Annotated in this window: 40 protein-coding genes and 4 pseudogenes (2 of these 44 running past the window's edge); 35 read left to right on the top strand and 9 right to left on the bottom strand. The window is 60.1% G+C overall.

Features of this window, described 5'->3' with window-relative positions; translation table 11 throughout:
* From OMP38_RS15785 to OMP38_RS15755, 7 genes and pseudogenes are all read left to right on the top strand, one after another.
* On the top strand, window positions 1-1,513 hold the 3' portion of the coding sequence (locus OMP38_RS15785; protein WP_277565984.1) for an extracellular solute-binding protein. Its footprint begins 128 nt before the window's first position; only the last 1,513 of its 1,641 coding nucleotides appear in the window; its start codon lies beyond the left edge, outside the window; the stop codon is at window positions 1,511-1,513.
* Window positions 1,514-2,285: 772 nt separating this feature from the next.
* Window positions 2,286-3,149 (top strand): ABC transporter substrate-binding protein, encoded by an 864-nt coding sequence (locus tag OMP38_RS15780; protein ID WP_277565983.1) that lies wholly within the window; start codon window positions 2,286-2,288, stop codon window positions 3,147-3,149.
* Window positions 3,150-3,258: 109 nt separating this feature from the next.
* A complete protein-coding gene (locus OMP38_RS15775) occupies window positions 3,259-4,095 on the top strand; it encodes a dienelactone hydrolase family protein (protein ID WP_277565982.1) in 837 nt (278 codons plus the stop codon).
* Window positions 4,096-4,117: 22 nt separating this feature from the next.
* Window positions 4,118-4,255, top strand: a complete 138-nt coding sequence (locus OMP38_RS15770; protein ID WP_277565981.1) for a hypothetical protein — start codon at window positions 4,118-4,120, stop codon at window positions 4,253-4,255.
* Window positions 4,252-5,379 (top strand): pectinesterase family protein, encoded by a 1,128-nt coding sequence (locus OMP38_RS15765; protein ID WP_277565980.1) that lies wholly within the window; start codon window positions 4,252-4,254, stop codon window positions 5,377-5,379. Before OMP38_RS15770 ends, OMP38_RS15765 begins: the two co-directional genes overlap by 4 nt.
* On the top strand, window positions 5,288-5,788 hold the full coding sequence (locus OMP38_RS15760) for a rhamnogalacturonan acetylesterase (RefSeq protein ID WP_277565979.1): 501 nt from the start codon (window positions 5,288-5,290) through the stop codon (window positions 5,786-5,788). Before OMP38_RS15765 ends, OMP38_RS15760 begins: the two co-directional genes overlap by 92 nt.
* 298 nt (window positions 5,789-6,086) lie before the next feature.
* Window positions 6,087-7,631, top strand: a pseudogene (locus tag OMP38_RS15755) (IS1182 family transposase); the annotation flags it as partial.
* A gap of 174 nt (window positions 7,632-7,805) precedes the next feature.
* Here the strand turns inward: OMP38_RS15755 and OMP38_RS15750 are convergent.
* Window positions 7,806-10,292 carry a glycoside hydrolase family 38 N-terminal domain-containing protein gene (locus OMP38_RS15750; protein ID WP_277565978.1) on the bottom strand — a complete coding sequence of 829 codons (2,487 nt, stop codon included), beginning with the start codon at window positions 10,290-10,292 and terminating at the stop codon, window positions 7,806-7,808.
* Between the two features lie 158 nt (window positions 10,293-10,450).
* Between OMP38_RS15750 and OMP38_RS15745 the strand changes: the two genes are divergently transcribed.
* From OMP38_RS15745 to OMP38_RS15735, 3 genes and pseudogenes are all read left to right on the top strand, one after another.
* Window positions 10,451-11,329, top strand: coding sequence for an AraC family transcriptional regulator (locus tag OMP38_RS15745; protein WP_277565977.1), 879 nt, complete (start codon window positions 10,451-10,453; stop codon window positions 11,327-11,329).
* A 316-nt stretch (window positions 11,330-11,645) separates the two neighbouring features.
* Window positions 11,646-11,796: pseudogene (locus tag OMP38_RS15740) on the top strand (winged helix-turn-helix transcriptional regulator); the annotation flags it as partial.
* 54 nt (window positions 11,797-11,850) lie between these two features.
* Complete coding sequence (locus OMP38_RS15735; RefSeq protein WP_277565976.1) at window positions 11,851-12,195, top strand: hypothetical protein; 345 nt, start codon at window positions 11,851-11,853, stop codon at window positions 12,193-12,195.
* Window positions 12,196-12,315: 120 nt separating this feature from the next.
* Here the strand turns inward: OMP38_RS15735 and OMP38_RS15730 are convergent, their stop codons facing one another.
* Window positions 12,316-12,492, bottom strand: coding sequence for a YjfB family protein (locus OMP38_RS15730; RefSeq protein ID WP_090108686.1), 177 nt, complete (start codon window positions 12,490-12,492; stop codon window positions 12,316-12,318).
* 72 nt (window positions 12,493-12,564) lie between these two features.
* Window positions 12,565-13,335 (bottom strand): class I SAM-dependent methyltransferase, encoded by a 771-nt coding sequence (locus tag OMP38_RS15725; RefSeq protein WP_277565975.1) that lies wholly within the window; start codon window positions 13,333-13,335, stop codon window positions 12,565-12,567.
* Window positions 13,336-13,507: 172 nt separating this feature from the next.
* On the opposite strand from OMP38_RS15725, the gene OMP38_RS15720 reads away from it, so the two are divergent.
* Window positions 13,508-14,290 carry a hypothetical protein gene (locus tag OMP38_RS15720; RefSeq protein WP_277565974.1) on the top strand — a complete coding sequence of 261 codons (783 nt, stop codon included), beginning with the start codon at window positions 13,508-13,510 and terminating at the stop codon, window positions 14,288-14,290.
* 16 nt (window positions 14,291-14,306) lie between these two features.
* A complete protein-coding gene (locus OMP38_RS15715; protein ID WP_277565973.1) occupies window positions 14,307-14,879 on the top strand; it encodes a hypothetical protein in 573 nt (190 codons plus the stop codon).
* On the opposite strand, the gene OMP38_RS15710 is transcribed toward OMP38_RS15715, so the two are convergent.
* Window positions 14,872-16,092 carry an MFS transporter gene (locus OMP38_RS15710; protein ID WP_277565972.1) on the bottom strand — a complete coding sequence of 407 codons (1,221 nt, stop codon included), beginning with the start codon at window positions 16,090-16,092 and terminating at the stop codon, window positions 14,872-14,874. The two genes, OMP38_RS15715 and OMP38_RS15710, sit on opposite strands and share 8 nt — an antisense overlap.
* Window positions 16,093-16,289: 197 nt before the next feature.
* On the opposite strand from OMP38_RS15710, the gene OMP38_RS15705 reads away from it, so the two are divergent.
* The gene (locus tag OMP38_RS15705) at window positions 16,290-16,880 is read left to right on the top strand and encodes a TetR/AcrR family transcriptional regulator (protein WP_277565971.1); all 591 of its coding nucleotides are present in this window, start codon (window positions 16,290-16,292) and stop codon (window positions 16,878-16,880) included.
* A gap of 306 nt (window positions 16,881-17,186) precedes the next feature.
* On the opposite strand, the gene OMP38_RS15700 is transcribed toward OMP38_RS15705, so the two are convergent.
* Window positions 17,187-19,826, bottom strand: a complete 2,640-nt coding sequence (locus tag OMP38_RS15700) for an FG-GAP-like repeat-containing protein (RefSeq protein ID WP_277565970.1) — start codon at window positions 19,824-19,826, stop codon at window positions 17,187-17,189.
* Window positions 19,827-19,878: 52 nt separating this feature from the next.
* A pseudogene (locus OMP38_RS35905) lies at window positions 19,879-20,163 on the bottom strand (FG-GAP repeat domain-containing protein); the annotation flags it as partial.
* A 279-nt stretch (window positions 20,164-20,442) separates the two neighbouring features.
* On the opposite strand from OMP38_RS35905, the gene OMP38_RS15695 reads away from it, so the two are divergent.
* The 8 genes and pseudogenes from OMP38_RS15695 to OMP38_RS15660 all read left to right on the top strand — a co-directional run bounded on the left by OMP38_RS15695 (window position 20,443) and on the right by OMP38_RS15660 (window position 27,420).
* Complete coding sequence (locus tag OMP38_RS15695; RefSeq protein ID WP_420869659.1) at window positions 20,443-21,480, top strand: ABC transporter substrate-binding protein; 1,038 nt, start codon at window positions 20,443-20,445, stop codon at window positions 21,478-21,480.
* A gap of 66 nt (window positions 21,481-21,546) precedes the next feature.
* Window positions 21,547-22,476 (top strand): ABC transporter permease, encoded by a 930-nt coding sequence (locus OMP38_RS15690; RefSeq protein WP_277565969.1) that lies wholly within the window; start codon window positions 21,547-21,549, stop codon window positions 22,474-22,476.
* A pseudogene (locus OMP38_RS15685) lies at window positions 22,476-23,286 on the top strand (ABC transporter permease). The gene OMP38_RS15690 and the pseudogene OMP38_RS15685 overlap by 1 nt, the downstream one beginning before the upstream one ends.
* A complete protein-coding gene (locus OMP38_RS15680; RefSeq protein ID WP_277565968.1) occupies window positions 23,283-24,320 on the top strand; it encodes an ABC transporter ATP-binding protein in 1,038 nt (345 codons plus the stop codon). Before OMP38_RS15685 ends, OMP38_RS15680 begins: the two are co-directional and overlap by 4 nt.
* Window positions 24,321-24,325: 5 nt before the next feature.
* Window positions 24,326-25,111, top strand: a complete 786-nt coding sequence (locus OMP38_RS15675) for a DeoR/GlpR family DNA-binding transcription regulator (RefSeq protein WP_277565967.1) — start codon at window positions 24,326-24,328, stop codon at window positions 25,109-25,111.
* A 15-nt stretch (window positions 25,112-25,126) separates the two neighbouring features.
* Window positions 25,127-25,981: an alkaline phosphatase family protein gene (locus OMP38_RS15670; protein WP_277565966.1), complete on the top strand. Its 855-nt coding sequence runs from the start codon at window positions 25,127-25,129 to the stop codon at window positions 25,979-25,981.
* A 127-nt stretch (window positions 25,982-26,108) separates the two neighbouring features.
* Window positions 26,109-26,648: an NADPH-dependent FMN reductase gene (locus OMP38_RS15665; protein ID WP_277565965.1), complete on the top strand. Its 540-nt coding sequence runs from the start codon at window positions 26,109-26,111 to the stop codon at window positions 26,646-26,648.
* Between the two features lie 400 nt (window positions 26,649-27,048).
* Window positions 27,049-27,420 carry an antibiotic biosynthesis monooxygenase gene (locus tag OMP38_RS15660; RefSeq protein WP_277565964.1) on the top strand — a complete coding sequence of 124 codons (372 nt, stop codon included), beginning with the start codon at window positions 27,049-27,051 and terminating at the stop codon, window positions 27,418-27,420.
* Window positions 27,421-27,624: 204 nt separating this feature from the next.
* On the opposite strand, the gene OMP38_RS15655 is transcribed toward OMP38_RS15660, so the two are convergent.
* Window positions 27,625-29,112, bottom strand: coding sequence for a DHA2 family efflux MFS transporter permease subunit (locus OMP38_RS15655; RefSeq protein ID WP_277565963.1), 1,488 nt, complete (start codon window positions 29,110-29,112; stop codon window positions 27,625-27,627).
* Window positions 29,113-29,282: 170 nt separating this feature from the next.
* Here OMP38_RS15655 and OMP38_RS15650 point away from each other — a divergent pair, with 170 nt between their 5' ends.
* The 6 genes from OMP38_RS15650 (at window position 29,283) to OMP38_RS15625 (ending at window position 40,206) form a co-directional block, all read left to right on the top strand.
* Window positions 29,283-30,179, top strand: coding sequence for a TetR/AcrR family transcriptional regulator (locus OMP38_RS15650; RefSeq protein WP_277565962.1), 897 nt, complete (start codon window positions 29,283-29,285; stop codon window positions 30,177-30,179).
* Window positions 30,180-30,606: 427 nt separating this feature from the next.
* The gene (locus OMP38_RS15645; RefSeq protein WP_277566827.1) at window positions 30,607-30,900 is read left to right on the top strand and encodes a hypothetical protein; all 294 of its coding nucleotides are present in this window, start codon (window positions 30,607-30,609) and stop codon (window positions 30,898-30,900) included.
* Entirely contained in the window at window positions 30,797-34,861 is a 4,065-nt protein-coding gene (locus OMP38_RS15640; RefSeq protein ID WP_338130524.1) for an Ig-like domain-containing protein, read from the top strand. The genes OMP38_RS15645 and OMP38_RS15640 overlap by 104 nt, the downstream gene beginning before the upstream one ends.
* 293 nt (window positions 34,862-35,154) lie before the next feature.
* Window positions 35,155-37,368, top strand: a complete 2,214-nt coding sequence (locus OMP38_RS15635; RefSeq protein ID WP_277565961.1) for a helix-turn-helix domain-containing protein — start codon at window positions 35,155-35,157, stop codon at window positions 37,366-37,368.
* Between the two features lie 294 nt (window positions 37,369-37,662).
* A complete protein-coding gene (locus tag OMP38_RS15630) occupies window positions 37,663-39,219 on the top strand; it encodes an extracellular solute-binding protein (protein WP_277565960.1) in 1,557 nt (518 codons plus the stop codon).
* A 78-nt stretch (window positions 39,220-39,297) separates the two neighbouring features.
* Window positions 39,298-40,206: an ABC transporter permease gene (locus OMP38_RS15625; RefSeq protein WP_277565959.1), complete on the top strand. Its 909-nt coding sequence runs from the start codon at window positions 39,298-39,300 to the stop codon at window positions 40,204-40,206.
* Here the strand turns inward: OMP38_RS15625 and OMP38_RS34730 are convergent.
* Entirely contained in the window at window positions 40,155-40,568 is a 414-nt protein-coding gene (locus OMP38_RS34730) for a hypothetical protein (RefSeq protein WP_338130523.1), read from the bottom strand. The two genes, OMP38_RS15625 and OMP38_RS34730, sit on opposite strands and share 52 nt — an antisense overlap.
* Between OMP38_RS34730 and OMP38_RS34725 the strand changes: the two genes are divergently transcribed.
* The 4 genes from OMP38_RS34725 to OMP38_RS15605 all read left to right on the top strand — a co-directional run bounded on the left by OMP38_RS34725 (window position 40,567) and on the right by OMP38_RS15605 (window position 50,973).
* Window positions 40,567-41,073: a carbohydrate ABC transporter permease gene (locus tag OMP38_RS34725; protein WP_338130522.1), complete on the top strand. Its 507-nt coding sequence runs from the start codon at window positions 40,567-40,569 to the stop codon at window positions 41,071-41,073. The genes OMP38_RS34730 and OMP38_RS34725 overlap by 2 nt on opposite strands.
* Before the next feature lie 89 nt (window positions 41,074-41,162).
* A complete protein-coding gene (locus OMP38_RS15615) occupies window positions 41,163-42,365 on the top strand; it encodes a Gfo/Idh/MocA family protein (RefSeq protein ID WP_338130521.1) in 1,203 nt (400 codons plus the stop codon).
* A gap of 144 nt (window positions 42,366-42,509) precedes the next feature.
* Window positions 42,510-49,118 (top strand): DUF4962 domain-containing protein, encoded by a 6,609-nt coding sequence (locus OMP38_RS15610; protein WP_277565958.1) that lies wholly within the window; start codon window positions 42,510-42,512, stop codon window positions 49,116-49,118.
* A gap of 97 nt (window positions 49,119-49,215) precedes the next feature.
* Window positions 49,216-50,973 carry a DUF4091 domain-containing protein gene (locus tag OMP38_RS15605; protein WP_277565957.1) on the top strand — a complete coding sequence of 586 codons (1,758 nt, stop codon included), beginning with the start codon at window positions 49,216-49,218 and terminating at the stop codon, window positions 50,971-50,973.
* Window positions 50,974-50,979: 6 nt separating this feature from the next.
* Here OMP38_RS15605 and OMP38_RS15600 read toward each other — a convergent pair whose 3' ends face one another.
* Complete coding sequence (locus tag OMP38_RS15600; protein WP_277565956.1) at window positions 50,980-52,899, bottom strand: glycoside hydrolase family 36 protein; 1,920 nt, start codon at window positions 52,897-52,899, stop codon at window positions 50,980-50,982.
* A 204-nt stretch (window positions 52,900-53,103) separates the two neighbouring features.
* Here OMP38_RS15600 and OMP38_RS15595 point away from each other — a divergent pair, with 204 nt between their 5' ends.
* The 4 genes from OMP38_RS15595 to OMP38_RS15580 all read left to right on the top strand — a co-directional run.
* Complete coding sequence (locus OMP38_RS15595; protein ID WP_277565955.1) at window positions 53,104-54,597, top strand: ABC transporter substrate-binding protein; 1,494 nt, start codon at window positions 53,104-53,106, stop codon at window positions 54,595-54,597.
* Between the two features lie 781 nt (window positions 54,598-55,378).
* A complete protein-coding gene (locus tag OMP38_RS15590; RefSeq protein ID WP_277565954.1) occupies window positions 55,379-56,296 on the top strand; it encodes an ABC transporter permease in 918 nt (305 codons plus the stop codon).
* Between the two features lie 134 nt (window positions 56,297-56,430).
* Window positions 56,431-57,252, top strand: a complete 822-nt coding sequence (locus OMP38_RS15585; protein ID WP_277565953.1) for a carbohydrate ABC transporter permease — start codon at window positions 56,431-56,433, stop codon at window positions 57,250-57,252.
* Window positions 57,253-57,375: 123 nt separating this feature from the next.
* Window positions 57,376-57,671 carry the 5' end (the start) of an ABC transporter substrate-binding protein gene (locus tag OMP38_RS15580; RefSeq protein WP_277565952.1) on the top strand. Its footprint extends 1,270 nt past the window's final position, so the window shows 296 of its 1,566 coding nt (coding positions 1-296); its start codon is at window positions 57,376-57,378; the stop codon falls past the right edge of the window.

The raw sequence follows: 57,671 nt of genomic DNA, 5'->3' as shown, positions 1-57,671 counted from the left end.
CGGCGCGACGGCGTCTGCAACGGCAGCGGGCAGCGCGCCGGCCGGCTTCGCTTATACCGGGAGCGGGCCGATCACCGACAACAAGTCCGCCACGCTCGGCATCCTGGCAACCAATGCCTGGACCAACAACGTAGATCTCGCTAAGGCGCCGATCGTTCAAGAAATCGCCAAGAGAGCCGGCGTCAACGTCAAGTGGGACCTGCTGTCGCCGTCGACCTATCAGGACGCCATCAGCCCGCGCCTCGCGGCCGGCTCCGACTTGCCCGACATCGTCTATCAGCTGGACCAGGACCAGACGATGAAAAACATTCAAGGCGGCCTGTTCCTGCCTTTGAACGATTACATCGAAAAATACGGCGTGAACATTAAAAAGCTGTTCGAAAAGTATCCGGCGTTGAAGGCGAGCCTGACGACGCCGGACGGCAAGATTTACTATCTGCCGCAGCTGGCCGTGACCAAGAACTATATGCCAACGTTCATGGTGAACGTCAAATGGCTGGAGAAGCTCGGGCTGAGCGAACCGACGACGCTTGACGAATTCACGGAGATGCTGCGCAAGTTCAAGAGCGACGACCCGAACGGCAACGGCAAGCAGGACGAGATTCCTTTCACGGTCGATCCGAAAATGCTGGGCATGGCATTCGGCACTTCCTTCGGGCTGGACCTGTCCAACAACTTCTATGCCGACGACGGCGGCAAGGTTCATTATTCCTACTACGAGCCTGCATACAAGGAATATCTGGCCTACCTGAACGGATTGTACAAGGAGGGTCTGCTGGAGTCCGATTACGCCAGCACGACCGCCGATCAGATCACGTCCAAGTTCTCGCAGGACATCAGCGGCGCGACCTTCAACTTCAGCTGGTACACGTCGATGGTCTACAGCAAGCTGTATCCGGACTACGACGGGAGCAAGCCGTTAATCAAGGGCATCGCGCCGCTTAAGGGCCCGCACGGCGATCAGTTCTACCTCGGCCGCAATCCGATCACGGGCATATTCGGCGTTACTAAGGATGCCGCGGATCCGGAGCTGGCGTTCAAATTCCTGGATTATGCCAGCAGCGACGAGGCCAAAGAAATTTATGCCTGGGGGCTCGAGGGCCAGACGTACGAAGTCGTGGACGGCAAGAAGCAATTCACCGAGAAGGGCAAGGACAACGACTTCATTCAAAAGTTCGGCATCAATCCCGTCAACCTGCCGATCGAACAGTCCGTCGAAGCGACCGACGTACTGGTGGCGCCGTGGCATGCCAAGCTCGACAAGGAAATGGAAAAATACATCAAGGCGCCGTTCCCGTTCGTCTACGCGCTGGCCGACGAGGCTTCGGTCGAGAACACCGTCATGCCCGACATCAATACGTACGTTCAAGAGATGGAGATCAAGTTCATTACCGGCAAAGAAAGCCTCGATCAATTCGACGGGTATATCAAAGCGTTGAAGGGCATGGGCGTCGAGGACGTCATCAAGGGAAGACAGGCACAGTACGACCGCTATCTGGCGGCCAGCAAATAATGGCATCGGCAAACACGTCAAGCGGATAGCGCTGATGTGTTTGCCTGTGTTATGGTGATGAAAACGGTTGCGGGACGGTGCGTCGGAATGAAAAAGGGGATAGCCGTTATAATCGCGCTCTTGCTGCTTGCGACGCTTGCGCTTGCGATCGCCAAGGTCGGCCGGTCGGCTCCCGGTTCAGCCCCGCTGCATGCCCCGGCCGGCTCCGCCAAGCCTGCGCTTCAGCCGGCGACGCTTCGGCTTTTATTTCCCGGCGACAAGCCCGCCGGCCTCGAAGAGGTGATCGGGGCAGTGGAGGCGAAGCTTGCGGCGGACGGCCTGCCGTTCAAGCTCGACTTCACGTTCGTTCCGTTCGACCAATATTGGAACAAGGAGTGGCTGCTCGACGCCACCGGGCAGACTTACGATCTCGGGCTAACCGCTTTTTCCAATCTCGCTAACCTGGTATCCAAGAAAGCCTTGGCACCGTTGGACGACGCCCTGTCGCTGTACGGCGGGAGCATCGTGAAGAACAGCCCCGATTATGCGATGCAGAGCGTCACCGTGGGCGGGAAGATTTACGGCATTCCCCGCGTGATGCCGATCGCGGAATTCCAGAGCTTCGTCCAGATTCGCGCGGACCTTCGCAAAAAGTACGGGTTGCCGGAGATCCGGACCGTCGCGGACATGGACGCCTACCTGGCCGCGGTCGCGAAGAACGAGCCGGACATGATTCCTTACTTTTACGACTCGGGCCGTTTTTTGCTGCGCGAATACGGCGACGTCGCTTTTTTTGGCGGGAGATTACCTGAATTCGCCCGTATATATCGATCCTGCCGATCCGCGGCTGCAGGTCAAGATCACTTACGATTCGGATTTCTTCGCCAGCATATTAGGCAAGCTTCACGAGTGGCAGAGAAAAGGATATACGCCAAACTACGTATCGACGACCTCGGCTATTCCCGATCCGGAGAAAGCCTTCAACGAAGGGAAGTTCGCCGCCACCTGGAGCGTCGTCATGAAGCAGACGGAGCGGATCGACGCCTTCAAGGCGATGCAGCCGCAGGGCGAGCTGGAGAATGTGTACCTGCATCCGGAAAAGCCGAAGTATCTGTTCACGGGCTCCGACAACATTTTGTCCGTCTTCTCCACCAGCCGGCACGTGAACGAGGCGGTGGCATTCATCAATTGGATCAGAAGCAGCCAGGAAAATTACGATCTGTTCTCCTACGGGATCGAGGGCGTCCACTACAATCTGGAGAACGAAGCGATCTCTTATGACCGCATCGCGCCGGACAAGCGCTACGCGCCGATCAGCTGGGCCTGGAACGACATCCGGTTCGTCCGGTTCAGCAAGCACATCTCTCCGGAATACGGAGAACAATTGAGAAATTGGGATAAAGAAGCGATCCCTTCTCCCACGTTGGGCTTCATCCCCGATCTCTCGCCGATCAAATCGGAAATGGCGCAGCTGGACGTCGTCATCTCGGAATATTTGACGTTGCTCTACGACCAAAAGACGGATTGGGACGCGACGATGGACGTATTCAGGCAAAAGCTGAAAGACGCCGGCATTCAGCATGTGGTCGCGGAGCTGCAGCGGCAGTTCGATGCCTTTCACGCGACGCATCGCGCGATGCAGCAGGGATACAAATAGCATCTGCGAAGGAGAGTTTCCATGAACGATATGCAGCAGATAGAGGGGGAAGGGATATTATCCCGCGCTGCCCTCGCTGATGAGGCGCGCCGAAGCGGGCGAGCGGCGCTTGGGATTGCAGGCGGACAGCCTGCCGGCTTTCGACGCGTGGAAGAAGCGGCTGCGCGGCAAGCTGGCCGAGCTGACCGGAATGGACCGCATGCAGCGATGCGAACTGGGGCCGCAGGCGATGGGCGACATCGTTCGCCTCGACGGATACCGCAGGGAGAAATGGCGCATTCAGACGGAGCCGGGCGTATGGATGCCGTTCTACGTCCTCGTGCCGGACGGGCTGGCGGACGGAGAACGACGGCCTGTCGTCATCGCGCCGCACGGGCATCTGGGCGGGGGCAAGGAATCGGTCGCCGGCGTTGCGGACCATCCGGCCGTGAAGCGGGCGATCGAGGAATTCGGATACGATTACGGCGTTCAACTGGTTCGGCAGGGCTACGTGGTCTTGTGCCCGGACGCCCGCGGCTTCGGCGAACGCCGGGAATATTGGATGCAGGGCGACGAGGACGAGCAGGTGCTGGGCGGATCGTGCAATCATCTGAACCATGCGGCGATCGGCATGGGGTATACGTTGGCGGGCTTTATGATCTGGGACCTGCAGCGGCTGCTGGACTTCGTTCCGTCCTTGCCTTACGGAGACCCGGAGCGAATCGCCTGCTGCGGGTTTTCGGGCGGCGGCCTGCAGACGTTATGGCTGGCCGCGCTGGACGAACGCGTACGCGCCGCCGTCGTCAGCGGTTACTTTAGCGGATACCGGGACGTGCTGCTGCTTGGGACGCACTGCGGCTGCAATTATGTGCCGCATTTGTGGGAGCATGTCGATTACGGAGACATCGGCGCGCTGATCGCGCCGCGCCCCCCTGCTCGTGGAGAGCGGAGACCGGGATCGCAATAGCGGGCCGCGGGGACTCGCCAACGTGGAGGAGCAGCTTGCTATCGCCAGGCGGGCGTACGCGCTGCTCGGATGCGAGGATCGTCTGGAGAGCGCCTTCTACGAGGGCGGTCATCGTTGGTACGGCGGACGCACGGTCTCGTTTTTGGAGGCATCGCTATGAGACGCCTGACCGTTTCCGCGCATGGCGGCGGCGATTTCCGGCGGATTCAGGATGCCTTGAACAGCATTCCGGACGATTGCGCGGAACGGACGGTCATTGCCGTCATGAACGGGACCTACCGGGAGAAGCTGCGCATCGACAAGCCGTTCGTCAGCTTGATCGGGCAGGATGCGTCGCGCACGATCGTGACGTACGACGATTTCGCCTTGAAGACCTTCGCGGACGGCGAGCTCTATCACGCCTTTCATTCCTACACGCTGCTCGTCGCCGCGGACGACTTCACCGCGGAGCGGTTAACGTTCGAGAATAAGGCGGGTGCGGGCGAGGACGTCGGCCAGGCGCTGGCCGCTTATGTCGACGCGGACCGGGTTTGCTTCAGGGCTTGCAGGTTTATCGGGCTGCAGGATACCTTGTTCACCGGACCGCTGCCGCCGGCGCCGCGGGATCGGCCGGCGTTTGGCGGTCCGCGGGACCTTTTTCCGAGACGACCGGTCAGGCAATACTACGAACGTTGTACGATCGAAGGCGACGTCGATTTTATTTTCGGCTCGGCTACGGCGGTATTCAGCGACTGCGACATCGTCTCGCGTCGTCCCGGCTGGATCACGGCGGCCTCTACGCCGAAGGGAGCGCGGTACGGATACGTGTTCGCAGGCTGCCGTCTGATCGGCGACGCGCCGGAGAAATCCGTTTATTTAGGCAGGCCGTGGCGAAACGATGCAAAGGTCGTCTTCCTGGACTGCTGGCTGGGCGGGCATATCGCGCCGGAAGGCTGGTCCATATGGAACGAGGCGGAGAGCTTAAGGGATGTCGAGTTTGCCGAATTCGGCAGCTGCGGTCCGGGGGCGGACGGCGGGAGCAGGGTCGGGTGGTCCAAGCGATTGACGCGGGAAGAGGCAGCGGCATACAGCGTTCAGCGCGTGCTCGCCGGGAACGACGGCTGGGACCCCGAGCAACCGTATGACGGCTGGCGGCCATCCGATCGCGGCGCTTCGCGGCCGATTTCGATTTTTTTTGGCGGGAGACTCTACTTTGTCCGAATATGGAGAGGACCTGTACCCGAGGCAAGGCTGGGGACAGGCGCTCCAAGCTTTATTCGACGACCGCGTCGTTGTCGTCAATGAAGCGGCCTCCGGCAGAAGCGCCAAGAGCTTCATTGACGAGGGACGGCTGGATCGGATATTGGACCGGATACGGACCGGCGACTACTTATTCATCCAATTCGGGCATAACGATCAAAAGCCGGACGAAGAGCGTCATACGGAGCCTTTCTCCACCTATCTATCGTATCTGGCGCGTTATATCGACGGAGCGCGCCTGAAGGGCGCGATCCCCGTATTATTCACGCCGGTCCAACGGAGGAGCTTCGACGAGGAAGGGGCGTTCGCGGATACGAACGGCGATTATCCAAAGGCCGTCAGAACGCTCTCGGCGAGCAAGAACGTCCCGCTCATCGATCTGGCGCGGACGACGAAGGCGCTGCTCGGGGGAGATCGGACCGGAGGCCGCGAAAAAATGGTACCTGTGGCTTGAGCCCGGGGAATGGCCCAACTATCCGGAAGGGGCGACGGACGATACCCACTTTTCCGCGTACGGCGCGGGCGTGATCGCCAGGCTGGTGCTCAAGGCCGCCAGAGACATCGATCCGCTGCTGGACCGTGCCGCGCTGGGAGAATCGACCGACGCCGGATGACCAATCGGGGGCTGTCTCAAAAGGGTCATAAATAGACCTGGAGAGATAGCCCTGTTTTTTGCTTTAAAAACATACAAAGAAACCGTCCTTTGGTAAAATGGAAGTGTCGAGCAACCATCTACGAAAGGAACGGTTTCTTTGTACATTCAATATAGCATGGACCAACTTTGTCTGCCAATGGATTTGGAAACAGATATTCCTGAAAATCATCTCGTTCGCATCGTGAATAACGCGGTGAACCGTCTGAGTGACGCCATCTTCGACGCAGCTTATCCCGGCGGCGGTCGCCATAGCTATCATCCCAAGATGCTCACCAAGATCATCATCTACGCCTATACCCAGCGCCTCTACTCCTCTCGCCAAATCGCCAAAGCCATTCGGGAAAATATCATGTTCATGTGGCTCGCCGGTCGCCAGCAGCCAGACTTCCGCACCATCAACCGTTTCCGTTCGGAACGGATGAAGGACGTGCTCGAGCAAATTTTTACGGCTGTGCTGGCGCTGCTCTTGGAAGAAAAATATGTGCAGCTGGAGCACTATTTTGTCGACGGCACGAAGATCGAAGCCAACGCCAATCGCTATTCGTTCGTCTGGAAAAAGGCTGTTGTGAAGCAGCACGCCAAGCTGCAAGAAAAGGTCCGGACGCTGTTCGGGGCCATCGAAGCCGCAGAAGCGCAAGAGGACGCCGAGCATGCCGGAGCAGATCTGTTGGAGCTTGGAGAATCGTCGGCGCTCACGGCGGACCGGCTCGAGCAGGCGGTTCAGCGATTGGAAGAAAAACTGCAGGAGAGGCCTAAAGACAAGCCGCTCAAGAAAGCGGTTCGTTTGCTGCGAAAGGACCTGTTGCCGCGTCTTCAAAAGTACGAGCATCAAGAGGCGCTATTCGGCGACCGAAACAGCTTTAGTAAGACCGATCCGGACGCCACATTCATGCGAATGAAAGAAGATCATATGCGAAATGGCCAGCTGAAGCCGGGCTATAATGTGCAGATCGGAACGGAGAATCAATTCGTGCTCGGATACAGCGTCCATCAGCGTCCAACAGACACCAGATGTCTAAAGCCACATCTGGAAGGCGTTAAAGAAAAGCTGGGCAAGCTGCCGGGTACCGTCATTGCGGACGCAGGCTACGGCGGTGAGGAGAACTACGCGTACCTGGAAGAGGAGCAAATACACGCGCTCGTGAAGTACGGTACCTACCACAAAGAAAAGAGCAGAGCCTGGAAGAAGGATATCGGAAAGATCGACAACTGGAGCTACAATGAAGAAGAAGACAGTTGGACCTGCGCAGCCGGTCAAAAGCTTACGTTCCGTTACGAAAGCACAACGACGACGGAGAGTGGCTACGAAATACGCACGCGCCATTACCGGAGCGCAAACTGCGAAGGTTGCCCGCTAAGGGCCGCATGCACCAAAGCCAAAGGAAACCGAGAGATATCCGTAAGCCTGAGGTACTGGCGGCAAAAGAATGAAATGCGGGAACGACTGCGGAGCGAGAAAGGCTACGAGTTGTCCGTCCGCCGCATGATCGAGCCGGAGAGCGTATTCGGCCAGGTGAAGAACAACCGGGGATTCCGGCGCTTTCTGCTTCGAGGCTTAGAGAAGGTAAGCCTAGAGGTCGGATGGCTTTGCCTTGCCCATAATCTGCTCAAAAAAGTAGCAATAGACCAAAAACGCAAACGGGACGAAGCAGGAAAGTTCTCTGCTTCGTCCCGTTTGACGTTTCCGGCTTCATTTCAGCTATCTGCTTCAACTTCAGAAGGGCTTTTGGGACAGCCCCTTTTTCCTTTGTTTGATCGATCGCCATCAGCGGCTCTTGTTGTACGCTTCGCCGTTCGGCGTCGTACAGAAAAACGGCTACTCGGACTCCGCCAGCGAGCATTCCCGCCATCCGCCGCCGGCCGTATTCGTCCGGTACGACTTGATCTCGAATGCGCCGAGCTCGACGCTCTCCGCGATTCCGAGCGAAGGGATGCGTACCAGGACCGAGCCGGGCGCGCCGGTCGGTTCGAACAGCCGGACGATATAGCCATCCCCGTCCTCCGCCTGCTTGAAGGCGGTCAGCACCGCGCGGTCGCCTTCCAGCTCAACGCCGCTATGAGGCAGTTCGCCGGCGCCGCTCGGGAAGAACGAGAGCGCATACGGACGCTCGTGCAGAGCGAGCGCTTCGCGCTCGATCGCCGCAAGACGCGACTCCCGCTTGCCGGCGTTGAGCCAGAACGTATACGTGCGCTCGCCCTGGTCGATCCGGGGCAGGAACCGGTCCTGCGGCAGGATCGGACGCTCGCCGATCGGGTGCGCGCAGTAGGCGGCGCCGCGAACGAGCGTCGGCCGAAGCGTACCGTCGCCGCCGTCCGAGCCGTAGACGCCGTCGTTGATCAGCGTGACCGCCAGTCCGCCGGCTGCCCGCTCCGCGATCGCCGTCCATTTTTGCGCGACCGCCTCGTCGCCGTTTTGCGGCAGCCGCTGGACGCCGTACGCCGTTTGCCCCAGATATTCATAATCCTCTCCAAATACAGTCGGGATCGACAGCTTAAGCAGCTTGTCCTTCTCCTGCCAGTACAGGCGGACCTGCACTTCGATCTCGGTGCCCTGCTTGGGCAGCAGGTAGGTGAGTACGGCCGCCGAGTCGCCATACGCCAGAAGCGCTTCGACGACGGTCCGCACTTCGCCGTCCTCGATCACGCGCACGGCCGGCAGCGTCTCGTCCTTGACGCCGGAGAAGGCCGTGCCGCGCGCGGGACTCATCAGCTCGAACCGGCCGACGACCGGCTCGAACCGGTCCGTATCCATGCGCCACGGGTCCTCGTTGTCGGCGACCACGATCGGCAGGAAGGCACCTGGCCGCAGGTAGGATACGCCCTCCGCGATATACGCGTCGATCAGGCCTGTCCGGGTGTTGATCTGGATCTGCAGGGACTGCGATTCGAACCGGATCGCGCCGTCGCGCTCGGTCAGATACGCCTTCGGCTTCTGCGGCAGCTTGACGATCCGGCAGTCGAACCTGTTCATGGACGAAGGCGCGAGCTCGGCTTCGAACACGACGCGTTTGCGCCAATCCAGGTTCAGGGCGCTATGCTCTTTTTCGGGCTGGCTCGGCACCTGTGCGCCGTCGCGGTAGACCAGCGGCATGGAAAACTCCTCCGTCCAGTTCTGGTCCTCCAGCATGAACTCGCACGCGAAAATGCCGCGTACGGGATACGGATGCGGATTGTATACGAGAATCGGATACTCGCCCGTCGCCGCTTGCGGCTGACCGGCAGCCAGGGCGAAAAACGCGCGGGCGCGCAGGCGCGAAGCGATCTCCAGGCCGTGGTCGACGAGCCTGAGCGACGCTTCTTCCGCAGGCTGGATCGAGCTGCCCGGCAAAATGTCGTGGAACTCGGCGACCATCAGGTCGTGGAACGCTTCGCCGAGCTCGCGGGCCGGGTACGCCAGCAGCCCTTGAACCGCGGCCGTCGCCAGCATTTTCTCGGTCATGAAGAGCTGGCTTTCCAGCTGCCGGTGCTTCTGCTTGATCCGGATCATCGACGTATAGCAGCCGACGAAGCGCGGATTGAGATCGTCCGCATGGCGGGGGAGATCGGTCGCTTCGCGCAGCTCCGCGAAGTAGGCCTCCGGCGTCGAATGCACGATCTCAACCGGACCCGCATCCATCATCTCGCCGATGCGGTCGAGGTCGAGACGGGAGGGACCGCCGCCGTGATTGCCGACGCCCCACAGCAGCAGACGGGGGCGGTCCTCGCCGTCGTCCGCGTACTTCTCCAGCCATTTCGCGATCTTTTTGTGCGCTTGCCCGATCAGCGTATTGTATCCGTCCGCAATCTGATGCGCGTGCACCTCGGAGCCGTCGAAGCCGACCCAGACGAAGTCGTCCGCCGGACCCGCCGTCTTTTGCTCGGGCCGCATGAACAGATAAGAATCGAAGCCGGATTTGCGCATGATTTGCACCAATCCCCTGGAATGCCCGAAGGAGTCGAAGTTGATCGAGGTCGTCGGCGCTTGTCCGAATTTTTCCTTGAAGTACTGCCTGCCGAGCAGAATCTGCCTGACGAGCGACTCGCCCGAAGGCATGTTGCAATCCGGCTGCAGATACCAACCGCCCATGATGTGCCATTTGCCGAGGCGTACGAGGCTTTGGATCTCGGCAAACAGACTCGGCTCGTACTCCTCGATCCATTTGTACAGCAGCGCTTCATTGTGATTAAAAACGTAGCCGTCGTATTCTCTGCAAAACGATGCGGCGGCCCTGAACGTGGATACGGCCGCAGCCGCGCCTTCCTCCCATTCCCACTGCCATACGGGGTCGAGGTGCGCGTTGCTGATGAGGTGCAGCTTTTTCAAGTCCATGCATCCTTTCTGGTTGGTCGCTTTCTTCCCTTCTATTTTCATTTTGAAGCGCGTCTATGTAAATTCATTGAAGTATCCCTTTTTTTACACTAAAATGACCGGTTCGCTTGTGCTACTATGATAGAAATCAGTTGCGGGAAGGGGACGAGTCTATGGCGAGCGGCATCATGCCGGATCAATTGTACGGAACCGTCAGGGTGAACGACGCCGTCATCGAGATCATCGAGGTGTTGGAGGAGCAGCCTTGGGGAGCCCGCTCGTGTCCCCCTCACACGCATGCGTGGTTCGAGTGCAACTACATCTATGAAGGCAGCATGAAGACGGGCTTCGGGGGACCGCTCCTGAACGTCGGAGCAGGCGAGTTTTTCCTCGTCCCAGCGGGCGCCGAGCATCGTCACGAGTATCTGCCGGAGTCTCCTCACCGGGGCGTCTGCCTGCGATGGACGGTCGCGCCGGCGGAGCCGGCCGCCGGAGGCGGAGCAGGCTCGGTCTATGCCGCGCTCGAGAGATTGCGGGAGTGGCAGCTCGGCTGCTACGAGGATCGCTTCGGCCTGGGCGAACGCATCATTCGGCTGTTCGAGGAGGCGCGGGAAGCGCACTCGCTTGCGTCCGTTCAGCTGACGTTCGTGCAGATTCTGCTGGCGATCGCCGCCGTTCGCCATCCCGAAGGACGCATCGCGCCTGCGGCCGCCGATCAGTCCGATACCGCGTTTCTCCGCAAGATCGAGGTTTACCTGAACGACGAGCGCGCGGAAAAAATGAATGTCCGCAGACTCGCCGACGCCCTGCATGTCAGCTACAACCATCTGGCCCGCAAGTACAAGCGGCTGACCGGCAAGACGATCGTCGGCCGACTGACCGAGATTCGCCTTGCGCGCGCGCTCGACCTGCTCCAGCGGACCGACGCCTCAATCGGCGCGATTGCGGAGGTCTCCGGCTTCGGCGCGGCCCACTACTTCAGCCGGGTGTTCAAGGAGGTCTATGGCGTCAGCCCGAAGACATACCGTCAAGCGCTGCCCGGACAGACATGACGAATGCGAAAGAAACGATAAATGCGAAAGATACGATGAATGCCGCGGGCTTGTACAAGTATTTGCCGATCGATCACCATGAGAGCCTGATCGACATGGAGATCAAGAAGCCGTAGTAGACGCGGGCGCGATCCGCGCGACGACGGGCGAGACGCTCTCCCCGATCAACGCCGACAACCTGCGCAAGGCGCAAGCGATGCCGGAGACGGGACGCACGGCAGGCAAGATCGTACCCGAAGGATTTTAATAGCGGCGCATGAGTGCTATGATCTTTAGATAAGGAAGACAGGGAAAAAGGAGCGGATGGGCGTGCGGGATCGGGAGAGCGGGTACCGGGTTTTGTCCGGACGTAGGCTGCCCGGTCGAATTCACGCTGGACGTGATCGGCGGAAAATGGAAGGGCGTGCTGCTCTATCATCTGAGGGGAAGGCCCGAAGGGATTCAACGAATTCCGCCGAATCTGCCCGGTTGAGCTTCAATTTCGTTGGATCAGTCTCACTTGGACGTGAAAGGAGAACCGCATGCTTATCGGAATCGTACTGGCCGTCGTCTTGGCGGGTGTCGTCGCGGCGTATTGGCTTATGCTGCGCAGACGAAGAGTGTCCGCTGCGCGCAGCGCGAAGGTCGTGCCGCTTCGATCTGTCCGCCGACGGCGGCCGGGCAAGTCGCCGGAGGGCCGGAGCAAGCCGCGAGAAATTCGGGACAAGCCTCGAGAAACGGCGGCAGGGGAGCAAGCGCGACCCTGCTCTTTGTGCCGCGAACGATCCGCGCGGCTTTCATTTTATGTAGACGAAGGCGGCCGTACGATCGGGGTATGCAAAAACTGCCGGCCCAAAGCCGAAGCGCGGGAGCTGGACCGTCTATAGCCTGCCCGGCGTCCCTTCCGCGATATGCGCCATTGCAAAATGATTGCAAAAAGCCGAACCGGACCTTTTCAAGGCCGATTCGGCTTTTTGCGCTGCCGTTCGCTTCAGGATGCACGGCATCTAGACGCGTACGTCGAGGTTGCCGCCCAGATGCGGCTGCGCGATGCTTTGCGCCATTTGCACGATCGCTTGACTGTCCTGCCGCGCGGTGTCCAGCGCTTTGCCTAGAACGGCGATGCCGGCTTGCTGCCGCAGGTCGTTCATCGCCAGTCCCGTCGAGATTGCCGCTATGTCCATGGACGTTCACCTCCCGTTTCCTTTATCGGATCAGGCCGCAAGATCGGTGAATGCAGGACAAGATACGGTCGGTCAAGGGTGCTTGACGGCCGCGATGCGCAATCGACTCTTATTGATCGTCCACTTCCCGTCCTGGTACAGGCGCGGCCTAAGCGCATCCTCGATTTCGTCATAGATCGTGTGGAGCTCCGCCGGCGCGACATCGGCGAAAAAATAGCTCGCGAAGCTGTCCAGCATCGCCCTGACTCCCGCTGGAGCCTGAAGCAGGGAAGGCTGGTCGAAGTGCAGGGCGAATGTCACGCGAAATCCGGTCCGCTCCAGCAGGCCGGCATATTCGCCGATCGTCGGCAGGTACCAGGGAATTCGCCCCTCCGGCCTGTAGCCGCGTGCCGAGAGTACTTGTGCGATCGCATCGGTTAGCGACACGATGTTGCCGCTGCCCGCGAACTCGGCCACGAATCGTCCGCCGTCCCGAAGCGCCAGCCACACGGTTCGTGCCGTCGCCTCGGCATTCCCGATCCAATGCAGCGCGGCATGGGAGAAAACCGCGTCATAACGGACATCCGTCCGATATATACTGGCATCCGCCTCTTGAAGATCAAGGCCCGGATGTCTTTGCCTCGCGCGCGCGACCGATTCCGCAGACAGATCGATGCCCGTAGGGACCGCCCCGGCAGCCGCGATTCGGGCTGTCAGGTCTCCGTTTCCGCAGCCGAGGTCGAGAATTCGCTCCCCGGGGGAGGGCTGGAGCAGGGACAGGACGTCTTCGCCTAGTCGGGACATGGCTGCCGGGCGCGTTGCCTCCGGCTGACGATTTGGGTTGTGATCGGGTTTGCCGTTCATGGATCCCTCTCCTTTATGGTCCATCCTATTTCAATTTTAAGGACATTGAATATCCATAATAGCTCCGAGTTGGCCGGGTCGTCAAGAAGAGGCAGCGAATATGGGGATGCGGTCTGAGACAATGAACCGCTACAATAAGGAGAACAAGATCAATTCGAGGAGTGGAGCCGTCATGGCCGAAGTTTCAGAGCTGAATACGATACTAAGTAGCTTGTCCAAAGATGTGCTGATTCAAATTGTAAGAGAGGTGTGTGAAAAAGATCGCACGCTTAAAAATAGCCTGCTGCTGAAATACGGGAAAGGGAAAACGGATAAACAGCAAGTACAAGCTTTTAAAAAAATGATCGCATCGATCGTGAGAAAGTACAGCGGGAGAGAAAGGTTCATTCCGTATCGGGACGTTTACGGTTTTGCGGCGGAAATGATGAATCTGCTCGAAAATATCGGCGACCGGCACAACCGATTATTAGAGCTTGAATTGATGTCCGCGATGCTGGAAGAAAGCATGGAGGCGCTGCAATACGCAGACGATTCGGGCGGCGACATCGGCATGCTGATCCGAGAATGTATGGGAAAAATAACGCAGCTCGCAGACGAAAGCCGTGAAGATAGCGAGATGGTGCGACTACCTTTCTTCGAACGCCTGCTCGCGTTGAGCGAGAGCGAAATATTCGACGGTTGGGATTCGAACCGTACCGAGGTGCTTGAAGTTTGCGTCGCCTTCGCCGATTTGCCGGGGCCGAGGGATCGATTGAAAAGCAAACTTGAGGAGCTGCTGGAGGCTGGCGCCGGCGACGAATACAAGCAATATGATCGAGAGAGCTTGCTCCAGCTCATGCACCGCCTGCTCCTTCTCGAATCGGAAGAAGAAGCGGAGCGGTATGCTTATGCGCATATTGCGTATCCTTCGTTCCGCGAGCTGATCATCGATCAAGCCGTGGAATCGGGGGGATGATGTACGGGCGATCGAATTGGCCGAAGAAGGAGAACGGCAGGATCGGTCCTGGCCGGGGCGCGCCGCCAAGTGGAAATGCATCCGGTATGAAGCCTATAAAAGGCTCTCGCTTAAGCAGGAGCAGGCGGCGATCGGTAAGGAGCTGCTGTTAGGCGGTGAATACGCCTTATATGAAGAACTGGCAGCCTTAGCTGGTGAAAATGCGCAAACATTCTATCGGGATATCCTCGCGGAATTGAGAGAGACTGACGGCTGGCGTTCCAGAGACGTGTATCTTCGTCTGATTCTGGACAAGAACGATCTGCCGGAACTAATGGATTACGTCCGCGCCACGCCTTCGGAGATCGAAGCGCATGCCGAACGGCTGGCACGCGATTATCTGGAAGAAGTCGTGGAGATCTATGAGAAGCAGATTGATCGCCAAGCGAAAAACGCAACGGATAGAAAGGTCTATAAAGCGGTCTGCGGCGCCATCAAGCGCTTCAAAAAAATCGCCGGCGCGTCCAGGCAAGCGGAGGTCGTCTCCCGATTAAAGGCGGCTTACGGAAGACGGCCCGCTTTTATGGACGAGCTGGGGAAGCTTAGTTAATGGCGGGTTTTGCTTCGATCGCTCTGCTCCCTTTCTCGGTCAACGCATAAAGGATCGCGAGCAGCGGGAGCGCGGCGCCGATCAGCGAAGCGAGCTGCCAGCCGCCATGTGCGTACGCCCAGCCGCCGAGCGCCGAACCGACTGCGCCGCCGATGAAGAAGATCGACATGAACAGGCCGTTCAGACGGCCGCGCGCTTCGCTGCCGAGCGCGTAGACGACGCGTTGCCCAAGCACCAGGTTGCCGGAGACGGCCATGTCGAGCGCGATCGCGGAGACGAAGAGCAGGACGAGCGATGCGGTCGAGTGGCCGTGGAAAATTTGCGGGAGCAACCATGACAGCAGCGCGACGCTCAGGGCGAGCCAGGTAAGCGGTCGGCTCCAGCCTTTGTCCGCGAGCCGTCCGGCGATCGGCGCGGCCACGGCGCCGCCGACCCCGACCAGCGCGAACCAGGCGATGCCCTGCTGCGACATGCCGTAAGCGTCGGCCAGACGGAGCGGCGCGACCGTCCAGAAGAGGCTGAAGGCGCCGAATAGAAAAGACTGGTACAGCGCGCGGCGGCGCAGTGTCGGCGTGCGGGCGAGCAGCGGTACGAGAGAGCGGATCAGCTTGCCGTAGGATACGCTTGGTACCGGACGCCGCTCGGGCAGCTTGCGCGACAACAATACTGCCAGCAGCGCGATGGCGACCGCCGAAGCGGCGAATACGGCGGGCCAGCTCCAGATGCCGGCGATGAAGCTGGCGACCGGGCGCGCGAGCATGATGCCGAGGAGAAGTCCGCTCATCACGTTGCCGACCGCGCGGCCCCGCTGCTCCTCGGAAGCGAGCGAAGCTGCGAAAGGCACGAGCACTTGCGCGACGACCGACGCAGTCCCGATGAGGAGCGACGCGGCCAGGAACAGCGGCGCGTTCGGCGCCAGCGCGGCCGCGATCAGGGCGGCTGTCGCCGCGGCGAGCGCCACGACCGTCAGCCGGCGGTTCTCGACGATATCGGCCAGCGGGACGATGAACAGCAGCCCTGCGACATAGCCGATTTGCGTCAACGTGACGATCAGGCCCGCCGCCCCGGCGGACAGCCCCGTGGAGGCGCCGATCGGTCCGACCAGCGTCTGGGCGTAGTAGAGGTTCGCCACGATCAAGCCGCAGGCCGCCGCCAGCAGGATCGTCAAGCCTCGAGAAATACCGCCGTCTTTCGTTTTTTGTTCGGTGTGCATCTTGTTTCCTCCGAACGATACGTTCTGCATAAATAAATACTGAACGTATAGTTTATTAATTGATGACCTCATGATATACTGAACGCAGCGTTTTGTAAATAGGCGTGTTGATTTTCTTTCAAAGCGTTTTTACGTATACTGAACGTATCGTATTTTAATGTTCACGAATAGACGTTCGAGCATGCGGGAGGGAGGCTATGACGATGCAAGAGCAGAACAAACGGGGGCGGCCGCGGGATCCGAAGACGCAGGAGGCGATTCTGTCCGCGTCGTACGAGCTGCTGCTGGAGGTCGGCTTCGGCGCGGTGACGGTGGAGAAGATCGCGGAGCGCGCGGGCGTCAGCAAAGCGACGATCTACAAATGGTGGCCGAACAAAGCCGCCGTGGTCATGGACGGGTTTTTGTCCGCCGCCTCGGCTCGGCTGCCGGTGCCCGACACGGGCGACGCGTTCGAGGACGTTCAGATTCACGCCGTGAACTTGACCCGATTTTTGACGAGCAGGGAAGGGAAGATCATCGCAGCGCTGGTCGGCGAAGGGCAGTTCGATCACGGTCTGGCCGAAGCGTACCGGACGCGCTACTTCCAGCCGCGACGGCTTGAGGCGAAGGGTATTCTGGAAAAGGGGATCCGGCGCGGACAGCTTCAGGAAACGCTGGACGTCGGGCTCGGCGTCGACCTGCTTTACGGGCCGATCTTGTACCGGCTGCTCGTGACCGGCGAGCCGTTGGACGACGACTATGTGCGGCGGCTGGTGACGAGCGGGTTCGAGGGGATTCGCGCGAAGTAATGTGAAGAAGATGGCGGGACGAGCGGGGGCAAGAGCACGTTAGCCTGCTGACCTTGTTGGACAAGTCGAAAATTCGTGGCCGCTCCCAGGTACTCTTCCTACTCTATTGACGTAGGTCAGTAGATGGGCGGATTCTGACCCGAATGGGAAGTAAACGTCTAACATAGGTCAGTCTTTTTCAGCGCATCGCATCGGTGTCAGCTCCTTGCCTTGCTCATGCGAGTCGCCGCTCAAGCAAACGTCGATTGCAAACACAAAACGGGATGAAGCAGGAAAATGGCTTCATCCCGTTTTGGTTATTTGGCGTCATGATTGAGAAAGTTTGGATAAGCGAACGAGCATCGCAGCCGCTTCGGCACGGGTCGTCGGGGCAGAGGCATCGAAACGTTGGTCTTCCTTGCCAAGCAGTACCGCGTGCAGCGCCGCCGCTGCAGCAAAAGGCTTGGCCCAGGACGGGATGCTCGCGTCGTCCCCGAAGGGGGAAACGGCGGCAGGATCGGCCGTCCACTTCGCCGCGCGGACGATAATGGCCGCCGTCTCGGCGCGGTTGATCGTCACGGACGGCCGGAACGTGCCATCCGGATATCCTTTAACGATGCCGCTATCGATACCGGCTGAGATCGCCTCTCGGGCCCAGGCCGGGATCGCCGCCGCATCGGCGAATCGGGAGATGGCGGCTAAGCCGCTTTTATCGGGATTCAGCCATCTTGCGACCATCACGGCCCACTCCGAGCGAGTAACGTAGCGGTTAGGCCTAAACAAACCGTCGGGTTCGCCCTTGACGAGACCGAGGGCGCAGGCTTCGTTGATCTCCGCTTCCGCCCAATGACCGCGAATGTCGGAGAAGCAGGAGATGACCGGCGGCTTGTTCAGGCGATTAATCGTTACGCTGTAGACGCGAACGACGCCGTTCGCGGCTCTTACTTCGATCTGTATGACGTTTCTGCCGGGCGTGAGGTCGACAATGAGCGGAAGCTTCCCGATCGTACTCTCTCCGTTAACTCGCAGCGTCGCGGCCGGGAAAAGCGGCGCTGCGTTCAAAGCGATGCGCGATTCGGTCGTCGCTCCGCCATAGAGATCGACGTTCATGTCAAAAGCCGGAGACAAGGCTACGGGCTGTGCGGCGGCCGTGATCTCGAGCAGCTTCAATCTGGCCTCCGCCGAAGCTTCGGAAGGCTGCGAAGGGACCGTCGGCGTCGCCGTAAGGACGGTCGCGGTCAGTGGAACGCTTCGATTCCCTGCTGCGTCTACGGCGACCACGGCGTAGACGTACGACGTGCCTGCGGCCAATCCTGTCGCCGCTTGGAACAGGGTGGCCGAGTCAAGGATGACGGGCGTCCCGCCATCCTGCGTCAGCTCGTAATGGTCGACGCCGCGGTCGTCGGCGGCTGCGGGCCAGACGAGCTTAGCGCTCTCGTACGCGACGTCCGAGACGGATAGCGCCGAGCCGGACGGCCAGGTCGGATCGGCGACATCCGGCGCGAGCCCCTTCGTCAGCGTTACGGTCACCGCCGCCGCTGCCGTGCGCGGCGATTCGTTGCCCGCAGTGTCCTCGGCGGTTACGACGTACTTGTACGTTCCCGGCCCGAGGTCGCCGATATCGGCGACCGGGACCGAGCCGTCGGCGCCGCTCGTGCCGAGCGCGATCGCCGACCCGAGCTCGCCCGCATCGACGACGCCGTCGGTGTCGTCGTCGTTCCAGCGGTAGGCGCGGACGGTCGCGCCGGCTTCGCTTACCGCAGCCGCGGCGCCTGCGAGCCGATCCGGCGTGCCGCTGTAGTTGTCGACGGCGGCGAACTTCGTCGGGTCTATCGTCGGCGCCGTCGTATCCGGCACGGGGTCGTCCTCCACAATCGTGACCGTCGCGCTTGTCTGGCCGCCCAGCGTCGCCTCGTTCGTCGGCGCGGATATCGTCACGCCGAACGTTCGGTCCACGCCGGGAACGCCGTTGTCCGCGACCGGAATCGAATAAGTTCGCGTCGTATCGCCCGGGTTGAAGACGATCGTCGCGTCGACCGCCGTATAGTCGGAGCCGGCGATCGCAGAGATGTCCGACGTTTTAATTCGAACCTTCGTCTGACCGTAGGAGCTGCCGGTCCGATTGACGGTCACGATCGCGCTGCCTCCATCCTCGGAGACGGAAAAAGCGGGTGCGGAGAAAGTCAATGCGCCTTCGGCTCTGCTGGTCTTCAGGAAAATCGTATTTCCGCTTAAATTGGCCAAATCAGTAATGCCGTCGCCGTTCCAATCGCCTGTTGCAATGTATCCGGCGAGCGCAAGATCCGACTTGGCCTGGAACGTGCCGTCTCCGTTGCCGTTCAGGAACGAGACAGTACTCCATTGATTCGTGACCGCCAGGTCCAAATGGTTATCTCCGTCGAAGTCGCCCGTGGCGATATCGATCGGATGAGTGCCGGTCGGATACAGGTCGGGCATCTCGAAGGAGCCGTCGCCGTGATTGAACATTACGGCAGCCCCGCCGCCGCTGCCGTTGTCTACGACCGCCAGGTCGGCGTCGCCGTCGCCGTTAAGATCGCCTGACACGAGCTTGAACGGGACTGCGATGCTCCCGTATGTGTTGGTCGTAAAGGTCCCGTCTCTGTTATTCAGCAGTACGCTGATATTCGAATCGGCCTCGTTGGAGACGGCGAGGTCCATATGTCCGTCCCCGTCGAAGTCGTCGGCAGCGACGTAACGAGGAGAACTGCCGACCGCAAAAAAAACAGGCCCGCCGAAAGCGCCGTGTCCATCGCCGTAGAGGACAGACACTCGGGCTGAAGTGGAATCTACGACGGCTAAATCCGCATTGCCGTCTTTGTTGAAATCTGCTTCGGCGATGCCAAGCGGATAGTTGCCGGCAGGGAAGAAGGTCGGAGGATCGAACGTGCCGTCTCCCCCGGTTGCGGAGGATCGATACGTTGTGGGAGTCGCTGTTGCTGACCGCAAGGTCAAGGCTGCCGTCTTTGTCGAAGTCCGCCACGGCGATTTCTCTCGGTTTGGCGCCGACCGGCTGATAGGAAGGCGGGTCCCGAAACGTGCCGTCTCCGTTTCCTTTGAATATCGCGAGCTGATTGGTATAGATATCGATCAGGACCGCATCCTGGAGTCCGTCGCCCGTCAAGTCGGCGAACGCTGCATCGAATATTATAGAATATGGATCCGGCAGCGTATACGAGGGAGTCGCATTTTGAAACTTCGGTCCGGACGCGAACGCGCCGAGCGGAGCTGCCGCCAGGGCGAGCGCCAGCCCGACAGGCAAGAGACCCGCTAGTTTTTTTTTCATATAAGGGAAATCTCCTTTTGACAAAATATGGCCTTTTTCAACATTATACTAGATTCGCCTCCCCGATAAATCCCCCAAACGATTTAACAAATCAGCCCGGTTCGGATAATCCAGCGTAAATAGTCCCCGACTACACTCTAGTTGGAGAGAAAACAACAAGAATATAGACATAGTCCACAATAATCCACGCGGGAGTGAAGGGGAAACCATGAAAAAAGCATTGAAGAGGCAATTGGCCGCGGGTCTTATCTTGTCTACGCTCGCGCTGCCGCTCGCGGCGTGCGGAGAAAAAACGCGGACGGCGCGGAAGCGAGCGCAACTGCGTCGCAGGAGAGCTCCGTAGCGGATCTGGAGGCAAAGGCGAAGGAAGAGGGCTCCGTCGTCAGCGTCGGCATGCCGGACACATGGGCGAACTGGAAAGATACGTGGGCGGATCTGCAAACGAAATACGGCCTTTCGCATACGGATACCGACATGTCGAGCGCCGAGGAGATCGCCAAGTTCGACGCGGAAAAAGACAAGCCGACCGCGGACATCGGCGACGTCGGCATCGCCTTCGGCTCGGTCGCGATCGATAAAGGCGTTACGCAAGCTTATAAATCCTCGTACTGGGACGAAATTCCCGCTTGGGCCAAGGATCAGGACGGTCACTGGATCGTAGGCTATCAGGGCACGATCGGATTTTTGACGAACAAGAAGCTCGTCGTGAACCCGCCCAAGAGCTGGGAGGATCTGAAGAACGGCGACTACAAGATCATCGTGGGCGACGTCACCAAAGCCGCGCAAGCCCAAATGGCCGTGCTCGCGGCGGCGATTGCGTTCGGCGGCAGCGAGACGAACATCGAGCCGGGCATCGCGTACTTCGAAGGCCTGGCGAAGGAAGGCCGTCTCTCCAATGCGGAAGCGAGCCTCGCCAACATCGAGAAGGGCGAAGTGCAAGTGACGCTGCTCTGGGACTTCAACGCGCTGAACTATAGCGATCAGCTCGGCAAGGATCAGTACGACGTCGCGATCCCGACGGAAGGCAGCGTCGTGAGCGGGTACGCCACGATCATCAACAAGTACGCGCCGCACCCGAACGCGGCGAAGCTGGCGCGAGAATATATCCTGAGCGACGAAGGCCAGATCAACTTGGCCAAGGGCTATGCAAGGCCGATCCGCGACAGCGTGAAGCTGCCGGACGACGTGGCCGCCAAGCTGCTGCCGAAGGAAGCCTACGCGAACGTCAAGCCGGTTAACGACTACAAGGCGTGGGAAGAGACCGCCAAGCAGATCCCCCAAATGTGGCAAGAGCGCGTTCTCGTCCACATGAACTAAATCCTAACGGGGCGTCTTCGACTTCGGCCGAAGGCGCCTCTCCGATCCGATAGGAGCGTGGCGCGTTTGAAACGAAGCAATCGGTGGATGTGGCTGGGGCTTGTCCCCTTTTTGGCGATGGTCCTTTTGTTTCAACTAATCCCGGTCGTGACGATGGTGGCCGGCAGCATGAAGCCTGCATCGGGCTCGGGCATTTCCTTCGGCTTCTATGCGCATATTCTGCAGAGCGCCTACTATATGCAGGCGATCAAGAACAGCCTGCTCATCTCCGCCGCGTCGAGCACGATCGGCCTCGTCGCCGGCCTCGCTTGCGCCTATGGCATCACGCGATTCCCTTCTCGCGCGCGGGACCGCCTGCTGATGCTTTCCAATATGACGTCGAATTTCCAAGGCATTCCGCTCGCCTTCGCCTATATCGTGCTGCTGGGCAGCAACGGGGTGTTCACGCTTCTGTTCAAGCAGTGGGGCTGGAGCGTGTTCGCCGACTTTAATCTGTACAGCTGGTCGGGACTCGTCCTGGTTTACGTGTACTTCCAGGTACCGCTGGCGCTGCTGCTGCTGTACCCATCCTTTTACGGCATTCGGGAGCAGTGGCGGGAAGCCGCGTCGCTGCTGGGCGCGAGCAGGTGGCAGTTCTGGACGAGCATCGGCTTGCCGGTGCTGTCGCCCGCCGTGTTCGGCACCGTCGGCATTTTATTCGCGAACGCCATGGGCGCCTATGCGACCGCCTACGCGCTGGTCGGCGGCAACTACAACCTGTTGGCCGTGCGGATCGGTTCGCTCGTGGCGGGCGACGTCGTCAACCAGCCGCAGCTCGGCAACGCGCTCGCGGTCATTCTGGCGCTCACGACGCTGCTTGCCGTCTTTCTCAATCATAAGATGACCCAGCGCGCCCGGCGTCTCGACGCCGCATTCGCCGCCCGACCGGTCCGCAAGCGCCGTCAATCGCCGCCGCGCGCGTGGACTGCCGCGACCGCTGCGAAGGAGGAGCTGTGATGGAAGCCTCGACCAGGCGGGCGGGCCCCGCGCATCGCTCGCTGATGCTGCTGCTCATGGTCTATTTGCTGCTGCCTCTCCTGGCTACCTGCATTTATGCGTTCGCCAAGGAGTGGCAGACGACGGTCTTGCCCGAGAGCTGGACGCTCGAGTGGTTCCGCGGCATGTTCCGGGATCTTCGTTTCCTGGAGTCGCTCTGGACCTCGCTTTATCTCTGCTTGATCGGCGTCGCGATCAGCCTGCTCGTCATGCTCCCCCGCGGTGTTCGTCATCACGCTCTATATGCCGAGGCTGGAGTCGCTCATGAAGGGCATCGTGGTGCTTCCCTACGCAGTGCCCGGCGTCGTGGCGGCGGTCGGACTTATCCGAGCCTACTCCTCCGGTCCGCTCAACATTTCGGGCACGGCGTATATTTTGCTCGGCGCCTACTTCGTCGTCGTGCTGCCTTATATGTACCAGGGCATCCGCAACAGTCTGCTGACGGTATCGGCCGGTCCGCTGCTCGCCGCCGCGGAGCTGCTCGGCGCGAGCCGGATGCGCGCGTTCGCGTCGGTCATTTTGCCGAATATATGGCCCGGCGTGCTCGTCTCCGCGCTGCTGTCGTTCTCGGTGCTGTTCGGCGAGTTCGTGATGACCAACATGCTCGTCGGCGGGCAGATCCAGACGATCCAAGTGTACCTTTATCGGCGGATGGGCGAGAGCGGGCATCTGGCCAGCGCCATCGCGATCACTTATTTCGCGTTTATCTTGATCTTGTCTGCCTTGCTCATGAAGCTGGGCCAAAAAGTAAACGGAGGCATGAAACGATGAGCGACTATCTGGAGCTGCAAGGCATCCGCAAGCGATTCGGGTCCGCGAACGTGCTGGACGAAGTTAACCTGCAGATTCGCGAAGGCGAGCTCGTGACGCTGCTCGGACCTTCGGGCTGCGGCAAAAGCACCATGCTGCGCTGCATCGCGGGGCTCTCGGACATCGACGGCGGCCGGATTTTGCTGGATGGCAAAGATATCGCCAACCTGCCGCCGCGGAGCCGGGAGATCGGCATGGTGTTTCAGGCGTATGCGCTGTTCCCGAACCTGACCGTCAGCCAAAATATCGAATACGGATTGAAGATGCGAGGCGTCGACAAAGCGGCCAGGAAGAGCAGGTCCGAGGAGCTGCTCGCCATCGTCGAGCTGACGGACAAGCGGGACGCATATCCCCAGCAGCTCTCCGGCGGGCAGCAGCAGCGGGTGGCGCTCGCGCGTTCCTTGGCCGTCCGTCCCAAGGTGCTCCTGCTAGACGAGCCGCTAAGCGCGCTCGACGCGCAGATTCGCAAAAACCTGCGGTCGGAGATCCGCGCGATCCAGCGGCAGTTTAACATGACGACGATTTTCGTCACGCACGATCAAGAAGAGGCGCTGACCTTGTCCGACCGGGTGTGCCTGATGAACAAAGGCCGCATCGTTCAGGAAGGCGCCCCGGAGGCGATCTATACGAAGCCCCGGACCGAATTCGTCGCCCGGTTCATGGGCAGCTACAACGTGCTCAGCCGTACGGACGCGTTCAAGCTGTTCGGCAAGGTGGACAGCGCCGCGCAAAGCTTCGCCATTCGTCCCGAATCGGTCTCGCTGCTGAAAGGAAGCGCCGAATCGCTTGGGACGGACCGGCGCATCGCGGAGGGCACGATTCATACCGTATCCATCCTCGGCAACGTCATCCGGTACGGCGTCGAAGCGGCAGGCGTGCGGCTCACGATCGATGCGCTGAACGACGGCCGTTCGCTGCCGCTCGCCGAGCGGAGTCCCATCCGCCTGGCGCTTGACGAATCGCAGCTGCTGCATTTGGAGCAAGAAGGAGCTTAAGGCATATGTCCATCTCGTCGGAAGAACGCAAGCGCGTCATCGTCGACCAGTTGAAGCTGGACGGTCGCGTCAAGGTGCCCGAACTGTCGCTGCGGTTCGCCGTGTCCGAGGAGACGGTGCGCCGCGACCTGCTGCTGCTGGAGCGGGAAGGGCTGGCGAAGCGCGTCTACGGAGGCGCGGTGCCGAGCAAGCAGACCAACTATGAGCCTCCTTATCTGCAGCGTCAGAAGGAAAAGGCGCAGGAGAAGGAACGCATCGGCCGGGCGGCCGCCGCGCTCATCTCGTCGGGGGACACGATCGCCATCGACGTCGGCACGACGACGCTGGAGCTGGCCAAGGCGATCTCGGGCTGCGAGCGACTCACCGTGCTGACCAACTCGCTGGCCGTTGCCTACCATCTTATGGAGTCGCTGAACGGCGGTCGTTTTACCGGCAAGATCATCGTCATCGGCGGCGAGCTGAACCCGGAGCAGCAGTCGATGTCCGGCACGATGGCCGAGCGGATGATCTCGCAGTTTCGGGTCGACAAAGCCTTCATCTCGGTCGGCGGCGTGTCTCCGAACCGGGGCGTCAGCGATTACGATCTCGGGGAAACGGGCATGTCCAGGCGAATGGCGGAGGCGGCCGGACAGACGATCGTGCTCGCGGACGACTCCAAGCTGAACAAGGAAGCGTTCGTGGAGATCGTCCCGCTGAGGAACGTCCATACGATCGTCAGCAACGTCGCCGCGCCGCGGGAGTGGGCGCAGACGCTGCGCGCCCATCGCCTGCAATGGACGGTAGCCAATTAAAGGAGGAGAGCGTGCATGAATCCAACGTCACCGAAGCTCGTCGTCGTCGTGCTCGACGGACTCAGATACGACGCCGCGCGCCGCTATCTGGGCTATATGGAGCATCTGGCCGAGCAGGGCGAAGCGGTCTGCCATAAAGTCCGGTCCGAGCTCCCGAGCTTGTCGCGCCCGCTCTACGAGGTGCTGCTGACCGGCACGCCGGCCGCGCAGAACGGCATCGCGGCCAATCATATCGCGCGTCTGAGCCGCGAGCGAAGCGTATTCCATCTCGCCGCCGGCGCGGGACTGAGGACGGCCGCAGCAGCTTATCATTGGGTCAGCGAGCTGTACAACGCGGCGCCTTTCCAGCCGCTGACGGACCGCCATCAGCATGACGCGGACAAGCCGATCCAGCACGGCGTCTTTTACTTCGAAGACCATTACCCGGACAGTCATCTGTTCGCGGACGCCGAGCATCTGAGACAAGCGTACGACCCGCATTTCCTGTACGTTCATACGATGAACGTCGACGACGCGGGCCACAAGTTCGGCGGCGAGAGCCCGCAGTACGAGGCGGCCGTGCGGGCGGCTGACGGCATGCTGGCGTCTCTCTTGCCGGAATGGCTGGCGCGCGGCTACCGCGTCCTCGTCACCTCGGACCACGGGATGAGCGCGTCCGGACAGCATGGAGGCACGGCGTCCGAGGAGCGAAGCGTTCCGCTTTATCTGCTGGGAGACGCGCGGTTTATGCTGGAGCGGGGACGCGGCGAAGCTGCTCTGCCGCAGTTGCTGCTGGCCCCGCTCATGTGCCGCTGTCTCGGCATCGCGCCATCGCCTGCGATGATCGAGTTGCCGGAAGCGGCATACGCGGCGCCCGGACCGCGTTCCTAGTTTCTTGCGTCCGTGGCAATATTTGGCGATGTCCGGGATTCGCGCCATAACCGGACGGAGTTTTGGATCATGCTGGAGCAGGTGTTACAATGAATTGAACGTACTTAAGGCCAAGGGAGGAAATCTAATGTTGAAGATCGGCATTATCCTGGGCAGCACGCGCGAAGGCCGCCTCAGCCCGCAGGTAGGCGAATGGGTGAAGGCGCTCGCGGACAAGCGCGGCGACGCCGAATACGAGATCATCGACATCGCGGATTTTAAGCTGCCGCTGCTCGGCGAGCCGGGTCAGGACGCTTCCGGTGCCGCAGCATGGACGGCGAAGATCGATAGCTGCGACGGATTCGTGTTCATCGTGCAGGAGTACAACCACTCCATCACGGGCGCGCTCAAGAATGCGCTCGACTACGTGCGCAAGGAATGGAACGACAAGGCGGCCGGCATCGTTTCTTACGGCTCGGTCGGCGGCGCCCGCGCGGCGGAGCATCTCCGCGGCATCCTCGGCGAGCTGTCGGTCGCGGACGTGCGCGTGCATCCGGCGCTCTCCCTGTTCACCGACTTCGAGAACGGCTCCGTCTTCAAGCCGAAGGACGTGCAGGCGACCTCGCTCGGCCAAATGCTGGATCAAGTGATTTCCTGGTCCACGGGGCTGAAGACGATTCGCAAGTAATTCGCTATGTAACGAAGTCTGAACAATCCTGCCCCCTTGCCGGTCGAACCGGCAGGGGTTTTTTGTTCTGCGCGGTTCAGCATGGAATAAGGGTTAAAAGGCAGTTATTTCGTGCGGACTCGGAAGTATGCAGCAGTTTGTTGTTAAAAGGCAGTTATTTTCTTGCGGGATGCGAGAATATGACGTTTGAGCGGGAATTAGGGGCCTTTTGACACTTATTTTTTTTGCGGATATGCGATTGGAGGGGAAATAACTGCTTATTGACAACTATCTCCAGAAAGTCGGTGCTTTAGCGCTCATCAAGGCTCCACTATCGCGCATCGCAACCGGACGCTGTTTGAGCCCCGATTCCCCCCTTTGCTACAATAGGTACAAACCGACAGGGGAAGGAATGTGGTGCATGATCGTCGCTATCAATACGATTAAAGTAAAATCGGGGCATGTCGCGGAAGTTGCCGAGCGCTTCAAAAATCCGAAGGGCGTCCAACACGCGCCGGGCTTCGTCCGGATGGAGCTGCTGACCGAATCGCTGGAGGAGCACGACGAGCTCAAAGTGTGCACGACTTGGGAAGACCGCGAATCCTTCGACGGCTGGGTGAACAGCGATGCGTTCAAGCAGGCGCACGCGCATGCCCGTCCGAAGCCGGAAGCCGGCGCGGAGCCGGCGCAGCATCCGGGGGGGCACGGCGAGCAAGCGCGGCCCGGCGGCGGCATCATGCTTGGCGCGAAGCTGAGCGTGCATGAGGTCGTTTTCGCTTATCCGTCGAATTAATCTTCTACGTGAATGACGCATGCCGGGAACCACCTCAGGTTGAGGTAGGTTCCTTTGTGTTTCTTGACGCATTCGGAGCGGCGAGTTAACCGGAAAAACCGTGCAACGCAAAAAGCGCCATCCGCGCCGGCGCCGCGATAAGCGGGGCCGGCGCGGATGGCGCCATCACGTATAACTCGGTACGAGTTGCACGGAGCTATCGCTTTAATGCCCCGCCAGCACGCTCTCCTCCGCCCGCGCTTCGCCGGAGCCGTTCTTCTGCGCGGCGGGCTTGATGCGGCGGACGAACAGGCTCAGCACGAAGCCGGCGATCGCGAAGCCGGAAGTGAGCAGGAACGTGTCGCCGAAGGCGCCGACTGCCGCTTCGAGGGGGTTCGGGCCTTTGTAGGCGGCCATGACCTTGTCGCTGTGCGTGGCCAGATAACCGGTTAGCCCGGCGACAGCGAAGGAGACGATGACCTGCTGGGCCGAGTTGGTCAGCGGCGTGACGCGGCCGACGAGATCCCGGGGCGCGGTGCTGAGGATGTACGTGTTCATCGTCATCATCGATAGCCCCATGCCGCAGCCGAGCAGGAACAGATTGAGCATGATGACGTAAAGCGGACGGTCGAGCGTGATCTGGGACATGATGAGCAGGGCGGCCGATATAAAAATGGTGCCGGTGATGACGATCGGACGCGCGCCGATGCGATCGAACAGCCGCCCGCCGATCGGCATGCACAGCATGGAGCCGAGCGCCTGCGGCAGCAGGATCAGACCGGTTTCCAGCGGCGTATAGCCCTTGACCTGCTGAAGCATGAGCGGGAAAAGGATGATCGAGCCGAACAGCGCCGCATACAGAATCCAGGACAGGATAATGCCTTGCGTGAAGGCGAAGCTGCGGAATACGCGCAGTTCAAGCAGCGGCTGGCGGTGCCGCAGCTCGACGATGACGAACAGCACCAGCGCGACGCCGCCGACGATCAGGCCGGTCAACGTGCGGGAAGAACCCCAATCCGTGCCGCCTTCGCTGACGCCGAACGCCAGCATGGCGAAGGCGATGGGGCCGAGGATCATGCCGAGGATGTCTAGCGCCGGCGGCTTGCCGCGTTCGAATGCGGGCAGATAGCGCCACGCGACGAAAACGGCGGCGACGCCGATCGGCAGGTTGATGAGGAAGATCCAGTGCCACGAGACGTATTCGACGAAATAGCCGGACAGCACCGGTCCGAGCGCGGGCGCGAGCAGGATCGGGATGCCGAGCACGCCCATGACGGCGCCGCGCTTCTCGGGGGGCGAGATGCGGAAGACGAGCGCCATGCCGATCGGGGCGACCATGCCGCCGCCGATGCCCTGGATGACGCGGAAGACGACGAGCTGTTCCGTATTCGTCGCGAGCGCGCATAATGCGGAGCCGAGCGAGAATAGCACGATCGTCGCGATAAAAACGCGTTTGGAGCCGAATTTGTCGGTCATCCAGCCGGCTAGCGGAATGACGGCGGACAGCGCCAGCGTATAACCCGTGACGGCCCACTGCAGATGGTGGAGCGTGGTGCCGAAGTCGTCGACCAGCGTCGGGATCGCATTGTTGACGACCGTGGTGTCAAGGATAACCATGAACATGCCGATAATAACGGCGAGGAGCGGCGGCAGCAGCTTGAGCAGCGAGAAGGGCTCTGCTTGGGCGGGAGAGGCCGTGCGCGGGTTTGCCATGTGTGTACTCATTCCTTTCTGAATAAGGGCCTGTGCCTTGACGGATTTCCGAATTTCCGTTAACTTTTGACTAAGTGGTTTTAACAAAAACCGTACAGTCATAAAAGGCTACAGGCCTATTTTTATCGTGTTAGGAAGTCTTTGTCAATCCTTATTTTTCAGGAGGGCCCATGAGCATCCTTAAAAACAAAATTATAGAGTCGGCCGAGCGCATGTTTGCGGAGAAAGGCTACGAGGCGACTTCCATTCAAGATATAGCGGACGACTGCAGCATCGCCAAGGGCTCGCTGTACAAGTTTTTTCCTTCCAAGGAGGACCTGTACATCGAGATCATGGAAGTTCATTTCGCGCGGATCATGGAGGATTCCGAACAGATCCGCGAACGGACGGGGCTGTCCCCGCGCGAGCTGTTCGTCGAGGAGATCCGCCATCAGCTCGACTATTTTCTCAATCGCGGCTTATTCGTCGCGAATTCGCTGAAGGAGAAGCCCGCGATTCCCGGCGACAAGCTCGGACTGCTGATGTTCCGCAAGCGCGCCAAGCTGCTCAACTACAATCGGGGCGTGCTGCAGCGTCGGTACGGGGAGGCGCTCGAGCCGCATATTTGGGATGCGGTCATGATTTTGAACGCGATGGCGAAGGAGTATCTTCACCTGATCAAGATGTTCGCCAAGCCGATCTCGGTGCCGGCGCTGGCGTCTTACTTCGCCGACCGGATGGACGATCTGGTCGCGGGACTGCTCTCGCGGAAGGCGGAGCCGATGCTCACGGCCGACCTCATGAAGGAATTCGAGTCCGAGCGGCCGGAGACGCTGCAGGAAGCGATCGAGCGCTGCGGCGCCTTGGTGCTCGAGCAGGCGGCCTCCACGATCCGCGAGCTGAGCGTGCCTAACGCGCGCAAGCGGGAGCTGGAGCAGCTCTTGGACATGCTTCGGGAAGAGGGGGAGAAGGAAGCGCCGCGGCGCTTCCTCGTCACGGCGCTGCTCAACGAGCTGGCGACCGAGCACGAGCTTGAGCCGTACGTGGCCAGAATGCGCCGCTGGGCGATGCAGATGCTGCGGGACTAGAGAAATGCGTTTGGAGCCGGTGGCGAGTAAGGGGATGGCGGGGCGCTCTATAATCGGTCATGCAACGACCGGAATCGAGGAGGAATCCGGCAGCGAGCTTTTTTGGGCGCGATTGCCGAGAAATCCGGTTTTCCGATTACTTCGGCCCCCAACACCTTTCCGCCGCCTAGTTAGTCGGCTCCAACCTCGTACAATCTTCATCGGCGCTGCCGTGGCAATTAGAACGGATACGAACCCTATTGCCTTGTCCATGAGCCGCTTCAGCGGAATGAGGTAACGTTAGAACCCGGCTTTTTAAATCATTTTCTTTTGTTTCCGCTCGGATAAGGAGGAGAAATCGTGCCTCTGACTTGTAACTTTGGCGGAATGCGGCAATAATGGAGTATCGTTAAAAATTAGGAGTGGTCGTTTGAAAAAGCAAAAACCGATGTCGATGGATGAATTGTTAAAAGACTTGCAGGGCCAGCGCACGTTCCAAGAGGATCCGAACCATGTCTCGCTGGATAAGCTGTTTAACGAAGCTTTCATGAGCAAGCACACGAACTTCGGCTCGTTCCTCGCGTTTCTCGAGAAGGGCAACTTCCAGGTATACTCCCATGAGGATATCAAAAACATTCATGAGGAGCTGTGGGAACGGCACGTCGCCAGAGAGACCAACTTCCCCGACTGGAAGTCGATGCTCGATACGGCGAACGCCGAGTACGCAGGCAAAAAAGCTTAGCGCAACCGGCCCGTGGCCCAGCGGAGTTCCCCCTAAGCGCTTTCCCGTCAAGCGGGAACTCCTGATTAAAACGCACGGTTTTACCTCGCCCCGTTCTTTCATATTGCGAACCCTCACGAGAGCGATAAATACGCTATCGTTTTTTTGTCGTATTATCCTTTATAGTAATTATTGGCATTCTACTATAAAGGAGGTTTTTAAAGAGGTGCGCAGTTTTATACATAATGCAATAAAAATACTTATGGCGGGGGCGCTCGCTTTCGGTTGGCTGGTCGATTATCCGCTGACGGCAAGCGCGGCAGAGCCGGATACGACGATCGTGACTGCTCCGCCCATTCTATCGAACAACCCGAATACGATGTTTGTTTTTTCTTCGTCTGCGTCGGGCGTTAGTTATGAATGCAACCTGGACGCTTCTGCATTTATGAGCTGCGCAACGCCTTATTCCGTTTCCAGCCTTGCGGATGGACCTCATACGTTATTGGTCAGAGCCATCGACGGCTCTGATGTCGATCAGAGTCCCGCTTATTACGCCTGGACCGTTGATACAGTGCCGCCGTCGGCGCCGGTCCTGGTTACTCCCCCAAACGGATCGGTGACGAACAATGCGTTGCCAATCTATTCGGGAACTGGCGATCCCAACGTATCCGTGACGGTCGTCGTCGACGGCACATCGTTCTTGCCGGTGACCTCCGATGCTTCGGGCAATTGGTCGTACACATCGGCGACGTCGCTTGCCGAAGGATCGCATACGGTGAAGGCCATAGCGAGTGACGGAGCAGGAAATACAAGTGTGGATTCAAATACGAACACGTTCACCGTCGATACGACGGCTCCGGCAGCGCCCGTTGTGACGAACCCGACAAACGGATCGACCACGAACGATTCGACGCCTGCTTACTCGGGAACGGCCGAAGCCAACAGCACCGTGACGGTCTTCGTGGACGGAAGCTCGATCGGTACGACTACGGCGAATGCTTCGGGCAATTGGAATAAGACACAGCTGACGCCGCTTGCCGAAGGATCGCATACGGTGAAGGCCAGAGCGAGCGACGGAGTAGGAAATACAAGTGTGGATTCAAATACGAACACGTTCACCGTCGATACGACGGCTCCGGCAGCGCCCGTTGTGACGAACCCGACAAACGGATCGACCACGAACGATTCGACGCCGGACTATTCGGGAACGGCTGAGGCCAACAGCACCGTGACGGTCTTCGTGGACGGAAGCTCGATCGGTACGACTACGGCGAATGCTTCGGGCAATTGGAATAAGACACAGCTGACGACGCTTGCCGAAGGATCGCATACGGTGAAGGCCATAGCGAGCGACGGAGTAGGAAATACAAGTGTGGATTCAAATACGAATACGTTCACCGTCGATACGACGGCTCCGGCAGCGCCCGTTGTGACGAACCCGACAAACGGATCGACCACGAACGATTCGACGCCGGCCTATTCGGGAACGGCCGAAGCCAACAGCACCGTGACGGTCTTCGTGGACGGAAGCTCGATCGGTACGACTACGGCGAATGCTTCGGGCAATTGGAATAAGACACAGCTGACGCCGCTTGCCGAAGGATCGCATACGGTGAAGGCCAGAGCGAGCGACGGAGTAGGAAATACAAGTGTGGATTCAAATACGAATACGTTCACCGTCGATACGACGGCTCCGGCAGCGCCCGTTGTGACGAACCCGACAAACGGATCGACCACGAACGATTCGACGCCGGACTATTCGGGAACGGCTGAGGCCAACAGCACCGTGACGGTCTTCGTGGACGGAAGCTCGATCGGTACGACTACGGCGAATGCTTCGGGCAATTGGAATAAGACACAGCTGACGACGCTTGCCGAAGGATCGCATACGGTGAAGGCCATAGCGAGCGACGGAGTAGGAAATACAAGTCCGGATTCAAATACGAATACGTTCACCGTCGATACGACGGCTCCGGCAGCGCCCGTTGTGACGAACCCGACAAACGGATCGACGACGAACGATTCGACGCCGGCCTATTCGGGAACGGCCGAAGCAGGCATCGCCGTGACGGTCGTCGTTGACGGCCTCTTGTTGGGGCCGGTTACCGCCGATGCTTCGGGCAATTGGTCTTACACATCGGCGACGACGCTTGCCGACGGACCGCATTCGGTGCTCGCAAGGGCAAGCGATGGAGCAGGAAATACAAGTGTGGATTCAAATACGAATACGTTCACCGTCGATACGACGGCTCCGGCAGCGCCCCTTATGACAAACCCGACAGACGGATCGACGACGAACGATTCGACGCCGGACTATTCGGGAACGGCTGAGGCCAACAGCACCGTGACGGTCTTCGTGGACGGAAGCTCGATCGGTACGACTACGGCGAATGCTTCGGGCAATTGGAATAAGACACAGCTGACGCCGCTTGCCGAAGGATCGCATACGGTGAAGGCCAGAGCGAGTGACGGAGCAGGAAATACAAGTGTGGATTCAAGTACGAACACGTTCACCGTCGATACGACGGCTCCGGCAGCGCCCGTTGTGACGAACCCGACAAACGGATCGACGACGAACGATTCAACGCCGGCCTATTCGGGAACGGCCGAAGCAGGCAGCGCCGTGACGGTCGTCGTTGACGGCCTCTTATTGGGGCCGGTTACCGCCGATGCTTCGGGCAATTGGTCTTACACATCGGCGACGCCGCTTGCCGACGGACCGCATTCGGTGCTTGCAAGGGCAAGCGACGGAGTAGGAAATACAAGTCTGAATTCGAATACGAATACGTTCACCGTCGATACGACGGCACCTGCCGCTCCTGTCGTGACGAGCCCGGCCAACGGGTCGACGACGAACGATTCGACGCCGACCTACTCGGGCACGGCCGAAGCGAACAGCACCGTTAACGTCGTCGTGGACGGAACTTCGATCGGCACGACGCCGGCGGATGCTTCGGGCATCTGGAATTTCACGCAGCCGACGCCGCTTGCCGACGGCTCGCACGGCGTGTCGGCGAAGGCGACAGATGCGGTCGGTAATGCCGGTGCTGCGTCAACCATTGTGACGTTCACCGTAAATACGGCCGTGTCACCGCCACCGCCGCCACCACCGCCGCCGGCGTACCAGCCATCGCCCCGGCTGGATCAACTGACGGCCAAGTCGACCAAAGATGGCTCGGAGCTTGCGTTGACGCCAAGCTTCAACCGCGAGCAGTTCGCATACGGCGCGGAGACCGAATCGGCAGAAGCGATCGTGCGCGCCGTGCCGTCCATCGCGGGATCGAGCCTGCTGCTCGACGGGGCGGCATGGAGCGGGGAGAGCGCACTGAAGCTAAACGAAGGCGCCAATCGATTCACGATCCGTGTCGCTTCGCCGGGCGGCGCGCAGGATTATGTGCTGACGATCGTTCGCAAGCGGGCGGTCGCCGAATGCCCGTTCGTCGACCTTGACGGTCACTGGTCCAAATCGTATGTGTGCGAAGCTTATGCGCGTTCGATCGTGAATGGAACGGATTCGCAGCACTTCACGCCTGACCGATCGGTCACCCGCGTCGAATTTGCGGTCATGCTCATGAACGCGATTGGCGCGAGCGCGCAGCAGGACGCCGTACCGGAAGCCGCAATCGCCTATTCCGACGAAGGCGAACTGCCGGAGTGGGCAGCACAGCTTGTTCGCGAAGGCACCGCGGCAGGTTTGCTGAAGGGATACCCGGACGGCAGCTTCCGTCCGGGGGCCCGGATCAGCCGCGCCGAGATGGCATTGATGCTTGCGCGAGCCGCGAAGTGGCAGACCGAGGAAGGGCCGACTTCGTTCAAGGACGATGCGAAGCTGCCGTACTGGGCGCGTCCTGCGATCGGCGCCGCCGCCGCGCACGGGATCCTGCTCGGACGGGACAGCGGCAGGTTCGACCCGGCAGCTCCGGCGACCCGTGCGGAAGCGGCGACGGCCCTGCTCCGATTCGTGCAGTCGCTGCAAAAATAAACGCAAATCCATGCTTGTCCGGATTCGAACGCCCCTCGATTGGCTAAAGACGCGAGGGGCGTTTTTGCGCTTTCATCACGAAAATGTATAAAGACGCAAAAAAAGATTTGTCTCGAAATGCCTCCGGCTATTATGATGGACATAGGTCGTTTGCATCAGTCTCGAACCTGTATGGTATAAATGTCATCGCTTGGCAGCTGAATCCGTTACGATGGTACATAAATATTGGCAGCGCCCGCGCACGCCCTCGAGGGACGCCCGGGCGCCCCGGCCAAACAGACAGGATGATCATCATGAAGCTCCAGCCGCTGCGTTATTTCCGCAATCTGTCGACCACGCTTTTTTTGCGCCTTATGGCGGGGTTCTTGTGCATTATCATTCTCCTCGTGTCATTGACCGCGTATGCGCTTTCCGTCTCTAAGAGCAATATCCGGCAGGAGATCGTGAAGTACAACACGCTCATGCTCGACAGCACGATGGAGAACTACGAAAAGCATTTCAATATCATCCGCCAGCAGATGTATCTCTTTTTGTTCAGCGACCGCGTGCAGAAGCTGCAGCGGGAACCGAACTACTCGGACTTCGGCGCCATTATCACGGATATTTTGTCCCAGGTGTCCAACGCGAACCTGTATATTGCCGACATCGTGTTTTATTCCAAGTCGCATCAGTTCGTCATCGACAAGTCGGCGAGCACGACGCCAGACAATTTGTTCGACGTGTTCATGGCCGGCGAGAAATATCCCAAGTCTTTCTGGGACAAGCAGTTCGAAGAGCGTTATACGAATCATATTTTTCCGGCGGACCGATTCTACTCGCATCTCTTTACCGTCAGAAAAGAAGTCGTCGGCGACTACATCCCGATGATCTTCAAGCGCGCGGACAACAGCGACTTTTATATGGCCGTGTTTCTCGACGCGAACAAGATGTACGAGGCGTTTCACCAATCGCTGAGCGACGACTTCATCATTTACGGCACGGCGGGAGAGACATTGTTCGAAAGGTCGCAGACGAGCGCCTTCCCTGCGCTCGATACGCTCAAAGCGCGGAGCGGAGCGTCGTTCGTGCTGGACAACCGGTACCATTTTTACAGAACGGGCGCGAGCGGCATGACCTACATGCACCGGCTGCCCGTCGCGCAGATGGCCTCGCAGACCCGCCTGAACCTGACGCTCGTCGTGCTGGTCGTCGCGGTCGTGCTGTTCAGCATCGTCATCTCGCTCCTGATGGCCGCCCGCATCAACAATCCGTTCAAGCAACTGGTCGCTTCGATCAGGGGGACGAACGAAGCGGCGCCGTACCGATCGAGCATCAAGGAGTTCGACCTGATCGGCAACCAGCTCCAGGACAAGAACAAGCTGATGCGGCAATGGGCGTTCATCCATCTGCTCAAGGACATCCGGGGAGGGAGCGACAGGGACGCCGCGAAGCTGGAATTCACGGGCAAGCCGTTCGTGTTCGTCATGTTCCAGGTCGTCGAGAAGAGAGGCGCGAGCTGGGACGACGGAACCTTCAGCAGCTGGCTCTACTATATGAAGGTATTTATCGAGGACAAGCTCAACCGGGTATTCCCGGACGCGCTGACGAACCAGGTGGAGTACAATCAGATTCTGAGCCTGGTTTTCATCGACCGGCTGGAGACGTTGCAGGAGCTCTTGCGGGAGATGAAGACGGTGTTCGACCAGGACCGGGACAGCGGCACGATCACGATCGCCGTCACTTCGATCTACGATCGGTCCGATCAGATCAGCGCCGCCTACAAGGAAGTGCGGGAGCGGATCGACGATCGCGGCCTCGTGGACGAGACGCAGATCGTGACGTCCTCTTCAAGCCGGGAGACGGAGATCGCCTTCTCCCAGGAAGAGGAGGCCGAGTTCAGGGCGAATCTGAGGGAAGGCCATGGCGAAGTGCTGGAGCGGCTGATGGAGCGCTTCTTCGCGAAGCAGCGCGACCGGGAGCTGACGGCGGCTGCCTGGCTCGGCTTTGCCGCGTCCGCGACGGAACGGATCCGCAGCGTCGCCGCCGACCAGCTCGGCGCGCCCGCCGCGGACGCCATCCTGGAGAACGCGGAGCAGCGCATCGCGGGCTGCGTCACGATCGAGGCGCTCGAGCGACTGCTGCTCGAATGGGTGCGCCGGACGGCGGAGGAGATCGAGGGCAAGAAGGACCGCAAGGATACGGTGACGACGTTCGTCATGAATTACGTCAACGAGCATCTGTCGGAGGAAATTTATCTGGACGCGCTCGCGGAAAAGCTGAACCTCAGCAGCGGCTACCTGTCGACCTACTTCAAGGACAAGACCGGCAAAAACTTCGTCGAGTACGTGAACGAGACGCGCATTGCGCAGGCGGCGACCATGCTCGTAAACGGCCGCGCCAAGATCCAGGAAGTGGCGGAGGCTGTCGGCTATCGCAATATCGCTTCGTTCAACCGGATGTTCAAGAAGTATACGGGCCTTCGGCCAAGCGATTACCGCAAGAGCATGCAAGGCGCTTCGGAGGAATGAAGCCGGCGGCATGGAACGGGAAAAGCCCGTCCTGCCGCCGTTTTTGACTTTTTAGCGGTTGTTTTTTGCCTGTTTTACGGAAAGCTAATACTTTTTTTAATACGCCTCGAAAAAAGTACCATTTTTAAAGACAACCGATTATTTACCGGGCGGGCCCGGAGCGCCTACGATGGGAGCAAGCCAAACGACGGCCGGGGCGATGCCGGGGCCGATCCGTACGGCAAGCACGACGCGCAGCACAACTACATCGCAAGGCAGCCTTAAGACTACATTCGTAAAGGACGGGGTGTCGGAATGAAATCGTTGAAATGGACATGGGCGGCCGCGGCGGCGGTCGCGCTGACCGTAAGCGGATGCGGCAACAACAATAATAATGAGCCGGCCGCGAGCTCCTCGAGCTCGGCAGATGCAAGCCAGACCGCAAGCGCGACGCAAAGCACATCGGCGAGCGCGTCGGCTGCGCTGCCGGATCCGGCCAAGATTCGAATCTTTACGGAAAACAACACGGCGTGGCCGCCCAAGCCCGACTGGGGCGTATGGAAGTGGGTCAAGGAAGAGACCAACATCGACGTCGAGCAGGTACTCGCGACCGGTCCGGAATCGCTGGCGCTGGCGGTCTCTTCGGGCGACATGCCCGACGTGCTGTCCGTATTCCCGAACGACGTTCAGAAGTTCGGTTCCCAGGGCGCCTTCGAGGATCTGTCCAAGCATATGGACCAGATGCCGAACGTCAAGGCGTTCCTCGACAGCCATCCGGACGTCAAGTCCCGCGTGGTGTCGCCGAACGGCGAGATTTACAGCATCATTAACGACGGCGCGGGCGAAGGCAGCCAGATGGTCTGGTTCTACCGCGACGACATTTTCAAGAAGAACAATCTCGAAGTGCCGAAAACGTGGGACGAACTGTATACGGTCGCCAAGAAGCTCAAGGAGATCTATCCGGACAGCTATCCGTTCCTGTTCCGCCACGGTCTTAGCACGCTCGATACGTTCGGGCCTTCCTTCGACATCTATCCGGAGTTCTATCAGGATCCGGCGGACCCGACCAAGATGAAGTTCGGTCTCGAAGACCCGAACGCCAAGACGATGGTCGAGTGGCTGAACAAATTCGTGAAGGAAAAGCTCATCCCGCCGGACTGGCTGACGATGGACTACAAGGCTTGGACGCAGTTCATGTCGACCAACAAAGCGTTCGTCACCGTCCAATTCATCGGCCAGATCGAGATTATGAACAGCCAGTTGACCGACGGCCACCTGCAGTTCATGGCGCCTCCGATCGGCGCCGGCGACAAGCCTTACCTGCCGAAGGGCGGCCAAGAAGGCTACGGACTGGCAGTCGCCTCTACGTCCAAGAACATGGACGCGGCCCTCCGCTATCTGGACTACATCTTCTCCGAGAAGGGCAAGGACATCCAGAGCTGGGGCAAGGAAGGCGAGACGTACACGGTCGTGGACGGCAAGCGCAAGTTTAACGACAACTACAAAGAAGCGAACGACCTGCGCGTCATCTCCGGCATCCAGACCGCCGCGACCTACGGCTGGTTCGACTTCAACGCATGGCTCTCGCTGGTCAAGCCCGAAGAGCAATACGCTTATGTCGAAGCGCCGAAGTACCGGTTCCCCGTCGCTTACAGCCGTCCGAACCTGACGTCCGACGAAGCCGCTGCGCTCTCGACGTCGAACGACCAGCTGTGGAAGTTCTGGACCGGCGAAGTCACGAAGTTCATCAACGGCGACAGGCCGATGAGCGAGTGGGACGCCTTCATCAAGGATCTCGGCAAACACGATCTCGAGAAGGTCCGCACGACGTACCAGACGGCGCTCGATCGTCAGCTCGCGAATACGAAGTAAGCAACGTTAGCAAGCCGCGGGGCCGTGCATCGATGAAGCAGTGCACGGCCCCGTGCTTTTCCTGAAAGGAGTAACGCCATGAAGCAATCCGTCCTTCACCGCATGAAGCGCGACAGAATTTATTTGCTGCTGCTTATTCCCGTGCTGTTCTACTATCTGTTGTTCCACTACGTCCCGATGTTCGGGATCGTGGTCTCCTTCATGGACTACAACCTGTTCAAGGGCGTCTGGCACAGCCCATGGGTCGGGCTCAAGCATTACCGGATGTTTTTCAGCAATCCCGACGCCTGGCTCATTGTCCGCAACACGCTCTTATTGGGTTTATATAAGTTTATTTTCGCCTTCCCGGCGCCGATCGCGCTGGCGATCCTGTTCTACGAGATGCGCTGGAAAAAGTTCAGGCGATTCGTGCAATCGGTCAGTTACTTGCCGTTTTTCCTCTCCAGCGTCGTCTTGTCCAGCATCATGATCATGCTGCTGTCCCCGAGCACCGGGTGGATCAACAAAGCCATTCAATCCCTCGGCTTCGAGCCGATCAATTTCCTGCAGCGGCCCGAATGGTTCCGGACGATCTATATCGCGTCGGATATCTGGCAGATGACCGGCTACGGCACGATCATCTTTCTCGCCGCGCTGGCGGCAATCGATCCCCAGCTGTACGAAGCGGCCCGGATGGACGGCGCGAACCGTTGGAAGCAGACGGTTCACGTGACGCTCCCGGGCATCATCCCGGCGATTGTCATCATGTTCATCTTGAGTATCTCAGGTATTATCAATATTCCGTTCGACAAAGCGTTCCTGCTCGGCAACGCCGGCAATTTGGACACCGCGGACATCATCTCCACCTACGTCTACCGGATCGGCATTCTTGGCGGCGGCATGAGTTACGCTACGGCGATTAATTTGTCCTTGGGCCTTGTTACCATGCTGCTTGTCTACTTAACGAATGTCGCAAGCCGCAAAGTGGGGGAGACCAGCTTATGGTGAGAACAGGAAAAATCGGCGTATTCGACGTCGTCAACTTTTTGCTGCTGCTGGCCGTCGCGATTGCCATGGTGTTCCCGTTCCTGCACATGGCTTCCGTCGCGATCAGCACGCCGGAGCATGTCGTCCGCAACGAGATCAGCTTTTACCCGAAGGGTCTGCAGTTCGACGCCATGAGGGCCGTATTCGAAGACAATCGGCTGTGGATCGGCTACCGCAATTCGATCGGCTATGTCGTCCTGGGGCTCTTCATATCGATGTCCTTGACGATCATGGGCGCCTATGCGCTTTCGCGCCGGGGGCTCGTCTTCTACAAGCCGATCATGCTGTACATCGTATTTACGATCATGTTTTTCGGGGGGCATGATCCCGTTCTACCTGGTGGCGCGATCTTACGGGCTCATGGACACGATCTGGGCGATGGTGCTGCCGAACGCGATCAATACGTACAACCTCATCGTCATGCGGACGTTTTTCTCCGGGATGCCCGTCGAGGTCGAGGAGTCGGGACGTATCGACGGCTTGTCGGACTTCACGGTGCTCACCCGCATCGTCATTCCGCTGTCCAAGCCGGTGCTGCTGACGATCGGCATGTTCTATACCGTCGCGATCTGGAACGACTTCCAGAGCGCGCTGCTGCTGATCCGCAATCCAAACCTGTTCCCGCTGCAGCTTGTCATCCGCAATCTGGTCGTCGTCGGACAAGCGGGCGACGTACTCGAGGCAACGACCAAGGACGGCCACAAGGTCATTCTCGAATCGTTGAAATACGCGATCATCCTGCTCGGCTGTTTGCCTGTCCTGATCATCTATCCGTTTATTCAGAAGCACTTTGAGCAAGGCGCCATGATCGGCTCCGTCAAGGGCTGATCCAAAGCGTCAAAAGGAGTCCGACATCATGAAAACCGTAACGGCAGCCGTTATCGGCGCCGGTGGAAGAGGCAGGGAATACGCGCAGTATGCGCTCGACGAGCCCGGCGAGCTGCGCATTACGGCCGTGGCGGAGCCTGACGCGATCCGTCGCGAAGCGTTCGGCGATCTGCACGGCATCGATCCGTCCATGCGCTTCGACAGCTGGGAGGCGCTGCTCGCGGGACCCCCCCGTCGCGGACGCGGTCCTCATCTGCACGCAGGACCGGATGCACTACGATCCGGCCGTCAAGGCGCTCGCGCTCGGCTACCACGTATTGCTCGAAAAGCCGATGTCCAACGATCCGGGCGAGTGCGTCCGGTTGGGCCAATATGCCGAGCGCACGGACCGGGTATTCGCCATCTGCCACGTCCTTCGCTACACGCCTTTCTTTTCGACAATCAAACGATTGCTGGACGAAGGGCGGATCGGCGACCCGGTCACGATCGACCTGATCGAAAACGTCGGCTACTGGCATCAGGCGCACAGCTTCGTCAGAGGCAACTGGCGCAGAGCCGACGAGTCCAATCCGATGATCCTGGCCAAGAGCTGCCACGATCTCGACATTCTGGTCTGGCTGGCCGGCGCGGACTGCGACACGCTGTCGTCCTTCGGCGGCCTGCGGCATTTTACCGAAGAAAACGCGCCTCCCGGCGCGCCGTACCGCTGTCTGGACGGCTGCCCCGTCAGCGACGAGTGCCCGTACTACGCGCCCGATATCTACCTGAACAACGAGGATAAGGTCTCGGAGCGGATTCTTCGCGGCGCGATCAGCCACGACACGAGCGAAGAGGGCGTGCTGGAGGCGCTTCGCACCGGACCCTACGGCAGATGCGTCTACCGCTGCGACAACGACGTCGTCGACCATCAGGTGGTCGCGATGGAGTTCTCGAACGGCATCACGGCGACATTCACGATGACTGCCTTTACTACGGACGGGGGCCGCACGCTCAAGATCATGGGAACCCGCGGACAACTGCGCGCGCACATGGCTAAAAACACCATCGAGATTTCCGACTTTAAAACGGGACGCGTGGAAACGATCGATCTTCAGTCCACCGGGCTGAATCACGGCGGCGGGGACCGAGGCATCATGCGCGACTTCACGCGACTCGTGCGGGGGGGAGGGAGACGGAGCCAGCCTGTCCTCGGCGGACGTCTCGGTTCAGAGCCATATGATGGCGTTCGCGGCCGAGCAGTCAAGGCTTTCGCGCAAGGCGATACCGATTCGGGATTTGATGGCATCCGTTAGCGTTTAATAACGGCGGCGGCTCTTTACGAAGAGCCGTCCTTTCGGCGGTGCAAAAACGTAAACGCTTACAGGATTTGGGATTGTAAACGGAATCGAAAAAACCGAGATCGAAAGGGATGAAGTGTAGTGACGATGTACGGGAAGTTGAAAAAGCAAACCGCAATTGTATTGGCTTTGACGATGCTGCTTGGCTTGTTGAATCTGTGGCCCGCAAGCGGGGCGCCGCATGCAGCGGCTGCCGACTCCGGTTGGCCCGCGAACGTGCTGGGCGGCACGAACATGCCGTTTCGGCCTATGGATTCCCTCGTCACCACGCAAAATCCGCCCGATTTCAGCTGGCCGTTCGTGACCGGCGCGGACAAGTACGATCTCCAGATCAGCCGCGATTCGTCCTTCGCGACGATCGTGCACGAGAACGACGCGATCCCGTTCAACTACTACAATTTCCCCGTGACCTTCGATGCCGGCACCTGGTACTGGCGCGTCCGCTATCACCAGGCGAGCGGCGCTTGGTCCGATTGGAGCACGGCGCGCAAGTTCCGGATCGACGCGGACAATGTGCCGTTCGCCGTGCCTGCGGTCGACACGCTCATGAGCAAAGTCTCCTCGGCGCATCCGCGCGTATGGACGACGCCGGCCGAGCTGACCGCCTTCCGCAACCTGCGGCTGTCGGGCAATTCCAAGACGGTGTTCGATCAGACGGTCGCCGCTTATAACGCCAGCGCGAACAAACCGCTGCCGGCCGACCCGACCTTCCCCTACATGAACAACGAGGTGCCGACGAACAGCGACGCTTACGTCGCCGCTCAACAGGCGCTCAAGAAGACTGCGGAAGACGCCCTGAACGATATGCAGAACGCAGCGTTCCTCTACCTGGTGACGGGCAACGCCACGTACGGCAATCGCGCCAAGACGCTGCTGCTCAATCTCGCGTCCTGGAATCCGAACGGCGCGACGAGCTACCGGATTCACGACCAGGTGCACCGCTCCATCGCCTATCGCTCGGCGATCGCGTACGACTGGCTCTACGATTTGCTGTCGGAGGGCGACAAGACGACGCTCCGCACGATGATCAAGACGCGGACGGATACGCTCGTCCAGAACTATTTGAGCAATCAAGGGTTTTACAAGTTCCCTTACGACTCGCACGGCTGGACGATCGTCGGCTACATCGGGCTGATCGCGACCGCGATGCTGCACGACATGCCGGAAGCGGCCGAGTGGTACCGGCTGTCCGTGCCGCTGTTCATCAACGTGCTGCCGCCGTGGGGCGGCGAGGACGGCTCCTGGTCGCAGGGCACGGGCTATTGGCAATGGTCGTCCGGCTCGAACAAAGAGCTGATGGACGTGCTGCTCAGCTCGGGCGCGATCAATGTGTACGACAAAGCCTTCTCGCGCAACGAAGGCCTGTATCCGCTGTACATGTTCCCGCATGGCAGCCCGATCGGGGTGTTCGGGGACGACTCGCAATATACGCCGGGCGCGCCTAGCGTCAGCTTGCTGACCCGCATGGCCGATATCTACGACAACTCGCGGCTGAAGTGGGAGGCGGACGCGATCGGCGCCAAGTCGACCGGCCTGACGGATTATTTCTACCGGGCGGACGACGTGGGCAGCCAGCCGCCGGTCGACCTGCCGAAGGGGATCTGGTTCCCGGATACGGGCGCCGTCGCCATGCATTCGGAGCTATACGAGACCGACCGCACGTCGCTGTACTTCCGGTCGAGCCCGTACGGGACGTACAACCATACGATGTCGGACCAGAACGCCTTCGTGGTAAACGCGTTCGGCGAGTCTCTGGCCGTCAAGGCCGGTTACTACGATTTTTACGGCAGCAAGCACCATTCCAACTTCACGCGGCAGACCTACTCCGCCAACGCGATTACGTTCGACGGCCGCAAGGGTCAGGCCAACGACAACATTAATGCGGACGGCAAGGTACTAGGCTTCGTGACGAGCCCGGACTTCGACGCGACGAGCGGCGACGCGACCGCGGCTTACCAGGGCGGATTGTCCAAGGCGGTGCGCCATATCATCTACGTGCGTCCGTCCGTCTACGTCGTGATCGACGATCTGGCGACGACCAAGGACGGCGGCTCCGAGTTCGAATGGAACCTGCATGCCGACGACAATCTGGTCCTCGACCAGGCCGGCAAGAGCGCGACGATCGCCAAGGGCGACGCGAACCTGAAGGTCCAGTTCTACGGTCAGGAAGCTCAGAGCTATCGCACGACCTACGAGACGCAATACCTCGGGCCGGACGGCGTCGCCTATCCGCCGACGGGGAACTTCGCGGGCAAGTCGCAAATTCACGCGGCCTTCGTCACGCCTCGCGAGAACCAGGCCAAGATGATCGCGACGCTGGCGCCGTACAAGCGCGGCGAAGCGCCGGCGAACGTCACGCCGACCGAATACGCGAATTACGTGAAGCTCGCGTTCGAAGACGGCACGACGGTCTATGTCCGCAAGACGGATAGCGGCCTGATCGACACCGGCGCGGACGGCGTGCAGTTCGACGGCGCGGCCGCCGCGGTCAAAGGCGATTCGGCGCTGCTCGTCGTCGGCACCAAGCTCGTCAAAAACGGCGTCGCGCTCATCGATAGCGATTCGCCGGCGACGGTCTCTTACGGCGGCGACCAGTTGTCCGTATCCGCGCAGTCCGACGTTCAAGTGACGCTTGCCGCGTCGGGACTGACCGCGGTGCGCGACGCCGACACCGGCAATGCGATTCCTTCCGGCGGCACGGTCGCGGACGGCATGAACAACCGCGGCGTTCAATGGACGTTCGCGGGCGACAAGCTGACGATGCATGTCGAAAAGGGACAGCGCGCGTTCAAGCTGAACGCCGCGCCGATGCCGGGCCCGCTCTCGCCGGTCACGCTGCAGACGGAGATCGACGGCGTCGCAGGCTCGGTCACGCTGCAGGCGTACCGAGACGTGAACGGCGACAGCGTCGCGTGGGGACAGCTGTCCAACGCGCAGGGTTTCTATGAAGTGCTCGAAGCGCCGGCAGGCTTTTCGTTCCAGAAGTACGGCAAGATCGCGAGCGGCCTCATCGACGCGAACGCTTCGATCCTGCTGAAGGGCGCCACGGGCGTGCTGAAGCTTAAAAACCTGGGCTCCGGCGCGCCGCTGCAAACGCAGCAGTACCAGGATCCGGAGCAGGCGCGGCAGACGCTCGGCATCGAATGGCAGGAAGCCGAGTCGTTCACGCAATGGAACGGCACCAAGCAGCCGACCATTTACGACACGCGTTCGTTCCTCTCGAACGGCAAGGGCGTGAGCAACTGGGATCAGTTCGGCGTGTCGCTCAAGTGGAAGCTGAACGTGCCGGAGGAAGGCAATTACGACCTGGTGGTAAAGTACGTAGCGGGTTGGGACGTGACGACCGCGGATACGGATTCGGTCCGGTACGTGAAGCTCGGCGACGAGATCAAGTACTTCAAGGTTCCGAAAACCGAGAGCTTCGGTTCGACGCCTGAACAGTGGCGCGGGCTTCGGGTCAAGACGGGCGTGCATCTGTCCGCGGGCGTCGTCGACCTGACGATGTATCATTCGCTGGGCGGGATGAACCTGGACTGGATCGGTCTCATCAAAGTCGGCAGCGACGAGATCCGTCCAAGCGCGCCGGCTAACGTGCGAGAGGTCGGGCAAGCGGACGGCCAGATCACGATCGGCTGGGACGCGTCCACGGATAACGCAGCCGTCAAGGAATACGAGATCGAAGTGGACGGCGTCAAAAAGCTGACGGTGCCGTTCGGCACGAACACGGCCACGATCACGGGCCTGTCCTCCGGCGTGTCGTACGCCTTCCGCGTGACGGCCGTCGATACGAGCGGCAACCGCTCGTTCAGGGCGCCGGGGTCGACGCCGCTCGTCATCCAGACGGTGGATACGACGCCGCCGGTATGGGGCGAGGATGCGGCGGTGCATACCCGGTTTCTGTCGAGCCAGATGGTCAGGCTATCCTGGGAGCCGGCCGTAGACAACGCAGGCAAGGTCAGCGAGTACCAGATCTATCGCGTGAACGGCGAGACGCTGCTGCCGGTCGGCACGACAAAGAGCACGACCTTTGACGTGATGAGACTGCAGGCGGGCGGCACGTACACGTTTAAGGTTGAAGCGAAGGACAATCAGAACAACGCCACGACCGACGGTCCGGACGTGACCGCGACGCTGCCGTCTTCCGTCACCCTCCCGGTATACGATACGTTCGACAACTGGACGACGGGAGAAGCCGTAGATAACGGCGGCTGGTCCTATACGAAAACCGGCGGCACGTCGGTGCAAGCCGCGGCGCTGCCCGAAGGCGGCAACGGTCTGGTCGCGCTCGACAACTACTTCCCGTCTACGGACCAGTACGCTTCGTCGCCGGTGATCCGGAGGATCATCGCCAATACCGGCGGCAAGCTGACCGTCGAGACGCGGACGATGTTCTCCAAGGTGGACCATGACGTCGGCAATTATCTGATCGACCTGAGCGGCAACGGCAAAGTTTTCGCCGGCTTCGTCGGCTTCTCGGACGGCGGCATCGGCTTCCAGAAGCTCGTGAACGGCGTCAACACGAACATCCGTCTGGCGGAAGGCTACCAGCAGCCGAAGGACCAATGGATGACGATCCGCTACGATATCGACTTCGACGCCAAGACGTACGACCTGACCGTCCAGGAAGACGGATTGAAAAATTACGGCGGCACGCTCGTCGCAGGCGGTCAGCTCGACCGCGCGACCGGAACGTACCGCGTCGTCGGCATTCCGTTCCTCGATACGAGCGCGACGCTGAAGGGCTTCGAGATGTTCCGCTTCTCGGCGCAGCGCTACACGGGCAAGTATACGTTCGACTACCTGGCCGTCTATCCGACGGCGGCGGTCGCGCAGAGCCTCCCGGCGCCGAAGCTGCGGCTGGCGTCCCAGACGAACACGTCGGCGACGATCGCTTGGGACGCTTCGGGCGACCCGGCGGTGAAGAGCTACGCGATCTACCAGAACGGCGCGCTCAAGACGACGGTGCCGGCGAGCGCGAATACCGCGACGCTCACGGGACTGACGCTCGGCAACGCCTATACGTTCGCGATCCGGGCCGTCGATCAAAACGACAAGACGTCGCCTGAATCGCGCAGCTTGCCCATGACGCTGGCAGGCGCGCCGACGTGGAGCGCGACGGCCGCGCTGAACGCGGACCTGACGTTCACGAACGCCGTACGGCTGGCCTGGGATCCAGCGACAGCAGTCTCCGGTCAGCAGGTCGCATCCTATACGGTGTACAAGTCGGAGGGTACGGCGGCTGCCGTGCCTGCGGGCACCGCGACGGGCACGACGCTTGACGTGGCCGACCTGACGCCGGGCGCGACGTACACGTTCCGCGTACAGGCGAAAAACGCGGCAGGCGGCGAGTCCGGCGACGGACCGACGCTGACCGTGACGCTGCCGGCAACAGGCAAGATGGTGTACGACTCGTTCGACGCATGGCCGACGGGCGAAGTGTCGGACGGTGCCGGCTGGACCTACGCCAAGACGGGCGGCACCTCGGTGCAAGCCGTGGCGCTGAGCGATCTCGGCGGCAAGGGCCTGCAGGCAGTCGACAATTACAACCCGTCCACGGACGCCTACGCTTCGTCGCCGATCATGCAGCGCACGACGAACAGCATCGGCGGACTGGTCACGCTGGAGACGCGCACGAAGTTTTCCAAAATCGACAGCGACGTCGGCCACTACCTGATCGACCTGGCCGGCAACGGCAAGATCTTCGGCGAGTTCGTCGGTTTCTCGGACGGCGGTCTTGGCTATCAGAAGCTGGTGAACGGAACGCCGACGTTCGTCCGCCTGACGGACTACAACGTCTACAAGCAGCCGGCCGACGAGTGGGTGGCGCTCCGCTTCGACTTCAACTTCACGGCCAAGACTTACGCGCTGACCGTACAGGCGGATTCGCTGAAAACCTACGGCGGATCGATCGCCGCGGGCGGCACGCTGGATGCTTCGACCGGCGTCTACCGGGTGACGAACATTCCGTTCATGGATCCGAACAACGTCGCCAAAGGCTTCGATCTGTTCCGGTTCACCGCGCAGCGGTTCACGGGCAAGTACACGTTCGACAAGTTCGTCCTGTACAATACGAACGACGCGCTCTCCTATGTGGCGACCGACGCGACGGCGCCGGTCAGCCAAGCGAAGCTGTCGGCGACAGCGGCGACGTACGGCGGAGAAACGGAGTGGTTCAACGAACCGGTCACGCTGAACCTCGATGCCACGGACGACGACTCCGGCGTCGAGCGGACGGAGTACCGTATTAACGACGGGGAATGGACCGTCTATGGCGGCTCCATCCCGGCCTTCGGCGACGGCGTCTACAAGGTCGACTATCGGAGCGTGGACGCGGCCGGCAATAGCGAGGATATTAAGACCGTCCTGCTGCATATCGACCTGAAGGCTCCCGAGCTTGGCGTCGAGCTGGACCCGGCGACCGTATGGCCGCCGAACAACAAGATGGTCGACGTCCGCGCGAAGCTGACGCCGTCCGATAGCGGTTCGGGCGTCGCATCGGTCGTCCTGACCTCGGTCACGAGCAACGAGCAGCTCGGACAGGGCGATATCGAAGCCCGTACCGGTACGGGCGACACGGCCTTCCGGCTCCGCGCTTCCAGAGCCGGCAGCGGCGACGGCCGCGTATACAGCGTCACCTACACGGTTACCGACAAAGCCGGCAACCAGACAGCCGTGACGAAGACCGTCACGGTACCGCATAACAAATAACGAAAATACGGCAATGACGACGATGACGCATACGCTGTCCGGGAATTAGCGGGCGGCGTATGCGCCTTCGCGCATTTTCACGCAGGAGGAATAGGGAATGAACATCACCATGGGGCTCGCCCCGGACAGCTACAAATACGTATTCGGCGTCTACCATAAGTTCGGCGCGCCGTTCGACCCGGACCGCAAGCTCTCATTGACCTGCGGCCGCCGCGACCGTGCAGCCGCGCAGCTGTTGATCTACGCGGACGAGGAGCTGCTGGTCTGCGTCGGCGAGGACGCCGCGTTCGACGAGCGCGGGCCGATCGACGTCCTGCGCGTGAGCGCGAAGGTGCCCGGACTGGCCGAAGGCAGCGTCCGCGCCAGCCTGGTCGGCCTCGTCGAGGATGACGACCGGCAGCTCAAGTCGGACATCCTCCTGCGGCAGACGTCGCTCCGCGTGGACAGACGGCGAGTGCAGCCGGTCTGGATCGAAGCGGAGATCGGCGAGGGTGCGGCTCCGGGCGTTTATCGGGCGGAGATCACCGTCTACCGCCGACGGATGTTCGAGGACGAGCGGGTGGAGGCGACGCTGACGTTCGAGATTGTCGTACACGAAGTGACGTTGGGTGCGCCCGCGGACCAAACGTTTTATCTCGACCTGTGGCAGCACAACGCCAACATCGCGCGAAAGTACGACGCCGAACTGTGGAGCGACGGCCACTTCGAGGTGCTCGAGCATTACGTCGCTTCTCTGGCTGCGCTCGGACAGAAGGCGGTCTCGCTCGTCGTCTCCGAGATCCCCTGGTCCGGGCAGGCTTCCTGCTACGACCGCATCGATCCCGCCAATCTGTTCGAGTACAGCATCGTCGGCGCGGCGAAGCGGGCGGACGGCACGTGGGCCTACGACTACCGCGCGCTCGACCGGTACGTGGAACTGTGCGAACGGCATGGGATCAAAGACGAGATCGAGGTGTTCGGACTGCTGAACATCTGGGTGTACGAGGATGCGGGCTACGGCGGCATCATTGCGGATCATCCGGATGCCGTACGCATCCGGTACCGCGACGAAGCCAGCGGCACGTACCGCTTCATCCGGGAGCGGAGCGAGTTCGAAGCGTACGTCGTCGCGCTGGAGAAGCACTTTACCGATCGGGGGTGGATCGACCGCGTGCGGGTGCTGGCCGACGAGCCTTCGGACCTGCCGCTATTCCGCAAGCGTCTCGGCGCCATGCGCAAGATGGCGCCTTCCTTCCAATATAAAGCCGCTATCGCCCACGCGTCGTTCATGGAGGAGGAGGGGATCGTCGATCACGTGCCGATCCTCGACTGCGCGGGACAAGAGCATGAGCAGATTATGGCGATGAGGGAAGGAAAAACGGGGCGGACGCTCTATTACGTCGCCTGCGACGTCAAGCATCCGAACACGTTCATCACCTCCCATTTGATAGAGGCGCGCGCCATCCCCTGGATCGTCTGGCAATTGAGGCTGGACGGCTTCCTGCGCTGGAACTACACGGTATGGCCGACCGATCCGCTTCGCAAAATCTCATATCACCATCCTTTTTTCCCGGCGGGCGATACCAACTTCGTCTACCCGGGCCGGGACGGCCGGCCGCTGCTGAGCTTGCGCTACAAGCTGCTGCAGAAGGGGATACGGGACTACGAGATCATCGCGCGCTACGTGCGCGAGGGCGGCGACCGAGAGCGGCTCGATTCGCGCATGCGAAGCGTCATCCGTTGGGAGAGCCCGGCCGATCTGCATCGGGACGCCAGGCGGCGGATCGAGGAGCTGATCTCGCTCGACGAAGCCGACTACGACGGGCTGATCGCGGAGCTGCTGGGCGAGCTGGCTGACGGCCCCGAAGCCCGCTAATCAGAATCAGGACGACGCTTCCTGCCGAGAGGCCGGGGCGCCGCTTCGCGCAACCCACCAGGCGACCGCGCTCCTCGGTTCGAGCGCGACTTCTCCGGCGTGCGGTAACGGCACGGTCTCGCCGCTCCAGAATGCCGTCCATGCGCAGTCCGGCGCGAGAAAGTCCGCAGGGACCTTCTGCGTCCGGCAATCGTCGCCGAGGTTGAACAGTACGAGCAGTCTCTTGTTCGGATCGACCGTCTCGGCCGCCACGATCGGCAGCTCGTCGCCGTCCGGCTCGAACAGGTTCAGCGGGATACCGCGCCGCACGGGATGTTCCAGAAGGCGGGCGAGCAGATCGATGCCGGCGGCGTTCAGCTTCGGGAGCGCGTCTCCGAGCAGGAGATCCCCTCCCGTCACATAACAAGCGAGCAGCAGCGTCCTGGCTTCCTCCAGGTTCATCTCCCTGCCTGCCGCCCAGCCGCCGCCGAGCCCCCACGGATTTTTCGCCAGGCGCCGGTTAAGCTGAGGATCGTCCGTCGTCTCCGGGCAGCGTACGATGGCGGTGTCGGGATCCGTATTGCCGACCGACTCCTGCATCCACCATCTTGCCAGCATCGAGCGGATGTTGTGGCGGATATGACTCCAATAATTGTGGATGTCGCCCGTCGTTCGGTGCGCGTCCGCGATGCCGATGACGGACTCGTACGGCGCGCCGCAGGCGAGCAGATAGGCGTCGGGGCCGATCGCCTCCCGGACGACCTCGAACAGTCGCCGGATCATGCCGGCATGCGATAGGCGCGGATCATGGAAGGTCGAGGCGCCGAGCAGCAGCTGGGCGAAGTCGCATTTGAAATAAGCGAATCCTTCGGCGCGCAGACGCTTGAACGTCTCGCGAATGTGCGCCTCGACTTGCGGGTGCGTAATATCCAGCTGGACCATGCTGCCGTAGCCCGCATTTTCGACAAAGGGGTTGCCTTTCTCGTCGCCGACGAACCAGCCGGGATGGTCGCGGTACAGCGGCGTATAGACGCTCGCCATGAGCGGCGCCGTCCAGATGCCGGGTTCGAAGCCTTCGGCGCGGATCTGCGCGCAGAGCGTCCCGAGCCCCTGCGGAAATTTCCAGCCGGCATCCCAGACGCCCCACTGGCATTCGTAGCCTTCGTCGATGACGATATACCGCAACCGTTCGCCGAAACGTCCCCGCGCCTCCGACGCATTGGCCAGCACGTCCTCGGCCCGGACTGCGCCAGCGCAGTAGTCCCAGCTGTTCCAGCCGGTGATCCGCGCAGTGGGGGGCTCGAACTTCATCGCGGCGAGCCGCTGCCGGATCAGGTCCGCGTATTCGGAGAGCAGCGCGTTGCCGTCGTCCCCCTGCAGCACGATGAGATTCGCCAGGACGACGCGCTCGCCCGGGCCGATGCTGCGCGGCGCGCGGAGATGGAAGCCGAGTCCGAAGGGGCCGTCGCGGTGGGCCTGCGCGTGCAGGACGGCGATATCGACGAAGCAGTCGCCATAGGGCGGCAGCGCGCCGAGCAGGACGCAGCTGCCCGTCCGCCGATGACGGAACGCGCTCACCATGCCTGAGGGTTCGGCGCCGGGCGACCATGCCGCGGGCCGATGGATCGGGCGTACGCCGCATGAGCCGGAGAAGTCGCGGGCATGATGGAGCTGGACGTAGTCCCGCGCATCCAGCGTGTCGCCGAGCCGTGCGGCGGACCACTCCAGACGGATCTCCCGGAGCGATAGCGGTTCGTGGCCTTCGTTGCATACGGATACCGTTTGTACGTCGGTACCGTCGCCGGACGACAGCGATACGACGAGCCGATCCATTCGGAACGTCGGATTGACGTCCGTATCCGATGCCGGGAACTCGCCTTGCTGGCTGCGATCGGCGCATACGGCTGCGACGGTTGCTTTACGGAGGGACGGCCATTCGAATCTCATGTGAATCCTCCTCGTGAAGACGCATGGATCCCGGAAGCTAGACCGGGTCGTATGAAGCTAGCTTAGCAGAGGACTTGAATCTTCGAAGCACGCGATATTGCACTTTTGTATGTTCAAGGGGACGATCGAATTGCTATATTGATACATAAGTGAACGATCGCGACATACGGAATCCAATGATCGGCAGCGAGGGGGCGGTTGAACGTGGACCATGCGATTGAACGGGGGATTTGGCGCCGCCTGGCATGGGTATCGGCCGTTTGCGCGATGTGCGCGGCATGCCTTGGCGGATGCGCCGGAGGCGGCGGAAGGGGAGAAGCGGCGGGCGCTTCGGCGACCGGGCTCAATCCCGTCAACCTGATCTGGTATTATCCGCAATACCAGTCTAATCCCGACCAACAGCTCGTGAACGATGCGGTAAACGAAATCACGCGGGCGAAGCTGAACGCTTCCGTCGACCTGCGCCCGATCGACTTCTCCAATTACGAGCAAAAGCTGAACACGATCGTCGCTTCCGGCGAGCAGATGGACATCGTCTGGACCTCGAACTGGCTGTTTCCATGGACGACCAACGCGAAAAAGGGCGTATTCCAGCCGATCGACGAGCTGCTTGGCCGGTACGGCGGTCAATTGCTCGCGTCCATGGACGAGAAATACTGGAACGGCGGCAAGCTGGGTGGAAAGCAATACGCGATCCCGAACTATCAGATCTCAGCCATGCGTCCGAGCCTCGTCATTCAAAAGCGATTCATCGACAAATACAGGCTGGACGTCTCCAAGATCAAGCGGATCGAAGATATCGAGCCCTTCCTGAAGCAGATCAAGGAAGGAGAGCCGGATATCGTTCCCTTCGGCACGACCAAAGGCTTCTATACGAACCTGCTCTACGGCATCGATTGGATCGTGCCCGTCTACCGGAACGATCCGACGCCGACCGTGCTTCCGGACGTGACGCCGGAGATGCGGGCCAATTTTGCGATGATGCATGACTGGTATATGAAAGGCTATATCAATGAAGATGCCGCGACGCTGAAGGATGCGGCCGAAGCCTATAATAAAGGAAACTCGGCGGTATGGTTCGATATCACGGGCAAGCCGGGCTCCGAAGTCGAGTACAAAGCGGCGGACGGGGGATACGACGTACAGCTGGTACCGCTCGTCCGGTCGGCCTTCGTCGGGGCGGGCAGTTCGATGAACGCGATCGGCCGAACGTCGGCGCATCCGGATCGGGCGGTCATGCTTCTGAATCTCGTGAACGCGGATAAGGCGCTGTACAACCTGCTCGTTTACGGCATCGAAGGCAAGCACTATACGAAGACGACCGGCAATTTCATTAAAGTGAATCCGGACGGCGGCTATTTTACGAATACGGATTGGGTGTTCGGCGACATCCGCGGCGAATATTTGCCCGAGGGATCCCCGCCCGACAAGATCGAGCAAACGATCAAGGCGAACGAAGAGGCGTCTGTCTCCGCCTTCGAAGGGTTCGAGTTCAATTCGGACCCGGTCAAAACGGAGATCGCGAACGTCCGTGCCGTCAACGACGAATATTATTCCGCCCTCGCCACCGGGACGATCGACCCGGCACGCTTCCTGGCGGAGTATGAAGACAAGCTCACGAAGGCGGGAGCCGGCGTGATCGTGCAGGAGAAGCAGAAGCAGCTGGACGCATGGCTGAAGGCGCGGGGCAAGGCGTAGCTGGGCCGGGCAGGTGCAGGTAATAATGTGCTGCATCGTTATTCCAGCCCCAAGGCGCGATAGCGGAACAAATTTCCCCTATGCCGGCCCAAACCGCGGCGCTGTAGCGCGATAGCGGAACAAACTTCCGCTATGCCGGCCCCAACCTCGGCGCTGTGGCGCGATAGCGGAACAGACTTCCGCTATGCCGGCCCAAACCGCGGCGCTGTAGCGCGATAGCGGAACAAACTTCCGCTATGCCGGCCAAAACCGCTGCGCTGTAGCGCGATAGCGGAACAAACTTCCGCTATGCCGGCCCAAACCGGGCGCTGTGGCGCGATAGCGGAACAAACTTCCGCTATTCCCGCCCAAGCACCAGTTTCCAACCAAATAACGATGTGCTGCATCGCTATTCCACCCCAAGCACCGGTTTCCTGCCAAATAACGATGTACCGCATCGCTATTCCCGCCCAAGCGCCGGTTTCCGGCCAAATAACGATGCACTGCATCGCTATCCCCGCCTGAGCACGAGTTTTCCCTGAAATAAGAGCAAGCCACATCGTTACTATAGCCCCACATGCACGACGCTGCAGCCGCGAATGGCGGGAAATTTTCCGTCCGATTCGCGGCTTTTTTCGTTTTCCCGGGCCGCGTGCGCAATCGCGCAGTAAAAAACAAATCGCGCACTCGACCGGAGAGGAAAGTACGATTTCTTCACTTTTCTGCGCCCCAAAACCGCGATATCGTCAGGTCAGAGCTCGTCGCAAGACGCAAATCCAAGCAGCAGGGAGGACGCCGGCCGATGAAACGCGGCAAGTTTTTAAAGTTTGTGAGCAGGAACGGCGAATTGTTTATTTTCTCGCTTCCCGCGATCATCTACATTTTCATCATGTCGTATGTCCCGATGTTCGGCGTAATTATCGCATTCAAAAATTACGTGTACGACAAGGGCATTCTGGGTAGCGAATGGGTCGGTTTTAAAAACTTCAAGTTTCTGTTCGAGAGCGAAAACGCCTATCGGATCACGCGGAACACGGTGCTTTACAACTTGGGCTACATGTTCATGACGACCGTATTTTCGCTGGCGGTGGCCATCTTGCTCCACGAAGTCGCCAAGAAGTGGCTGAAGATTTACCAGACGGCGATGATCCTGCCTTTCTTCCTGTCGTGGGTCGTCGTCAGCTACATTACGATGGCGTTTCTCGATCACCAGAACGGCTTCTTGAACGGCTGGCTCGAGGGAATCGGGCTCGATCGGGTTCAATGGTACTTCAAAGCCAGCGTATGGCCCTACATTCTCAATGCCGTCCATTTATGGAAGGCCATCGGCTTCTCGGCGCTCGTGTATTTCGCCGGCATCCTCGGCATCGACGCTGAACTGTACGAAGCGGCCAAGATCGACGGCGCCAAACGATGGCAGATGATTACCAACGTCACGCTCCCTCAGTTGACCCCGCTCATCATCATTCTGCTGATCATGAGCGTCGGCAATATGTTCCGCGGCGACTTCGGCCTGCACTACTTCATCCCGAACAACAACGGCATGACGTACGCCACGACGGACATTATCGACACCTACATTTATCGGGCGCTCAGCGAGCTGGGGGACGTCAGCATGGCTTCCGCCGTCGGTCTCTATCAATCCGTCGTCGGGCTCATCCTCGTCGTGCTCGCCAACTACACCGTCCGCAAAATCAACGAAGAAAATTCCTTGTTCTAAGGAGGACAGCTCCATGACCGCCAAGACCATGACCGCCAACACCGCGACAGTCACGACAGCGACCGCCAAAAAAGTCTTCGTTCAAATGGTCGACGCTCATCATTCACCTGATTTTTATCCTGATCACGCTTAGCATGCTCGTGCCGTTAGCGCTCGTAGTCATCGTATCGCTGACGGATGAAAACTCGATCCTGCATCACGGGTACCGGATGATTCCGGACAAATTCTCCTTTGCCGCTTACGAATACTTCTTCAAGTCGCCGGACGCGATCCTGCGCGCTTACGGCGTGACGATTTTCGTCGCCGTCGTCGGTACGATCCTGAGCCTGATCCTGACGGCCAGCATGGGCTATACGCTGTCGAGAAGAGATTACGGCCTGGTGCGGCCGACCTCCTTCTATGTTTTCTTCACGATGCTGTTCGGCGGCGGGCTCGTCCCGTTCTACATTCTGGTCACGCAATATCTGCACTTGAAGGATACGATCTGGGCGCTGATCGTGCCGGGGATGCTCAGTCCTTTCTACGTGCTGATCATGAAGGGCTTCATGTCCAAGATTCCGTTCGAGATCATCGAGTCCGCAAAGGTGGAGGGCGCGCGGGAATGGCGAATCTTCGCGCAGCTGATCCTGCCGCTGTCCAAACCGTCGCTCGCGACCCTCGGATTGTTCATCATGTTCAACTATTGGAACGAATGGTTCAACGCGCTGCTGTTCATCGACAACGAGCGGCTGGTGCCGCTGCAGCTGCTGCTGGTGCGGACGATGAACTCGCTCGATTTTATCACCTCGCGGCCCGAATTCGCGCTCGTCATGTCCAACTTCAATCTGGCGAACTTCCCGAAGACCGCGGCCAAGTTCGCGATCGCCATCATGTCCGCGGGTCCGATGCTGCTCGTCTTCCCGTTTTTCCAGCGCTTCTTCGTCAAAGGCTTGACCGTAGGCGCGATCAAGGGATAAGCGCGACCGAATATCAGGATATCCCATTAAAGGCGCTGGGAAAGGCGGTGAAGGCGGTACGGTTGCGCGGCGGCCTTTAATCTATCGATAGGCATCATCATCCAACTTTTCTCGGGAGGGTTCATGTTGAAAAAAACAAACAACGTCAAATTCAAATTTCGGACGACGCTCCTCACGTCGATCTCGTTGGCGGCCGCGCTCACGGCTGCAGGCTGCGGCAACTCCAACAACAATAATACGGACGCTTCGCCCAGCGCAGCCCCGTCCGGCAGCGCCAGCTCCACGGCATCGGCGGCGGCTTCCGGCAGCGCCTCTCCTTCGGCCGGCAGTGAGCTTCCGCCCGTCGAGCTGACCTGGTATTATCCGCAGAACGCGGCAAATCCCGATCTTCAGCTCGTGAACGACGCGGTCAACAAGAT

Source organism: Cohnella ginsengisoli, from assembly GCF_029525555.1.
Lineage (GTDB): Bacteria > Bacillota > Bacilli > Paenibacillales > Paenibacillaceae > Cohnella > Cohnella ginsengisoli.
Note: the sequence above shows the minus strand (reverse complement) of the source record. Positions and strands in the feature narration are given on the sequence as shown.

What these genes read in the sequence shown, in the direction of transcription:
- OMP38_RS15590 (WP_277565954.1), top strand. Translation starts at nt 55,379, where the DNA reads ATGAAACGCGGCAAGTTTTTAAAGTTTGTGAGCAGGAACGGCGAATTG.
- OMP38_RS15710 (WP_277565972.1), bottom strand. Translation starts at nt 16,092, where the DNA reads ATGCACACCGAACAAAAAACGAAAGACGGCGGTATTTCTCGAGGCTTG.
- OMP38_RS15725 (WP_277565975.1), bottom strand. Translation starts at nt 13,335, where the DNA reads ATGAACGGCAAACCCGATCACAACCCAAATCGTCAGCCGGAGGCAACG.
- OMP38_RS15765 (WP_277565980.1), top strand. Translation starts at nt 4,252, where the DNA reads ATGAGACGCCTGACCGTTTCCGCGCATGGCGGCGGCGATTTCCGGCGG.
- OMP38_RS15605 (WP_277565957.1), top strand. Translation starts at nt 49,216, where the DNA reads ATGAACATCACCATGGGGCTCGCCCCGGACAGCTACAAATACGTATTC.
- OMP38_RS15650 (WP_277565962.1), top strand. Translation starts at nt 29,283, where the DNA reads ATGAGCATCCTTAAAAACAAAATTATAGAGTCGGCCGAGCGCATGTTT.
- OMP38_RS15660 (WP_277565964.1), top strand. Translation starts at nt 27,049, where the DNA reads ATGATCGTCGCTATCAATACGATTAAAGTAAAATCGGGGCATGTCGCG.
- OMP38_RS15745 (WP_277565977.1), top strand. Translation starts at nt 10,451, where the DNA reads ATGGCGAGCGGCATCATGCCGGATCAATTGTACGGAACCGTCAGGGTG.
- OMP38_RS15665 (WP_277565965.1), top strand. Translation starts at nt 26,109, where the DNA reads ATGTTGAAGATCGGCATTATCCTGGGCAGCACGCGCGAAGGCCGCCTC.
- OMP38_RS15730 (WP_090108686.1), bottom strand. Translation starts at nt 12,492, where the DNA reads ATGGACATAGCGGCAATCTCGACGGGACTGGCGATGAACGACCTGCGG.
- OMP38_RS15585 (WP_277565953.1), top strand. Translation starts at nt 56,431, where the DNA reads ATGCTCGTGCCGTTAGCGCTCGTAGTCATCGTATCGCTGACGGATGAA.
- OMP38_RS15735 (WP_277565976.1), top strand. Translation starts at nt 11,851, where the DNA reads ATGCTTATCGGAATCGTACTGGCCGTCGTCTTGGCGGGTGTCGTCGCG.
- OMP38_RS15670 (WP_277565966.1), top strand. Translation starts at nt 25,127, where the DNA reads ATGAATCCAACGTCACCGAAGCTCGTCGTCGTCGTGCTCGACGGACTC.
- OMP38_RS34730 (WP_338130523.1), bottom strand. Translation starts at nt 40,568, where the DNA reads ATGCCCCCCGAAAAACATGATCGTAAATACGATGTACAGCATGATCGG.
- OMP38_RS15630 (WP_277565960.1), top strand. Translation starts at nt 37,663, where the DNA reads ATGAAATCGTTGAAATGGACATGGGCGGCCGCGGCGGCGGTCGCGCTG.
- OMP38_RS15655 (WP_277565963.1), bottom strand. Translation starts at nt 29,112, where the DNA reads ATGGCAAACCCGCGCACGGCCTCTCCCGCCCAAGCAGAGCCCTTCTCG.
- OMP38_RS15615 (WP_338130521.1), top strand. Translation starts at nt 41,163, where the DNA reads ATGCGCTCGACGAGCCCGGCGAGCTGCGCATTACGGCCGTGGCGGAGC.
- OMP38_RS15675 (WP_277565967.1), top strand. Translation starts at nt 24,326, where the DNA reads ATGTCCATCTCGTCGGAAGAACGCAAGCGCGTCATCGTCGACCAGTTG.
- OMP38_RS15640 (WP_338130524.1), top strand. Translation starts at nt 30,797, where the DNA reads ATGAGGAGCTGTGGGAACGGCACGTCGCCAGAGAGACCAACTTCCCCG.
- OMP38_RS15600 (WP_277565956.1), bottom strand. Translation starts at nt 52,899, where the DNA reads ATGAGATTCGAATGGCCGTCCCTCCGTAAAGCAACCGTCGCAGCCGTA.
- OMP38_RS15645 (WP_277566827.1), top strand. Translation starts at nt 30,607, where the DNA reads ATGTCGATGGATGAATTGTTAAAAGACTTGCAGGGCCAGCGCACGTTC.
- OMP38_RS15705 (WP_277565971.1), top strand. Translation starts at nt 16,290, where the DNA reads ATGACGATGCAAGAGCAGAACAAACGGGGGCGGCCGCGGGATCCGAAG.
- OMP38_RS15680 (WP_277565968.1), top strand. Translation starts at nt 23,283, where the DNA reads ATGAGCGACTATCTGGAGCTGCAAGGCATCCGCAAGCGATTCGGGTCC.
- OMP38_RS15720 (WP_277565974.1), top strand. Translation starts at nt 13,508, where the DNA reads ATGGCCGAAGTTTCAGAGCTGAATACGATACTAAGTAGCTTGTCCAAA.
- OMP38_RS34725 (WP_338130522.1), top strand. Translation starts at nt 40,567, where the DNA reads ATGATCCCGTTCTACCTGGTGGCGCGATCTTACGGGCTCATGGACACG.
- OMP38_RS15635 (WP_277565961.1), top strand. Translation starts at nt 35,155, where the DNA reads ATGAAGCTCCAGCCGCTGCGTTATTTCCGCAATCTGTCGACCACGCTT.
- OMP38_RS15625 (WP_277565959.1), top strand. Translation starts at nt 39,298, where the DNA reads ATGAAGCAATCCGTCCTTCACCGCATGAAGCGCGACAGAATTTATTTG.